The organism is Citrobacter sp. Ca225 (assembly GCF_030337175.1).
GTDB lineage: Bacteria > Pseudomonadota > Gammaproteobacteria > Enterobacterales > Enterobacteriaceae > Citrobacter_A > Citrobacter_A amalonaticus.
The window spans coordinates 170,933-227,607 of record NZ_JAOWCD010000063.1 but is presented as its reverse complement, the minus strand read 5'-3'; the positions used below and the strand labels follow the sequence as shown (position 1 = coordinate 227,607).

Below are 56,675 nucleotides of genomic sequence, written 5' to 3'. Positions count from 1 at the left end.
ACGCCGAAAAAACGGTAGGCCGGGTAAGGTGAAGCCGTCACCCGGCAGAGCAAACGACTAATGAATCACCTGAGACAGGAATGCTCGAGTACGTTCTGATTTAGGATGTGCAAAAAACTCATCCGGCGGGGCCTGCTCAACAATTTCCCCACGATCCATGAAGATCACCCTGTCAGCCACCGTTCTGGCAAATCCCATCTCATGCGTGACGCAAAGCATTGTCATTCCTGATTGCGCCAGGCCAATCATCGTATCCAGCACCTCTTTCACCATTTCGGGATCCAGCGCCGACGTGGGTTCATCAAAGAGCATAATTTTGGGTTTCATACATAGCGAGCGGGCAATGGCCACGCGTTGTTGCTGTCCTCCGGAGATCTGCCCTGGAAATTTATGTGCGTGCTCTGCAATACGCACACGTTCCAGGTAGTGCATCCCCAGCGCTTCGGCTTCTTTTACCGGCATCTTACGCACCCAAATCGGTGCCAGCGTACAGTTTTGCAAAACCGTCAGATGAGGAAAGAGATTGAAGTGCTGGAATACCATGCCGACTTCCTGTCGGACGCGCTCGATGTTGCGGATGTCTTCATTCAACTCAATGCCATCGACAATAATTCGTCCCTGTTGATGTTCTTCCAGATGGTTAATACAGCGGATGGTGGTTGATTTTCCCGAACCTGAAGGCCCACATAACACAATGCGTTCCCCCTGTTTAACGCGCAGGTTGATATCCTTAAGGACATGAAACTGTCCGTACCACTTATTGACGTTTTCCAGCGTAATCATCGCGTCGGCAGGTTGTATTAATAGTTGGCTCATAGAATCCTCAGTGCGGTGTACGCCCGGTGTTAAAGCGCTTTTCCAGATGCTGGCTATAGCGCGACATGCTGAAACAAAAAATCCAGTAAATCAGAGCAGCGAAGACATAGCCTTCTGTCGACATACCCAGCCAGGCAGGGTCAACTGTCGCTTGCTGCACGCTGCTGAACAGATCGAACAAACCGATGATGATGACCAGACTGGTATCCTTAAACAGGGCGATAATGGTGTTCACCAGTCCAGGGATCACCAGCTTCAGAGCTTGGGGAAGAATGACCAGCCCCTGGGTTTTCCAGTAGCCCAACGCCAGCGATTCTGCTGCTTCGTATTGCCCTTTCGGTAATGCCTGCAGCCCCCCACGAACCACTTCCGCGACGTAGGCCGACTGGAAGAGGATCACGCCAACCAGTGCCCGAATAAGCTTATCGATGTTGGTTCCTTCTGACAGAAACAGCGGCAGCATGACCGAAGACATAAACAGGACGGTGATCAGCGGGACGCCACGCCAGAACTCGATAAAAATGACGGATAAGATCCGCACGACGGGCATGTGGGAGCGACGTCCCAGTGCCAACAAAATTCCTAATGGCAGTGCCCCCGCGATCCCGACGGATGCGATGATTAAGGTCAGCGTCAGCCCACCCCATTGGCGTGTTTCAACGCGATCCAGACCAAGAAATCCGCCATACAACAGGAACCAGACAGTGATCGGGTAGATCACGGCCCAGATGACGATATAACGCCCGCGACCCGGCAACGCTTTCCAGAACATCGGCACAATGGAAGCCAACCCAATGATCAACGCCAGGTTGATACGCCAACGCTGATCATGTGGGTACAATCCATACATGAATTGTCCAAATCGTTCATGAATAAACACCCAGCAGGCGCCCGCTTTGGTACAGTCAGCACGCGTGGAGCCCACCCAGTTGGCCTGCAGGAACGCCCAGTTCAGCAAAGGGGGAATTAACTCCCACATCAGCCACAGACAGAACAGCGTCAGCAGGCTGTTTGACCAACTGGAAAAGAGGTTCTTCCGTACCCATACGATCGAACGACCAGGGCCGTTACTGGCCGGGCGCATGGGATGAGACAGCAGTGCTTTTGTCATCATGATTCCTTAGCGCTCAATGAGGGCGATTCGGCGGTTATATATGTTCATCAGCAGCGAGATGCTCAGGCTGATGATCAGGTACACCGACATCGTGATGGCGATCGTTTCGATGGCCTGTCCGGTCTGATTAAGTACCGTACCGGCGAACAGCGATACCATGTCGGGATAGCCAATGGCGGCGGCCAGCGATGAGTTTTTCACAATATTCAGATACTGGCTGGTCAGCGGTGGAATAATGACGCGAAGTGCCTGAGGAATGATGACCTGGCGAAGGGTCACAGTATTAGGTAACCCGAGAGAACGGGCGGCTTCATGTTGACCGTAGGGAACGGCCTGAATGCCTGCACGAATGATTTCGGCAATAAACGCCGAGGTATATACCGATAACGCCAGCGTCAGGGCTGCCAGTTCAGGAATGAGCACCATTCCGCCACGGAAGTTGAATCCGCGTAGTTGTGGGATATCCCAGTGCAGCGCCGCACCAAAAAGCCAATGCGCGATGAGCGGCAGCAGCACAATCAGGCTTAATGCAGTAGGCCAGGTTCTGCGAAGTTGTCCCGTTTTCATCTGATGCATTTTATTGAAGCGGAACAGACCCACGGACAGCGCAATGGCAATCACTGCCGAGAGCACGAAAGCGAGTACGCCTTCCCCTAACTGCGGAGACGGGATATAGAGTCCCCGATTACTCAGAAAGACCATATCCAGCGCGCTTGCGGCCTGACGGGGGCCGGGCAAATTGCGCAGAACCGCGAAGTACCAAAAAAAGATTTGCAGCAGAGGCGGGATATTACGAAAGGTCTCAATATAAATCGTCGAGAGTTTACGCAGTAGCCAGTTATCTGAAAGGCGTGCCAGCCCGAGAAAGAAGCCGATAAATGACGCAAAGACAATACACAGCGCGGAAACCAGCAGCGTGTTAAGCAAACCCACCACAAAAACACGTCCGTACGTGTCACCCTGCTGATAGTCGATTAAGTGCTGGACGATGCCAAACCCAGCGCTACGGTCGAGAAAGGCAAAGCCCGAGGTAATGCCGCGACTGCTTAGATTATTAATCGTGTTATGAATGAGATAGATAGCAACTGCAACGACCGCAAGAATGGCGAGGATCTGGAACAGCCAGGCGCGGACCGCAGGGTTTGAAATGGAGAGCGACCCTTTTACATTTGAGCGGCGATGGAACATAAGAAAGCCTCGGTAACCATAACTCTGAACTGAGCGCCGCTAGTGCGGCGCCCGTTACATCACAACGACTTAACGCACTGGCGGTGCGTATTGAATGCCGCCGTTATTCCAGAGATTGTTCTGTCCACGTTTGATCTTCAGTGGACTTTCCGATCCGACGTTGCGTTCAAAGATCTCCGCATAGTTACCCACCTGCTTGATGATGTTGTAAGCCCATTTATTGTCGAGCTTCAGATCTTTGCCGTAGTCGCCTTCTTTGCCCAGCAGGTGCGCCATATCTGGTGTTGCAGGGTTCGCCGCTTTCTCATCGACATTCTTCGATGTCACGCCCATCTCTTCGGCATTCAACATGGCAAACAGCGTCCAACGCACAATAGAGAACCATTCGTCATCACCGCGACGAACAACTGGCCCCAGCGGCTCTTTCGAGATCACCTCTGGCAGTACAAGCCATTCAGCCGGGTTGCTGAGTTTGATGCGCAGGGCATACAGTTGGGACTGGTCAGAGGCGAGGGTATCGCAACGTCCGGACTCCAGCGCTTTTGCCGACTCATCTGAGCGGTCAAAAGTCACCGGGGTGTATTTCATGTTGTTGGCTTTGAAATAATCCGCCACGTTCAGTTCCGTATCTGTTCCCGCCTGAATACAAACGGTGGCACCATCTAACTCTTTCGCGCTTTTCAGACCCGCTTTGTTGTGGGTCAGGAAACCAATGCCATCGTAATAGGTAACGCCAGTGAAGGACATGCCCATTCCTGCATCACGTGAGGAGGTCCAGGTCGTATTACGGGAGAGAAGATCGACTTCGCCAGACTGTAATGCGGTGAAGCGTTCTTTTGCGGTGAGAGGGGTATATTTTACTTTTGTATCATCTCCCAGGACGGCGGCGGCAACGCCACGGCAAACATCCACATCTATCCCGGAGAATTTCCCGTCCGCGTCAGCGTAAGAAAAACCGGGAAGACCGTCACTGATACCGCATTGTACGAACCCTTTCTTTTTTACAGCATCCAGCGTGGTTCCCGCATGTGCCTGATTGGCAACCGCAAGCAGCACACCGGCCGCAGCCAGTGTGGCTATCATCATCTTTTTCATAATGCATCCTGTGTGGCAAAGAAATTATTGTTATAGAAAGACGTTCTGCAACGTCTTTAACCTGTCTGTGGCATTGGCCATACTCTTCTAAGCAAAGGTAATGCCAGGTTTTGCGCGTGAATATCCGACGCAATAAGCAGAGTGTAGACAGGAAAAAATAAAATCAGCGCCCTGAAATAGTGCGAAATTGAAACGTAAGCCACATTTTGGAGCAAAATATTTAAAATAATGCTCGCAAAATGAAATAACGATTTCAGGCGTGAATATCGAGAGCGTGAGTATTGAAAGATAAATGCGAAAAGAGAAAGGGTTGGACGTTATTGATTATTAAAATGTATTAGAACACGTATTTTTCAACACATTGAATGATATGAAAAACCGTATTCTTAGGCTAAGAGCGCGGCAAGTACCGCGCTCTGAGAATGTTATTTTGACAGTGCGATGATCCCCATCGTCAGGCCTGCAACCGCTGCGGCCCCGCCAGCAATGGCGCCTGCGGTTTCCCAGTTATCCTGAGTCGTCCCTTTCATACAGGTGTTGGTATGAACAAGACGTCCTTGATCATCATAAACCGGAACGCAGGGGGAATCGTGTGCACAGCCCGCCAGCAATGCAGTGAGCAATGCTACTGGAATTAATCTTTTCATGGTGTTACCTCAAAAATAAGCGTTCCGCTAAATGCAGCAACAGGGAATGCTGCTTTGCGAATACGAAATGAATTTTACCACCGCTTAAAAAAAGATTGGCATATGGAATAATCTCAATTCATGTGAATTGTAAAAATAATGAAGGAGTGAATTTAGTATTCCGCAGTGCAAATGACTATCTGTTTAATAAATAAAGAAAGATACCTGAAGGAAAAAGGCGTCCGTAGACGCCTTAATTTACACATTAACGCTGGGATTTGTTAAACCGGCCTCTGACGACCACAAAAAACACCGGGACAAAGAAGATAGCCAGCAGCGTTGCTGTCAGCATCCCTCCCATCACACCGGTTCCGACTGCATGCTGGGCGCCACTCCCTGCCCCGCGACTGATGACCAGCGGCATTACGCCGAGGATGAAGGCGAGTGAGGTCATCAGAATAGGGCGCAGGCGCATGCGCGCAGCCTCAAGCGTTGCCTCGATCAGGCCACGACCTTCTTTCTCCATCAGATCCTTGGCAAATTCCACGATCAGAATGGCGTTTTTCGCGGAAAGCCCAATCGTGGTTAACAGTCCGACCTGAAAATAGACGTCGTTATTTAGCCCACGCAGGGAAGCGGCCAAAAGGGCACCCACCACGCCGAGCGGGACCACCAGCATCACCGAGAACGGAATGGACCAGCTTTCATACAGCGCGGCAAGACAGAGGAACACGACGATCAGCGAGATAGCATACAGTGCCGGCGCCTGATTGCCGGACAAACGTTCCTGATATGACATCCCCGTCCAGTCATGACCAATACCATTAGGCAGTTTTGACGCGAGACTTTCCATCATGGCCATCGCTTCACCGGTGCTTCGACCGGGGGCCGCCTCACCCAACAACTCCATCGATGGCATACCGTTGAAGCGTTCCAGGCGCGGAGAACCATACACCCAGCGGGCTGAGCTGAAGGCTGAAAAAGGGACCATCTCGCCGTTAGCACTACGAACGTACAGATTATTGATATCTTCTGGCAGCATACGGAATTTCGCATCTGCCTGAACATACACTTTCTTTACTCGTCCGCGGTCAATGAAGTCGTTAATATAGCTGCCGCCTAACGACGCAGAGATGGTTTCGTTAATGTCTGACAGCGCAATGCCAAGCGCCTGTGCTTTTTCCTGGTCGACATCCAGCTTGAACTGAGGGGTATCCTCCAGGCCGTTAGGTCGAACACGGACCAGCAGATCGGAATGCTGAGCCACCATACCCATTAACTGATTACGTGCTGATGTTAGCGCTGTGTGCCCCAACCCCCCCTGGTCAAGCAGTTCAAAATCGAAACCCGTCGCGGTGCCCAGTTCAATTATCGCCGGCATGTTGAAGGGGAAGACCAGTCCATCCTGGATCTGGCTGAACGCGCGAGTTGCACGCGCAATTACCGCTTCAACGCTGTTTTCCTTGCCGCTACGCTCATCCCAGGGCTTCAGGCTGATGAAGGCCAGACCCGCGTTCTGCGCCTGGCCGCTAAAGCTAAAACCGTTGACCGTAAACACGCTTTCAACGTTCGCTTTTTCGTGAGTCAGGTAGTAATGGGTGACCTGATCCAATACATTTTGGGTTCGTTCCTGGGTTGAACCTGCGGGTAGCTGAACCATCGTCATGAATACGCCCTGATCTTCATCAGGCAGGAAGGAAGTGGGGAGACGGAAAAACAGTACCCCCATTCCGACAACAATCAGGATGTAAAGGAGCAGGTAGCGTCCGGTTTTGCGCACAATGCCGCTGACACTGTTGGTGTAGTGGTTAACGCTGAGATCAAATTTGGCATTAAACCAGCCGAAAAATCCGCCTTTCTTCTCGTGGTGTTCGGCGGACGCTGGTTTTAGCAGCGTTGCGCAAAGTGCCGGCGTCAGGATCAATGCCACCAGAACCGAAAGCGCCATTGCCGACACAATCGTGATGGAAAACTGGCGATAAATAGCCCCGGTGGAGCCGCCGAAAAAGGCCATCGGGATGAAGACGGCAGACAGCACCATCGCGATCCCAACCAGCGCCCCCTGGATCTGCGACATGGATTTCTCGGTTGCCTCTTTGGGCGGCAACTTTTCTTCCATCATCACCCGTTCAACGTTTTCCACTACCACAATGGCGTCATCGACCAGCAGGCCGATCGCCAGCACCATCCCAAACATCGTCAGGGTGTTGATCGAGTAGCCAAACGCCGAGAGCACGGCAAATGTACCCAATAGCACAACGGGAACCGCAATCGTCGGAATGAGCGTTGCGCGGATATTCTGTAAAAACAGATACATCACGAGGAAGACCAGGACGATCGCTTCGAACAGTGTTTTTACCACTTCGTGAATGGAGATCTTCACAAACGGCGTGGTGTCATACGGGTAAACCACTTTCATCCCTTGCGGGAAGAAGGGTTGCAGCTCAACGAGTTTGGTTTTAATCGCTTTGGCGGTATCCAGAGCGTTGGCCCCGGTCGCCAGTTTGATCCCCAGACCCGCAGCCGGTTTACCGTTAATTCGGGCGACAACGTTATAGTTTTCTCCCCCCAGCTCGATACGAGCGACATCTTTAAGGCGAACGACAGAGCCATCGCTGTTTACCCGTAATGTGACTTTGCCGAATTCCTCAGGATCTTTCAGTCGCGTCTGCGCAATGATAGAGGCGTTCAGTTGCTGCCCCGGTAGAGCAGGCGTTCCGCCCAACTGACCTGCTGCGATCTGGTCGTTCTGTATTTTTAGTTGATTGATCACATCGACCGGCGTGAGCTGGTACTTGTTCAGCCGATTCGCATCCAGCCAGATACGCATCGCGTACTGTGCGCCAAACAGCTGGACGTCACCTACACCGTTCAGGCGGCTGATCGTATCTTTTACGTTTGAGGCGACGTAGTCGGAGATATCGTCCTGGGTCGTTTGCGGATCGTCAGAGACAAACCCCGCCACCAACAAGAAACTGCTGCTCGACTTTTCTACGCTAATCCCTTGCTGTTGAACTTCCTGAGGCAGCAATGGCGTCGCCAGCTGCAGTTTGTTCTGTACCTGCACCTGGGCAATATCCGGGTCGGTTCCGGACTGAAAGGTTAACGTAATGGTCACGCTACCCGCAGAGTCGCTGGTGGAGGACATATACATCAGGTTATCGATACCGTTCATATTCTGTTCGATAACCTGAGTCACCGTATCCTGCACCGTTTGCGCATCTGCCCCTGGATAGTTCGCGGAAATGGCTACCGCTGGTGGCGCGATAGTTGGGTATTGCGCAACGGGCAGTTGCATAATCGCCAGAGCGCCCGCCAGCATCAGTATGATGGCCAGAACCCAGGCAAAAATAGGACGCCTGATAAAGAAATTTGCCATGTTCGGTTACCTTATTGCGCCGCTTTTGCCGCAGGAGTATTGGCATCCGTGGTAGCTTTCACTTTCGTGCCGGGATGGGCTTTTTGTAATCCGCTGACAATCACCTGATCGCCTGGATGTAGGCCTTCGCTAATCAGCCATTTGTCGCCGATAGCCTGCGAAGCGACAACGGCGCGTGGCTCAACCAGGCTCTGGTCATTGACGACCAGTACCGTCGCATCGCCACGAGGCGTACGCGTTACGCCCTGCTGGGGGATCAAAATAGCGTTGGGCTGAACACCTTCGTCAATGCGAGCGCGAACAAACATCCCCGGCAGCAGAGCGTGCTGTGGGTTAGGGAAGACGGCGCGAAGGGTGATGGAGCCTGTGCTTTCGTCCACCGTGACATCCGAAAACTGCAATGTCCCTTTCAGGGGATACGCCGTACCATTTTCCATCACCAACTGGACGCTGCTGCTGGCGCTGTCTTTATGCAGGCTACCCTGTTCAACGGACTGCTTCAGTCGCATAAAGTCGCTGCTGGACTGTGTGACATCGACATAGATAGGATCGAGTTGCTGCACGGTAGCCAGTGCTGTTGCCTGGCCATTAGTGACCAGCGCGCCTTCCGTCACGCTGGATTTGCCAATACGACCATCGATCGGCGAGGTGACTTTGGTGTAAGCAAGATTGATACGTGCGCTCTCCACTGCGGCTCGTGCGGCAATGACTGCCGCATCGGCCTGACGCGCATCTGCAATCGCCTGGTCGTATTCCTGTTGGCTAATGTATTTTGTCCCTACCAGCGGAACATAGCGCTTAACCGTCAGGTGTGCGATGGCGGCGGCAGCTTCACTTTTCGCCAGTTCCCCTTTCGCGCTATCGTAATCTGCCTGATAAGTGGCAGGATCGATCTGATACAGTGACTGCCCGGCCTGAACATCGCTGCCCTCGGTGAAGTTTCTTTTGAGAACAATACCACTGACCTGTGGACGAACTTCCGCAATGCGGAATGCCGAGGTGCGTCCTGGCAGTTCGGTGGTTACTGCTAATGGCGCGGCGGTAACCACATGAACGGTCACCTGCGGTTCGGTTGCCTGAGCGTGCTTATCTCCCTGATCGTTACAACCGGCAAGTAACGCAGCAGAGATGAGGATAAATGAGGGCAGGAGTGAAAACCTGGCATGTTTCGTCATTACTGTTCCTTAAAAACCAATAGCTCGTTATTTACCGGATAACGGTAAGGCGATAACGTGCACGAAGAAATAATAGTTGGCTATCCTACAAATTATTAGCGTGCGATGTAAGCGATAGTTATTTTATGGCCGGGTCTACGGCACGTAAAAACAAAAAAGTGATGGCTTTGTCTTTTCATTTTGTTTTTCTTTGTCATGCCTTGTTGCTGGCTAATATATTTGGAAATGTACATTTGTTGTATGAATGTTTTTGTTGGTTTTTATTTGTGGGGGTTATTTGATTGAATGTTTTGTGCTGAGGCTATTCGCTTTTGTTTCATCTCGGAACGGATGAGGTGATACAGTTCTTTTTGAACGGCAATTGTGAATTGCCATATTTCTGTTTTTTATCCTGCTCCTGAAACGATAACTTATGGCTAAAAGAACAAAAGCCGAAGCGTTAAAAACGCGACAACATTTGATTGAGACTGCAATCATCCAGTTTGCCACGCGAGGCGTTGGCAACACGACGCTTAACGACATTGCCGACGCGGCCCGGGTCACGCGGGGGGCTATCTACTGGCATTTTGACAACAAAACGCAGCTCTTCAATGAACTCTGGCAACAGCAACCGCCATTACGTGATCTGATTCAGGACCGGTTAGCTTTGCATGACTGCGATAATCCCTTGCAGCGGTTGCGCGAAAAGTTAATTGCCGGATTGCAATATATCGCGGAAATTCCCCGGCAGCAGGCCTTGCTGCAAATTTTATATCATAAATGTGAATTTCATGAGGGGATGATACCAGAACAGGAAATACGCGAGAAAATTGGGTTTAGCCAGAGGGGACTACGCGACGCGTTGCAGGCGAGTATGACGGAAGGGTTAATTTCCAGAACTCTGGATTTAGACGTTGTGTTAATTATTATTCACGGTAGTTTTAGCGGGATCGTGAAAAACTGGTTGATGAATTCTACCCGCTACGATCTTTATCAGCAGGCACCGGCGCTGGTGGATAATGTATTAAGGATGTTAATTCCTGATGGATATGTCATGCAATTAACATCGGAAACCCTATAATCATTTCTCCTGTTTATCAATCACACGCTATTGTAATTCGGTACAGTTGACCAGCTTGAGCGGATTGACAGAATCCATATTGCGGCATTTATCGACTTCTGTGGTGATCAGTTCAATCCACTGGATCAGTAACGCATCAAAAAGGAACACGGAGACCGCAAAAACAACCAGCCACCAATACTTACGAATCATTGCCAAATCCTGTGTATTCATGCCCAAGCGTGCAGGAAATATACACGAAAAATGCGTCCTGAAAAGCAGGCTTACAATGCTTTTACTTTGCTGTCATCTTCACCACATCTGACGCCGTTCGACTCTTTTTCGACAGGTTTTTCGTCTTTCTCTTTTTGATTTTCGTCAGCTCTTCCTGGGAGTAGTGTGAGCTGATGTTCAGCCGTCTGAGCCCCATCTTCACATACTCATTATTGACCTCAATACCGATGAATTTACGTCCCGATTCCACGGCCACAGCACCTGTCGTAAAGCTGCCGGCGAAGGGATCCAGCACCGTATCGCCAGGATTGGAGGAGGCCAAAACGATCCGTTTTAGCAGGGCGATAGGTTTTTGCGTCGGATGGTTTTCATATTCATCCATCAAATAACGCACGCGGGGAAATTCCCAGACGTTGCCCGGAACTTTTTGCGTGTTGTAAGGCTGTGGTGGGTTTTTACGGTAGTCAATCAGCGCTCTTTTCGCACCGGTTTTGGTCTCAACCAGAATAGCGTCACTGTTGAAAGTGTACTGTCGGGCATCTTTGACCATCATCAGGATCGGTTCGTACATTGAGCCAAAGAATTTCTTCGCCTGCACGCCTGAACTGTCATAAGACCAGACAATCCGGCTTTTGATGGTAAACAGCGTTCTGCATTTGAGATCGATATGCGGCATGTTTTCGGTGCTGTTCATGATGTACATCGTGCCCTGTTTTTTCAGCACCCGATGACACTCCTCAATGCACGCGAACAGCCAGCCCAGGAAGATGTCTTCGTCCCAGGACTCGACCATCCCGTCAAAATCCTTTCCGATATTGTAAGGCGGGTCGGCAAAGATTAAATCGACGCTTTCAGCGGGGAGTTTCTTAAGTTCTGTCAGCGCATCTCCGTGGATGATCGACGCGGATTCATCACCAAAGTAGTGTGGCTCACATCGTGAGTTCATATCGGCTCCACAAAAGAGGCGTATAAAAAAGGCGCTTCCCCATGCCGAGTAGCGCCTTTTTAAACAAGCAATTAGCTAATCGAGATTAGTTCATGCCGTATTTTCAAAACCTACGTTTTTTACAGTTTAGCATGGTTCGCTAACGTTCATTCAAAGCATTGAATAAAAACAGGAATATTAGTTTTCCTGTTTGCCTTTGTTCATTGCCGTTCATAGAGTAACATTGATATGTGCAGTCAGTGGTGCAGTCAGTTTCCAATATGAACTAAGGTTTTCTATGGCTGGTGGAACGAACAAATTAAGCGATACATCTCTGCGTAAGATGCTAGGGAGGGAAAGCCCCAGCGATAGCTTCTACGCTGATGGTGATGGGTTGAGCATAAAGGTTTCTAAGATCGGCGTGCTTACTTGGTATTTCACATTCCGGATCGGTGGGCGTGAATCCAATTCGCAGCGTATTAAGCTGGGTAACTATCCAGACCTTTCGCTTAAGTCGGCCAGAGAAAGGCGCGAGCAGTGCCGTGCATGGTTGGCAGAGGGGAAGAATCCAAGGCACCAGTTAAGCATTTCCACGCAGGAAACCCTAAAGCCGGTAACTGTAAGGGAAGCCCTGGACTACTGGATCGGGGAATATGCAACGCATAAGCGGGCGAACGTAGAAAAACATATTGAACAACTGAACAGGCATATCTACCCATATATTGGGGAATACCCGCTTGCTATGTGTGAAACGCGTCATTGGCTGGAGTGTTTCAGCCGAGTGAGAAGTAAGGCGCCGGTAGCAGCCGGCTACCTTCTCCAGATGTGTAAACAGGCATTAAAATTTTGCCGCGTACACCGTTATGCAGTGAGTAATGTACTCGACGATCTCTCTATTGATGATGTTGGCCGCAAGCAAAATAAACGTGACCGTGAGCATACCAGGCAGGAACTGGCCGATATCTGGCGTGAATGTTCAAACCTGAAATTTAAGCCTTACTATGCCACGTTGTTACGTTTATTGGTGGTCTTTGGCTGCCGTACTCAGGAGTTGCGCCTGTCCCGTGTCACGGAATGGGATTTACATGAATGGATCTGGACGGTGCCGAAAGAGCACAGCAAAGGTGGAGAAAAAATTGTCAGGCCAATACCTGTGGATATCAGGCAGTTTGTAAAAAATCTAATTGAACAGAATAGAGATAACAGTCTGCTGCTTGGTGAAATTAAAAAGCCGGAGGCTATCAGCCAGTGGGGAAGAATGCTGTATAAGCGAATGGGGCATAACACCCCCTGGACACTTCACGATTTGCGCCGGACGTTCTCCACAACGCTAAATAACATGGGGATCGCTCCACATGTTGTAGAACAACTGCTAGGGCATACGCTTGGTGGAGTTATGGCTGTATATAATCGTAGCCAGTATTTACCAGAGAAATTGGATGCGCTGAATAAATGGATGGAGCGATTAGACATCATCTCTGACGTACATGCTAACGTAACTATTTTGCAGGTGAAAAAGTGAGAATAAGTAAGAAAAGTAATATGCCAAAATGGTTTAATTTAGAAAATTATAATAAATTCATTACATTGGATGATGAGATGTTCATTACCCAAATAATCGTTAGAAGTAATGACGAGTTGACGGGGTTATTTGAGCAAGATGGTTATTTTGAAGAGAAGTTATCCGCTGGATTGTACCCATTGACTTATCCACAGTGTAATTTAAAAAAGATTTCTGATGGTCCAAGAATAGCAGCAAGCAGGATTTTTCAACCAATATCATTACTTTCTTTAGGTTTTATTATCGAAAATGTTAATGCAACTATAGGTGATGGGAAAGAAAATCCCTACAGTCATATAGATGCAATATCTAACATTCCTTGTTTTGATGGTGACATTCACTGCTCTATTAGATTGGATGCCCAAGATGATCTTATTATAAATGACTTAAAACGGTTGTTACCTCAATGGAGAAAGCAGTTGGGGATAAACCTTGATGAAGATAGAATTAAAAATTCTTGGGCGGTAGTAAGAAGTAAAATAATAAGCTATCAGGCAATTGCTTTATATGATCTGCTACTCTGGCAAAAGGCTACCGGGAACCAGATAACAAATGGAGTATTGGCAGTTTCTCTTTATCCTGAAGGTGATTTTGATTCCACAAACATTGTACAAACTATAAAACCATTTGTAGAAAATTTGTTTAGCAATTCATCTATAGAAAAATTTGACGCAGAAATATCTAACAAAAAAAGTGAGAGATAAATTATTTTTGAAAAAATCGTAAAACAGATATGTTATTTCAATAGATATTTACTATGAAAATGCCCTCGAACTTTAATGAACGAGGGCATTTTTCTATGAATCATTATGAACAATCAATAATTCCATCTGAGCGAATGATCCGCGAGGTCGAGTGCCGCCAGTTAACGGGCATTTGCCGCACCACCCGTTACATGATGGAAAAAGAAGGGAAATTCCCAGCACGTCGCAAGTTGGGGGGACGCGCAGTGGGCTGGTTGCTGTCTGAAGTTTCCGCTTGGCAGAAAAGTCGTAGTAAAGCGGCATAGGGGGCGGAATATGGCACATAAAACAAAGGCGGCCCCGCATGGCCGCCAATGTTGGTCCTGTTGCGACAAGACAAAGCTGAATCTGGATATTACCAGGACTTGCTCTGGCGGTCAAAGAATGAGCAAGCGCAATTCTGCGCCCGCTGATTTTATTCAGTTTTTTTGCAAAGCCTTTTCGCATCCAGTCCGTAATACATCGTGTTCATTGCTTCCGCAAAGACTCTTTGTCGTGAAGCAGGATTTTAAGAGAAAGGCGACAACAATTAAAACAGCCGCCAAGATGATAATTTTTTTCATTGCTCATCCTTTTGGCTCGATGCCGCGTGATTGTAGCTCTTTCCTGAGAATACGTTTTATCCAGGTGGCAAGGGAGGAATCGCCATCCAGTTTTGCAACTTCCTCAAGTTGCGCACGGAATTCTTCCGGTAAGCGCATTTGGTATTGCGGTGATCTCTTTTCTTGCTGTGTTGACATGGTCGTTACCGGAGCCTATTATCATTTACATGGTAACGACCATTGTAATTACAGTTACCACAAAAAACAACGCCCCGTAGTGCTCGTAACACATACAGGGCGTCTCACCAAACCGTTAAGTGAGGTAACAGTTATGGCTGACAATCAGTCTACCCAAACTCGCCCGGAATTTACATGGTTATTCCTGGCAACGCCCAAGCAATATCCCGACAGCACACCAGTTGTACTGCGCATTGATGCCGATACGGAAGAGGAAGCTCGTGCAGCATTCTGTGGCTGGAATATGGTTTTCGCCGCCAGAATTTGTACTCATACGCGCTGGAGAATAACGTTTTACAGTGATGTTAATCGATTATCCGCGATGCTTGAAACCGAGCTGGTGGAGGGGGTTTTTCATGTCTAACAAACAATCCTCCGATCTGAATAAATTACTAGCTGCTGTAACTGACATGGATAACTTGTCTCAGACAGCATTCAAGCAGATAGCAGCAATCTCCACGCTTTTACTCTACTGGCTTAAAACACCGCAAGGGCAAGTTAATACCGATATTACAGTCGAAGCACTGAACTGTATTACATACCTTGCACAAAGCACCTGTGAAAATATTGGATATGAAGCTGATGGTGTTGGGTGCGCTTATGATGATGACTCAAAGAAAGGGGGTGAGTAATGATTAAAGCCTTCCATGTATACGGGTTCGCCGTTAATAAGCGCGGCCACACGGTAGGTATTCACTACACCCTGAACAGCACAAGTCCTGAGGAGGCTAAATCAGCAGCGCAGTTACTAGCTCTGCGAGGTGGTTATAAACACATTCGCATCAACTTTGCCAGAGAGGTGCAAAATGCGTGATATCTATCATCTTCTTGATAAAAGCTACCCTGAATTTCAACACCTCTCAGATGAAGAACTGGCAGAGTCTGCTGATACATATGCAGGGGCGGTTTTTGCCATCAATAGTGCGCTTCAACTGATCGGTAATCTGGCTCTTGACGCAACGGAATCGGAAGGGTATTCCGGCGATGATGCCCTCCGCGACATAGACCTTATCAGCAATGTATTGAGACACCTCCCGAGGATGATGCAAGCGCTCAATAATTGCAGCCAGTCTGCTGAATATGTCCGAATGGATCGCTTAAAAGCAGGGGGCCAAAAGTGATAAATCCTGAAATCAATGACCGCTGGTCGGAAAAGCATGGCGCAATGATTACGGTGAACAACATCGCCTTTAACCGGGTGACGTTCGTTCGTGATGGCTACGAATTTCCCTGCGTTTTCTCGCTGGAAAGATTTGTTAAAGAATTTACTTTTGTAAGCCGGGGAGAGGGATATGAAAAACGCGCCTAATGTCAGGCTACTCCCGAAAGACAAATTTACTGAAGCGATTATTTTCGCGGGTAAAGATGCATATGCCCACGCTAAGGGCTGGGAAGAGGGATTAGGTAAGCAGGTAGCCGGTGATTCCATACCACCGGTTTATCTTGGGCCGAAGCAACTGGCGGAACTGGATAACCTGCAAATTATTGATGAGGGACGGCGTTCAGCGCGGGTATACCTGGCTGGCGATATCGAGCCGATCATGATTAATGCTATTGGCGAGAAGCTGGCGCAGGCGGCGGTGCAGGATGCGAAATTGTATAATGGTATCCCTGACAGGAACCCGGAGGACTGGCGCGAATATCTTAACCGGCTTCGGGAGCAATCCAAAAATGAAGAAAACAATATCCACCAGTTGCCTGTAACGAAGAGAGCGCAACTTCAGACATTCATTGAGGTTAGTCCGGCCCTTAACCAGATGGGGGCCAGTCAACGCGGAGAGGTGCTTCTTGCGCATTACGATGGTGATCTGGCTATTCACGCTGATTCTGACACGGTTCACCACTACAACGGAGTGATCTGGAATCCGATTCCGGATAAAGAACTGCAACGGGAAATGGCACAAATCTACATTGATGCAGAAGTGGCCTATTCGCAGAACGCCATTAAATCGGCGGTGGAAACCATGAAGCTAAGTCTCCCGGTCATGGGGGTTACGGCCCGTAACCTCATTGGCTTCAGCAATGGAGTATTTGATACCCGGACGGGGCAATTCAGGGAACATATTAAGACCGATTGGCTGCTGATCGCCAGTGAACTTCCGTTCAGCCCACCAGCCGAGGGGGAAACTCTGGCCAGCCATGCCCCGAACTTCTGGAAATGGCTTCGCCGTTCCGTAGCCAACAATGACCGCAAGACAGATCGTGTATTGGCTGCATTATTTATGGTGCTGGCTAACCGTTACGACTGGCAGCTTTTTCTTGAGGTTACGGGGCCGGGTGGTAGTGGTAAAAGCGTTATGGCGGAAATTTGCACGATGCTGGCGGGTAAGGCCAATACCGTATCAGCCAGCATGAAGGCGCTGGAGGATGCGAGGGACAGGGCGCTGGTGGTTGGCTACTCGCTGATCATCCTGCCGGACATGACCCGCTACGCTGGCGATGGTGCAGGCATTAAGGCTATTACAGGCGGCGATAAAGTGTCGATAGACCCCAAACACAAAGCGCCTTATTCGACGCGGATACAGGCGGTAGTGCTGGCCGTCAATAACAACGCCATGACCTTCAGTGATCGAAGCGGGGGGATATCGCGCCGCCGGGTGATATTCAATTTCACCGAGGTAGTGCCGGAAAATGAGCGAGATACGATGCTAGCTGAGAAGATAGAGGGGGAGCTTGCCGTAATCATTCGTCACCTGCTGACCCGCTTTGCCAGCCAGGATGAAGCCAAACGGCTATTGCACGAACAGCAGAAATCCGAAGAGGCACTGGCTATCAAGCGTGAGGGAGATTCGCTGGTGGACTTCTGCGGCTACCTGTTGGCGTCGGTGGCATGTGATGGGATGTTTATCGGTAATGCCGAGATAGTGCCGTTCAGTCCGCGCAAATATCTCTATCACGCTTATCTGGCTTACATGCGGGCCAATGGACTGAGCAAGCCAGTATCGTTAATGCGGTTCGGTACTGATATGCCGGGCGCAATGGCTGAGTATGGCAAGGAGTATCAGAAGCGGAAGACCAAGCACGGTATTAGGTCAAACGTTACGCTACACGATGATTCAGACGACTGGATGCCATCCTGTTCCGGTACTTCTGAAAACAGCGGGGTAGAGTAAAGTTATAGAATAAGTGTTCACCAGTATTCACCATGTTAAAAAGTTTATTTATAACAGATAGTTAATGGGTGAGCACTTATTTATTAAGTATTCACCAAGTATTCACCTGTTCACCTTTTGATTGATTTTTGTTCTAAAGGGTGAAGGGTTGGGTGAACACTAGTGAATATCTGAAAAAATAGTATTCACCCTATAACCTTATGAATTTAATTAAGAAATTAGCAAGGGTAAACAGGTGAACACTTAAACGTATATTTTTTAATTTTATAGCAGACTAAAAACATAATTGGTGGAGGTGAATGATGATCGTTAGTGATTTCATGGACGAGCCGGAGCTGTTCGCGCTGCTGGGTAAGAAGAAAACAGCCGTGTGGCGATTACGCAAAGATCATGGATTCCCCAATCCAGTACTCACCTACCCTTCACGCTACAGCCGTAAAGCTGTAATGAAATGGCTTGAGGATGGGGGCGTTAACAAAGTTGTCTAAGATTAGCTTCTTTATACCTAGGATGCAGATACGTAGTTTAAAAAAATGGAGGCATTATGCCAATTACTATCCAAGAAATTACAGAGTATTACGATCAGTTTGGGCTTCATGACCTGAGCTCAATGCCTACCTCAGAGTACCGTCAGGCCCTTGCAAATGGCGGTCTGTTGTGGATTGACCATCATGATTTTGTTCGTAGCACACTATCAGATGAAATTCTTGCAACAAATAGAGAGCAGGTTGATGCTTTGATTGAACATCTGCAGGTCTATAGAGAAAGAATGCCAATACCTCTAAAATGGATGAGTGAGAAATAATATATTTGGCCTGGTTCTTTGCCAGGCCACTTATTCAAAGCATAGCTAATAAGGCTGATGCGCCAGCACCAACGAGACTGGCTACAGTGCTATTATTTAGCAAATCCTTAAGTAGAGATTTCGCCTTAGGGTCTTGTGATTGAGATACCTTTTCAACAAGTTCAGTTATGCTGATATTTACAATAAGATGATTACGCTCACCGATTTGAACTTGTGAGCCTGACACGTTTCCTATGTTGAATGTATTTTGGCTAGGTACCTTAGGCTTGTGCTCATTAGCAGTTAAATTCTCAACCTTTAATGTAAGCATGTGTGGGTGGTTGGTACCAACATTAAGGGAGCCTTCAGGTAAAAATGACATATCGAGTACTTTTAAAGATATTTCACCTTTCCCTAGCTTTTGAGTTATTTCATCGCCAATGCTAATGTCTGGTTCTTCAGTGTAAGGAATCAGTACTTTTTTTTCAGTTGAATTCCTTCGTCCCTTATATTCAACCCCTGCTATTGTGAACTTGTCAGGGTATGCCATAGCATCGAAATCCATCATTTTACTCCTTTTGTTTGCTGTGTTATGATTAACGTGCTGATTTATAAGCTACGATTTAAAAACAGATGTTAAAAGATCATATGTCTCCTTACTCAATAAACTTTTTGATTGGGCATTTTTTAGCAATATTTTTGAGAGAATAATAATCTCATCTTCCCCTGAAAAAGCTATCTTTGTGAAGAAATCAATTAACTCATGATCGCTGATATTATTATTTGTGCCAAATTGTGCATATTTGCTATTGACAGTGTCGATATTGAATATGTTCTTACTCGGCAGTGGCTTTTTTAGTTTCTCGATCTCAGTATGCTCTATTATTTTTTGGGACAGACTTTCAATATGACCACTAACATCTTTCTTTTCTGGGAAGGTAAAGCCATCCCCTCTTAAAATCTTATCTGTCTCGGCCATTTCATGGTAAAGCCTACGAACCATTACAAGTAATAGTAGTTTAGCCTCTTCAATAGACTCTTCTATTGAAAATTGGCATTCAATTGCCAACGCTGAGGTCTGCTCTAATACATTGACTGAGTAATTTTCAATGTAAGGATCGATAAAGCCATTCCAAAAAACCTGAACGGGAGAACCTTTAAATGCCACACCTTGATAGCAGATTTCTGTTCCATCATATGCAGTAACTTTCATAGGCGGCCCCGCATTGAGAAATCGCCATCTATGAATTAACTTGGTTAATTTTTCGTCAATATCTTGAACGGATTTATACGTTCTTTTGAACAACGGGGATGGATGTACACCCGGAACGGCAAGAATCTCTTTTGTCACTTGAACCCCCATCATTTTCACTATCGCTTTTTGTAAATTATTTGTGCGTTATCTTTCAAGGTCGTTCGGAGTAAAAATACCTTATTTACATCGATAATTTGATCCATATCTTAAAGAGTGGCACTCAGACGTGAGCCGCCACAGGCCGTCAGGTTTTTTGCCCTTCAGACAGGCTCCTTTACTGACGGCCTTCCCTCCAAGCGCTGGTTTCACGTCTCAACGTTAATTGTTACGGAAACCACTCAATGAAGAAATTACTTGAATTACGCCAGCAGAAAGCCGCACTCAAAACCCAGATGCGCTCCATGCTGGAAAAAGCCGACAGTGAAAAGCGCAGCCTGAACGATGAAGAGGGCAAGCAGTTCGATGAACTCCGCGCCCAGGCTGATGCCATCGAAGTTGAAATGACCCGCCTTGAAGCTGTCGCTGACGATCAGCGCAATTTGCCTGGTACTTCTGTTGAAGGTAAAGGCGTGAGCAACGATGAGCTGCGCCACTACATCATGACCGGCGATACCCGCTCATTCTCCACGCTGGTGCAGGCTGATGGCGGCTATACCGTTATCCCTGAGCTGGACAAAGAGATCATGCGCCAGTTGCAGGATGACAGCGTTATGCGCTCCATCGCCACGGTGAAGACCACCAAAACCAACGAATACCAGAAGCTGGTGTCTGTGGGCGGTACTACCGTTAAGCGCGGTACCGAAGGCGAAGCGCGTACTGAAACCAGCACACCGAAGATGGAGCGCGTTGATATCAAACTCAACCCGATCTACGCCTACCCGAAAACCACTCAGGAAATTCTCGACTTCTCCGAAGTTGATATTCTGGGTTGGCTGTCTTCTGAAATCACCGACACCTTCACTGCTACCGAAGAAACCGACTTTGTGAACGGCGACGGTGATAAAAAATCCAAAGGTTTCCTGTCCTATCCGCGTGCGGCCACCAGCGATAAAACACGTCCGTTCGGCACGCTGGAGAAGATGGAAGCTGCTGCCGTTTCCTCTGATGGTCTGATCGACCTGCTGTACAAGCTGAAAGCCAAATACCGCAAAAATGCCGTATGGGTGATGAACTCCAATACTGCCGCTACGCTGCAAAAGCTGAAAAACGGCAACGGGGATTACATCTGGCGTGATCGCCTCGTCGCTGACTCCCCTGATACCCTCCTTGGTCGTCCGGTTCAATATCTGGAAACCATGCCTGATGCGGCTGCGGGTGAAGCATTCCTGGCAGTCGGCGACTTTAAGCGCGGTTACTTCATTGTGGATCACACTACTGGCGTGCGTACCCGCCCCGACAACATCACCGAACCTGGTTTCTACAAGGTGCACACCGATAAATACCTGGGCGGTGGTGTGGTGGACTCCAACGCCATCAAGGTGCTTGAGCTTTCCGGCTCCGGTTCCTGATCTGACATTTAAGGGGCTTCGGCCCCTTTTTGCCCTCTGTGGAGTCCAGTAATGAAAACAATCGATTTTGAAATCCGTACCTCTGAACTGAGCGCCAGCAACAAAAAGCTGGTGGGCTATGCCGTGCGCTGGAACAGCCTGTCAGAAGTTATCTGGGATGAGTTCCGCGAGCAGTTTGCGCCGGGGGCGTTTAAAGACAGCCTGGCATCCGGTAGCGATGTGCGTGCGCTGTACGAGCATAACTATACCCAACTGCTGGGGCGTACCAAATCCGGCACGCTGGTGTTGTCCGAAGATGATACCGGGCTGCGTTTCGAGCTGACCCCGCCAAACACCCAACTTGGCAACGATGTTCTGGAGCTGGTGGATCGAGGAGATATTTCCGGTATGAGCTTCGGTTTCCGTGCGCTGAAAGAGTCCTGGGATATTACTCCTACACCGTATATTCGCACTGTTACCGCCGCCGAGCTGCGGGAAATCACCGTTACTTCTATGCCTGCTTACCCTGAGTCTGGCGTGGAAATTGCGCACCGTTCTCTGTTCTCCCAACATCCTGAACTGCGCCGCGCTGGTGATAACCGCCGACGCTGGGCTGACTTAGCGGGGCTGTGATATGTGGAATATCTGGCCTTTTGGCCGTAAATCTGAGCCATCCGAACAACGCAGCATGACCATTGATGAGTTTCTGGCGATGGCAGGGATTCCAAATACTGGATCAGGCGAATATGTGTCTGCGGGTACTGCGGAATCTCTGCCGGCGGTGATGAACGCCGTGTCAGTTATCAGTGAGGCGGTGGCAACAATGCCCTGCTATCTCTACCGCGTCCGTAATGATAATGGTCGTGAGGCGCGGGAATGGCTGAGCAATCACCCGGTAGATTTCCTGCTGAACGAGCAGCCGAACGACTGCCAGACACCTTATCAGTTCAAGCGCACGATGATGCGCCATTGTCTGCTTAACGGTAACGCCTACGCGGTGATCCAGTGGGGCCGCGACGGACAACCTCAATCCCTGCATCCGTATGCGCCGGGGGCGGTTGTTCCTGAACGTATCGGTCAGCATAAGTACAAATACACCGTTACTGAGCCGTTTACCGGGGCTGTGCGCACCTACTTGCAGGAAGAGATTCTGCACCTGCGTTACTCCACCGATGATGGCTTTCTGGGGCGTTCTCCGATCACCATCTGTCGTGAGGCTCTGGGGTTAGGTCTGGCCCAACAGCGCCACGGTGCCAGCATTATGAAGGATGGCATGATGGCAGCGGGCGTAGTCACTACTACTGAATGGCTCGATAGTGTGAAGGGTAAACAGGCGCTGGACGCACTTGAGCGCTACAAAGGTGCCAGAAATGCCGGTAAAACACCGATCCTTGAAGGTGGCATGGACTATAAGCAGCTTGGCATGAGCAATCAGGATGCTGAGTGGCTGGCCTCCCGGCGCTTCACCATTGAAGACATTGCCCGCATGTTCAACGTGTCGCCCATCTTCCTGCAGGAATACAGCAACAGCACCTACAGCAATTTCAGCGAAGCGAGTCGCGCCTTTCTCACCATGACTATGCGCCCGTGGCTGGCGAACTTTGAGCAGCAGATTAAGTCCGCGCTACTGGTGGCATCACCTGTACCTGGAGTTCGTTATCAGGTGGAGTTCGACTCTGCTGATCTTCTTCGCGCTACGCCTACCGAACGTTACGCAACTTATGAGCGCGGTATCAAGAACGGCATCATGAACCCCAACGAAGCCCGCGAACGTGAAGGTATGCCGCCGCGTGAAGGTGGCGACGAATACAGCCAGGCATGGAAACAGGAAGTGAAGATCAGCAAGGACAACAAGGAAGGTGACGAATGAGAACCGGAGGTCTGAGAAGCCGGGTAACTATCCGGGTATTCACAACCCAACGTGCGCCATCTGGTCAGGTTATTCAGGTATGGGAAGACGGAGAAACCATCTGGGCTGAGGTTAAGGGGATTAGTGGCCGGGAATTAATGGCGTCAGGTGCCGAGGTTGCCGAAGCGACGATCCGCGTCTGGGTGCGTTTCCGCCGTGATATCACCGCAGCCAATCGTCTGAAAGTGCTTACTGGCCCGTTTGCTGGCGGCACTCTCAATATCATCGGGCCTCCTATTCCTGATTCGGAAGGTACCCGGCTGGAAATTCTCTGCAAGACAGGAACGGAAAAATGACAGCAGAAATCACCCTGGATGAAGCAAAGCTGCATTGCCGTATTGATGATGATTACGAAGATATGTTGATACAGGCGTATATCGATGCGGCGCTGGAGGTCTGCCAGAAGCATATCGGCAAGCGATTTGATAACGGGCTGGAGTTTACGCCAGCTATCAAGATTGGCTGTCTGATGTACGTATCTCAGCTGTACGAGTACCGCACGATGATTGATGATACCGACGCCAAAGAGATACCGATGGCTGTCTCTGCGTTGTGGTCTGTCTACCGAGATGTGGGGGTGTACTGATGCCGTGGCAACCACTACGCCGGTGCAATGAGCCGGGATGTAATAAGCGGGTGAAATCCGGCAAGTGTGATGAGCATAAGCGGGATGCCCGCCGACAAAGCGACAGCCGAAGAGGTACACGGACAGAGCGCGGTTACTCGAACCGCTGGGGCGAATACCGTCGTCATTTTCTGAAAGCTAGCCCGCTGTGTGTCCACTGTCTCAAGGCTGGCGTCTATACATCGGCAACTATCGTCGATCACATCATCCCTATCGAGGGTGAAGCCGATGTGCTGTTCTGGCCCGCCAGTAATCACCAGTCGTTATGCGCTGCCTGTCATGGCCGGAAGACAACCACAACAGACCCGGTGACGAAGCAGCAGCGTAGAGCCGGTAAGTTCCGTGAGCAGGAAGAAGCAGCACGTCATCGCACCGACTGGATCTATGAGGCAAACAATGACTGAGCAGGAACAGCAGCGCCTGATTAGTGGGCTGATAAAGCAGCGCGAGGCATGGCAACCAGCCAGACAGAGAACGCATACGAAGCCCGTAGTAATGCGTATGAGCCAGCGTGACCGGGAGCTTATGGAATGCTTCCACAACCGCTGACAGGCCGCATGGACGGGGTGGGGGAGGTTTTAAAGACAAACCCCTCCGGGTGAGGAACCACCCGCCCCCTCAAATTTTTACGCACGGTGATTTTTTTGAAAATAAAACGCGATGGAAACGAGAAATTTTTATGGCAAGACCACCAAAACCGCCAGCTTACCTTGATGAGTTAGCCGCGCAGCAGTGGAAAGCGAAAGCGAAGCAACTGGCCGAGCGTGGCGATCTGACACCCGCCGACTGGAACAACCTTGAGCTTTTTTGCGTCAACTATTCGATGTACCGCAAAGCAGTGGAAGACCTTGCCAGTCGTGGGTTCAGCATTGTTAACAGCCAGGGGGGCGAGAGCCGAAATCCGGCACTGAGTGCAAAGGCCGATGCTGAAAAAATCATGATTAAAATGTCGTCGCTGCTGGGCTTTGATCCGGTAAGCCGCCGCCGTAACCCGGTAGAAACGGAAGAGGAAGACGAGCTTGACCGTCTGGAATGAGTACGCAAACGCGATAAAAACGGGCGAAATTCCGGCCTGTAAGCGCGTAAAACAGGCCGTGGAAAGGTACTTTTCAGACCTGAATGACCCCCGTTATGAGTTCGATACGGCGACCGTAGAGCGGTTTATTGCGTTCTCCCGGCTTTGCCCTCACGTCAAAGGCCCGTTGCGCGGCCAGCCTATCGAGCTGGAGCCGTGGCAACAGTTCGCCTTTGCTAACCTGCTGGGCTTTAAGGTCAGGGAGTCAGGCCGCCGTAAGTACAGCAGCGCCTTTATTGAGGTGCCGCGCAAAAACGCCAAATCCACCGTGGCCGCGATGCTGGCTAACTGGTTTCTGGTGATGGAGAAGGGCCAGCAGGATATCTACACGGCGGCGGTGAGCCGGGATCAGGCCCGTATCGTGTTCGACGATGCCCGCCAGATGTGCCTGCTGTCAAAACCACTGAAAAAGCGCGTAAATATTCAGGCTCATAAGGTCATTTTCCCGAAGAGCAACAGCCTGTTAAAGCCGCTGGCGGCAAAAGCGGCCACTATCGAAGGGACTAACCCCAGCCTGGCGATTGTCGATGAGTACCACCTTCACCCGGATAACGGCGTTTATTCCGCGCTTGAGCTGGGTATGGGCGCACGTCCCGAGGCGATTTTGTTCGCCATCACGACAGCCGGGAGTAACGTTGTCTCCGCCTGTAAACAGCATTATGACTACTGCTGCCAGATTCTGGCCGGGGAAGAGAGCAACGATTCGCTGTTTGTCCTGATCTACGAACTGGACGACGAAAGCGAGGTTGAGCAGCCTGAAATGTGGATCAAGGCTAACCCTAACCTGAATGTGTCCGTTGACGCGGCGAAACTGGAATCCACCATCCAGAAAGCGCGGGGCATACCGTCGCAGTGGGTGGAAATGCTGACCAAACGTTTCAATATCTGGTGTCAGGGCTCCACGCCGTGGATGGGGGCCGGCGCATGGGATGCCTGTGCGCTCGACTATACCGAAGACGATTTGGCCGGAAGGGAGTGCTATGTCGGATTTGACCTGTCATCAACCAGTGACATTACCAGCGTGAGTTACGTTTTCCCGTTCGACAGAGAGATTCGACTTCTGACCCGTCATTATCTGCCGGAAGCGCAGCTAAATAACGTCGCCAACAAAAACCGCGCTATCTATCGCCAGTGGGTGAAAGCGGGCTGGATACGCACCACACCCGGAGACTGTATCGACTATGACCGCATCCGGGACGATATTTTGCGCGATGCTGAAACCTTCAATATCCGGCTGGTGGGCTTCGATACTTGGAATGCCACACATTTACGCACCCAGCTACAGGGAGCAGGGCTTGATGTGGAGCCGTTCCCGCAAACCTATCTCAGGTTCAGTCCGGTAGCGAAATCCTTTGAGGTGTTCGTTAACCGTAAGGTGGTGCGTCATCGGGGTGATCCGGTTCTGTCCTGGGCGATTGGTAACGTGGTGATGGAGTCTGACGCCAACGCCAACATTAAGCCCAATAAGAAGAAATCCTCCAACAAGATAGACCCTGCGGTATCAGCGCTGATGGCGTTCGGTACATTCCAGGGTGAGCACGAGGATTTTGCTTTCGATATGAGTGAAAGCCACAAGCAACGGCTGGCGAAATTTAACGGTATCTGACAGGAGCAGAAAGATGAATACAGCTAACATAGTGCGGGCTGATTGAGCCCGCATTTGATTACAGTTTGTTGTACATTTTTGCTGCGAAATCATGAACTGTTTGAGGAATATCCGATGGCGTGCCTAACATCGTTGGCGCATCGGAAACAAAGAACATTATTGCATCTTTGATTTCTTCGAAGGTAGGGGGAGGGGAGAGACGCTTGAGGTTTGATACCGCGCGTTTAAATTCATTTGCATCCATTGGATGAGGACTAAACCAAGTTGGACGATCGGCCCAACATTTCACTGCTTCTTTTACCTCAATGTTCATTTTATCTCCTTGAGTCTATTGCCATATGAAACATGTGGATAATGCTCGGAGTGTCCGCCGACTGTATTGCTATATATCAGGAAGAATGAAAATTAATCAGTGTCCTTTCTGTGTTGCCAGGTACTTATCAAAAATAGCGCCATGGAGCCCGAGAGATTCACAGCTAGTTCAGCGTGACGCGGAGAGGGCTTAACTGCAGCTCTATTTTTACCATGAGCATCCCCCAATCGATTACGAAGAGTACCAAGCCCATTCACGACTGCGGAGCACCCACCTAATATTTGCTTAAAAATATTCTCAGAATGCTGATCGCTTGAGAGCTTTAACTCTTTTGATACAAGCTTGTAAAGTTCAGACATCTCGATATTTTTATTGTTATAGGGGACGTTCATATCATCTAAGATGTGTTTACAGACTGTTTCCAGCAACGTTCTGGACGAAGTTATTGCTCCGTCTGGATCTGTGTGTCGTCTTTCTAGCGCCTTCATCCAAACAGTGTGAACACCGTCTTCGTCAAACCGTCTTAATACATCAGAGATGTCCTCATCTGCAGGTGCTTTGTTTTTTCCCTCCAGATAGTCCATCAATTCTTGAAATTCATCCCAAATGTACTGTCTTCTTTCTGCATATGTACCGAATTTGTACTTAATGAATTGCCAAAATTGGTCGGTGTTGCGGTTTGTTTTTACAAAAGAGGGAATAATGTTGCTATATAGTGGGGATTCAACAAAAAAACGTCTTAGTTCCTGATACTCATATGGTAAAGCTGGTCCGCCTGTAGCTACGCTAATCAGCTGGGACTGTAAGCTTTCTGCGCGTTCAATATCAGTACTAAGTTCATCAAGAATAGACTTCATGTACACCATACCTCTTCATATGCAGAGGTTTATCATCTTACGATTAGTTTGTCTTTTCGTTCAACAATGTTCACCATAGTTCGCGTATAGGTGCAGTCAGTGGTGCAGTCAGTTCAATAAAAAAGGCGCTTCCCCATGCCGAGTAGCGCCTTTTTAAACAAGCAATTAGCTAATCGAGATTAGTTCATGCCGTATTTTTTCAATTTTTTACGCAGCGTACCACGGTTGATGCCCATCATCAGGGCAGCACGGGTCTGGTTACCACGGGTGTATTGCATCACCATGTCCAACAGGGGCTGTTCTACTTCAGCCAGTACCAGCTCATAGAGGTCATTAACATCCTGACCGTTCAGTTGAGCAAAATAGTTCTTCAGTGCCTGTTTAACCGAGTCACGCAGGGGTTTTTGGGTTACCTGATCCTGAGAGTTAACGGTAGAAACGGTCAGTACGTCAGAATTTACGCGTTGTTCGAACATAGTTCTGTCAGCTCTTTATTTCTGTTTACGCAAAATTTTCGAAGTATGCCTCCAACGCCTCCAGCTGTTCGCTGGCATCCTCAATGGCGTTGAATGTGCGCCGAAACTGGTCATTTGGAGCGTGCTCCTGGAGATACCAGGAGACGTGTTTACGCGCGATTCGGTACCCTTTTGCCTGGCCATAAAAGTCATGCAGTTCCCGAACATGCGCACAAAGCAAGTGCTTAACCTCTGCCAGAGGCAGGGGGGATAGCAACTCCCCAGTGTCCAGATAATGCTGGATTTCCCGAAAGATCCAGGGTCTTCCCTGAGCTGCGCGGCCTATCATCAGGGCATCAGCCCCCGTATAGTCAAGCACAGCTCTGGCTTTAAGCGGGTCAGTAATGTCACCATTCGCGATAATCGGAATGGAAACTTTCTGCTTAACTGCCCGAATACTGTCGTACTCAGCGTCTCCATTGAACAAACAGGCGCGGGTGCGTCCATGAATGGTCAGAGCCTGAATGCCACAGTCTTCAGCCAGTTGGGCAATCTCTACGCAGTTACGGTGTTCCGGAGCCCAGCCGGTGCGAATCTTCAGGGTCACAGGAACGTCCACTGCATTAACCACCCCGGTTAGTATCGACTTCACTAAATCCGGGTACTGCAAGAGGGCTGAACCTGCGAGCTTGCGATTCACTTTTTTAGCCGGACACCCCATATTGATATCAATAATCTGGGCGCCGCTTTCCACGTTAATCCGTGCGGCATCGGCCATCTCAACAGGGTCGCTACCGGCAATTTGCACCGTGCGAATTCCTGGCTCATCAACGTGCACCATCCGTAAACGGGATTTGTCGCTTTCCCAAACCTGCGGGTTAGACGACATCATCTCGGATACGGTCAATCCGGCTCCCATCTCATAACACAGCGTCCGAAAAGGTCTGTCAGTGATGCCAGCCATGGGCGCTGCGATCAGGCGATTTCTAAGCTGGTATTGTCCGATGCGCATGAGTTAAGAAATGACCATACTGTGACTGCAAGGCGGCGTATATTACGCATTTTTTGCACGAGATGAAAGGCCAAACTTTGACCAATCCTCTGCGGTGGATCAAAGAATCGCCGTTAACGTCAACGCCATAAAATAATTAGCCATACAAATCATTGCATTACAAAAGCGTGACGAAATTCTGTACGCTTATAATTTTGCGTAACTTCTCATTTTTTCTTCGAATCTGCGCGGGCTTGCAAGATAATCTGCTGAATTAATCAGCAGATTATCTTGAGTTAATGTGACATCGCTCTCATTTCAGCAGATGATTGCGCAACGCATCGGTCATCACTCGACCACGACACGACCGTTCAGCGGTTGGGGCGGACGATTATTGTCATGATGCATCGTATGGCTGAATTTTTCTAACTGCGCGGCGGACAGCGTCAGAGGGTGCTTCATGACAATCCAGGTTACCCCTTCAGAGCAGGGCGGTGTGGTCAGTGAACCGCTGAAACGCCAAAAGCGTTTGTTTTTCGGCAGCAGGGCATTCAGATCCATTTGTGAGGTGACGTTAGCGTCCTGCCCGGTTTGTTCAGGCATAGTCGCCCACAGTTTGTCCAGCTCAGTGTTTGCCGCCCCTTTATCAAACATGACCGCAACAACGGCGATAGCACCATTTGCGTCTTTGTGCACAAGATGCATTTCCATCGCGTAATGTTTACCGTGAACCGTATTTTCGCTTGGGGCATGAAAGTGGAATTGCTGCAATGTAAACGGAGTCCCGTCAATCGTGATGGTATCAGCCGTTGCGCTCTTTAACGCGGCCTGGATTGTGTGACCGTTGTTAATGAGAGTAATGGGGCCCTCAGTGTAGTGGGTTTTCAGGGGCTTCAGGTGGGCATTTGCCGACTGGTCGATGTTTATTGGGGACTGATTCATCCCGGTCTGACAGGTTTTATACTCTTCACTGAGTGCGCCCCAGTGTTCCGGGGATCCTTCACCCTCATAGCTCCAGTGTGACGCCATTGCGGTGGATGACATGATGCTTAACGCGAGAAGAGTTGCCTTGCTCAAAAAAGGGTTCATGAAATTCTTCCAATGAATAAAATAGATTTTTATATTTGCAACTTCAATGAGTTACGCGTCTATTTTACCGTATGAGAGGAAGAGGAAGGAGCGGGCGAAATGCTGAAAAACGTGGCCGGTAGTACGGCCACGCGCGGGAGACAGGGTTACTTCTTACGGCCCGTGATTCGACACCACTCTTCTTTCTCCACCACCGGATCGAGAGCGAAGAGATCGGCATAAGCTTCACAAACACTTTCCGCCTGGCTGGCAAGGATACCGGAAAGGCCCAGCAGACCGCCTGTAACGGGCAGGACGCTGATTAACGGTGCCAGCTCGCGTAATGGGCCTGCCAGAATGTTGGCGACCACTACGTCGGCTTTCATGGCGTCTGGCTGATCCTGTGGCAGGTAGAGTTCAAGACGTTCTGATACGCCATTACGCTGGGCGTTATCACGGCTGGCCTGAATCGCCTGCGGATCAATATCGATACCGATCGCTTTTGCGGCGCCCAGTTTCAGTGCGGCAATTGCGAGGATGCCGGAACCGCAACCAAAGTCGATAACGGTCTTACCGGTTAAATCGAGACTGTCGAGCCACTGCAGGCACAGTGAGGTGGTGGGATGAGTGCCGGTACCAAACGCCAGACCGGGGTCGAGCATTACGTTGACGGCATTTTCATCCGGCACGTCGCGCCAGCTTGGGCAGATCCACAGGCGTTCGCCAAAACGCATGGGGTGGAAGTTATCCATCCACTCGCGTTCCCAGTCCTTATCTTCCAGTTGTTCAATTTTATGCGCGAACCCGACGCCCAGCAGCGGATGGTGTTCCAGGATGGCGACGACTTCTTTCATGTCGGTTTCGGCATCAAACAGACCGATAACGTCGGTGTCGCCCCACAGGCGTGTTTCGCCCGGCAATGGCTCAAAAACCGGCGTGTCGTGCGTGTCCTGGAAGGTGATGGAAACGGAACCCGCTTCCATCAGGGCATCGCTCAATGCTTCCGCGTTAGCGCCCGTCGTGTTCAGTTTTAATTGGATCCATGGCATGGCAAAACTCTTTATTTATCAGTAGTCAATACAGCGGCTTGCGGGGCAGGAGAACCGAAACGGTTTCCGACCAGGAAAGCCAGCAAACTTAGCAGCAACGAGGGCACAATCGGATGGAAGCCCAGGTACTGAACGTTAAAGGTGGCGAGAATCGCATACAGCACGCCGCCGACAATCATCGCACTCAGCGCTCCGGTCGCATTCGCGCGCTCCCAGTAAAGGCCAAGCACCAGCGGCCACAAGAACACGGCTTCCAGACCGCCAAACGCCAGCAGATTCAGCCAGATGATCATCTCTGGCGGTTTCCAGGCGGCAAGTAAGAGCAGCGCGCCTAAGATGAGGGTGATCATCGCCGATATTCGTTTCAACCGCGTCTCGTTCTGCAACTGTTCCGGGCGAAAATTAAGATAGAGATCTTTAATGATCGTAGCGGAACTTTGCAGCAACTGGGCGTTGATCGTCGACATAATGGCCGCCATTGGCGCGGCAAGGAAGATCCCGGCGGCGAAAGGCGGCAGCACTTTGACCATCAGCGTGGGGATCACCAGATCCGGCACCGTCAGGTCAGGGATAACCGCACGACCCAGCGCGCCGGCAAGATGCATACCAAACATCAGGATCGCCACCACGATGGTACCGATGATTATCCCGCGGTGTACCGCTTTGCTGTCTTTGTAGGAGATGCAGCGCACCGCCGTATGCGGCAGACCGATCACACCAAAACAGACCAGTACCCAGAATGAGGTCATAAAGGTCGGAGACAGAATGTCATCGGCGCCCTGCGGTGAAACCAGTTTTGGGTCGATGGTGTTTAAGGTCTCTACGGCATGGCTCAGGCCACCGGCCGCATGCACGATACCGACCAGCAGCACGATGGTGCCAATCAGCATCACCAGTCCCTGCATTGTGTCGTTAAGTACGCTGGCACGAAAGCCGCCGAACGCGGTATACAGCGCGATACTGATACCGAAAATCAGCAGGCCTGTTTCATAGGGAATACCCGCCGCCGTTTCCAGCAGGCGTGCGCCGCCGATGAACTGCACGGTCATGGCACCGACAAACGCCACGAGCAGGCTGAGGCTCGCCAGCCACACCAGCAGGCGATTCTGGTAGCGGGCAAACAGCATGTCGTTGAGGGTGACGGCATTATAGCGACGGGCAAGGATGGCGAATTTCTTGCCGAGTATCCCCAGCGAAAGCCAGACGGCGGGAAGCTGAATCATCGCCAGCAACACCCATCCCAGTCCGTATTTATAGGCCGCACCAGGTCCACCAATAAATGAGCTGGCGCTGATGTATGTCGCGGTCAGGGTCATCGCCAGGACGATCCCCCCCATGGAACGGCTACCCAGAAAATATTCATTCAGGAAGGTGCCGGTCTGCCGTTTACGCATGGCATAAACAGAAAGACCGAACACAACAACCAGATAGGCAACCAGCGGCAGAATGACTTCAAGCTGCATCATCATCCTCCAGGGGAATGTCACGATAGATAAATTTCACCATGGCCCAGCACAGCAAAATGAAGATCAGCGGTGTTAGCAGACAAGCCATTTCAAACCAGTGCGGCAACCCGGTTATGCCCGGCGTCACCCCTGGAATGTAAGCTGCGGCGAGCCAGGCAGCCAGATAGAGAAGGGTCAGCCATAGCGCCCAACGCGCTTCTTTATTGGCCTGAACAAAACGTTTGTCCATTTTTTGTCCCTTGTTGAAAAAGAAAGCGGGGATTGTACCTTAAGCCGCAGGTCAGGGGGGAGAGAAAGGTGGCGGCTGAAGAACGATCTTGCCCCTGTGGGGTGAGGAGACAAAATAATCACGATCAATTAATCAAAACGAACTGTTCTGAAAATCAACGTATTCTATTTTTATTTTTCCATTTTTGTTTTAGATAATAATATTGATTACTCTCGTTTTTATTGGGCAAAGTACCTAAAATAGATAGCTCCTCCGTTATTAATTAATAATAAGGCGACTAACGGTATGTTATTAATTAATGACGTAATAAGCTGTGACGACTATATAAAGTCGATGAATGCGCTGTTTTTTCTCAATGGCTATTTATATGGATGTTTTCTTATGCCTCTTATTTTGCTCGCCAGATCTCATATTTTATTAATGACTGCAATTTACAGGGTGATATAACAATAATATTCTTAACCGGCGCTGAACCTGTTATCGGGTTTTCTGAGTAGCGAGATTCTCAGTGGCAATGCCTTTTCTTAATTCTGTCAGAGACGGAAAGGTCTTTTTTTGCGTTCATACATGGACTTTAATATGAAATTAAATAAGAGAATGACTATTAGTGCGGTGGCAATACTGGTTAGCTGCAATGTCCTGGCCGCTGAATCTGTTATCGATTTACGTCACGACTACTTCGATGATGGAAAAATTAATAAAGATCGTATCTATTTTGCGCATCGGTTTGATAACCAATTCGGTTTCTCTGTCGAGACCCGTTATAAATCAAGTGGTGACGATGCAAATGAGCCTTTTAATGAATTAGATAATAACGGTAGTGAAGCCACTATCAGCTATCGCTTTATCCTTAATCCCAAAATGTATCTGATCCCTGCTTTTAATATTGATAGTAATTCGGGTAATACCATCTATAAACCTAACCTGTTACTCGGGACCGTACTGGGTAATGGTTTTTATCTGAACCTGCGCTATCGTTATGATTACACCTTGCAGGATAATGAAGACCTGAATAATAAAGCAACTGGGCGTTATGACGCGTGGCTTGGCTATAAGACCGGTGACTGGAAGTTTGAATACAACTTTGTTTACTTACATGCCAATACCGATATTTATAATGAAAGTCACACTGACTATGAGCATGACATGAAGGTCGCCTACTCTGTCACCAAAAACTGGGCACCTTATATTGAGATTGGCAATGTCTCCGTTAACAGACTGCAAGACGACAGGCAAACACGTTTCCGGATAGGTTTCCAGTATACCTATTAAAGCAAGGGATGAAATGGAGTTGCACAGAATGTTAAAACAATGGAATGAAGTATTTCATCGATATACTAATAACCCGGATGCGGCAAAATTAATACTGCGGGTGGTTTTTGGCGGACTCATGCTATTTCATGGCGTAGCGAAAGCGAAACACGGACTTGGCGCAGTCGTGTTCCTGCTGGAATCTCACCATTTGCCGGCTTTTATCGCGTGGGGATCGTTCATCGGCGAAATCGTCGCGCCGTTAATGCTGATTCTCGGCGTCATGACACGTTATGCGGCGGCAATTTTTACCTTCACAATGCTGTTTGCGACGTATCTGGTGATGGACGGGAAAGTATTGGCTCTGACGTCTCAGGGAGCGTGGGCCCTGGAGTTACAGGCTATATATCTGTGTGGCGGGTTTTGTATGCTCTTTCTGGGTGGTGGAAAATATTCCGTAATGTCTGAATTTTCTTCTCGCCGGTAAAAAGAGAAGGCCCGAAAATTCGGGCCTTAGAAGAAGATAAATCGGTGTAAAAAAATGGGCTCTTCCGAGCCCATTTTGCTGTGCACCGAGAATTACTTCTCAGTGAGGCCGAGCTTTTTCTCCAGATAGTGGATGTTAGTACCACCTTGCTGGAAGTGCTCGTCGTTCATGATGCGCGTCTGCAGATCAACGTTGGTTTTAATACCGTCGATGATCAGTTCCTGCAGCGCGTTTTTCATGCGGGCAATCGCCACATCACGGGTTTCGCCGTAGCAGATAAGCTTGCCGATCATGGAGTCATAGTATGGCGGTACGGTGTAACCGGCATAGATATGCGACTCCCAGCGCACGCCAAAACCGCCTGGCGCGTGGAAGCGGGTGATTTTACCCGGGCTCGGCAGGAAGGTGTTCGGGTCTTCAGCATTGATACGGCATTCCACCGCGTGACCTTTGACCTGCACCTCTTCTTGCTTGATCGACAGCGGCTGGCCAGCAGCAATACGCAACTGCTCTTTGATCAGGTCAACACCGGTGATCATTTCGGTAACCGGGTGTTCAACCTGAATACGGGTGTTCATTTCAATGAAGTAGAACTCGCCGTTTTCGAACAGGAACTCAAAGGTGCCCGCGCCGCGATAGCCGATATCCACACAGGCTTTCGCGCAACGCTCGCCAATGAAGCGACGCAGTTCTGGGGTAATACCCGGTGCCGGTGCTTCTTCGACGACTTTCTGGTGACGACGCTGCATAGAGCAGTCACGTTCCGCCAGATAAATCGCGTTACCCTGACCGTCTGCCAGCACCTGAATTTCGATGTGGCGTGGGTTCTCGAGGTATTTCTCCATATAAACCATGTCGTTGCTGAAAGCTGCTTTCGCTTCCGCTTTGGTCATGGAGATGGATTGCGCCAGTTCGGCATCGCCGCGTACTACGCGCATACCGCGACCGCCGCCGCCGCCGGACGCCTTGATGATAACCGGATAGCCGATGCGTTTTGCATGGGCACGGTTCGCATCCATATCGTCGGTCAGCGGGCCGTCAGAACCCGGTACGGTCGGGACGCCAGCTTTCTTCATCGCGGTGATCGCCGATACTTTGTCACCCATCAGACGGATGGTGTCCGCTTTCGGGCCGATGAAGATAAAGCCAGAGCGTTCAACCTGCTCAGCAAAGTTGGCGTTCTCAGAGAGAAAGCCATAACCCGGGTGAATCGCTACCGCGCCAGTGATTTCAGCGGCGCTGATGATAGCCGGGATGTTCAGATAGCTTTTTACGGACGGAGCCGGACCAATACAAACCGTCTCATCCGCCAGCAATACGTGTTTTAAATCGCGATCCGCGCTTGAGTGCACAGCGACAGTCTTGATACCCAGTTCTTTACAGGCACGAAGAATTCGCAATGCAATCTCGCCGCGGTTGGCGATAACAATTTTATCCAGCATGTTCGCCTCGTTACTCGATGACGACCAGCGGCTCGTCAAATTCTACCGGTTGACCACTTTCGACCAGGATAGCTTTCACGGTACCTGATTTGTCCGCTTCGATCTGGTTCATCATTTTCATGGCTTCAACGATGCACAGGGTATCGCCTACATTGACTTTCTGACCCACTTCGATGAACGCTTTAGCGTCCGGGCTCGGGGTGCGGTAGAAAGTACCAACCATTGGGGAACGTACGATGTGACCACTGATTTCTGCTGCGGCGGCTGCCGGCGCTTCTGCTGCCGGAGCAACTGCGTTAGACAGAGCAGGTTGCTGCTGCATCATTGGTGCAGCGTAGGCTTGTTGCATCACCGGGAAGCTACCTGCTGGCGCTGCGCGGCTGATGCGTACAGACTCTTCGCCTTCAGAAATTTCCAGTTCGGAGATGCCTGATTCTTCAACCAGCTCGATCAGTTTTTTAATCTTACGAATATCCATGAGTGGGTTCCGTACTCTTTGTTTAGTGTGATTGTGACAGGCATTAAGCGCTGTCTGTAAAGCGTGAGTCCCGATGGCAAAACGGCTTGCGCCTGCCAGGACGCCGGTATATTCCGCCTCAACGATTCATGTGAGACTTGTCGGTTAACATGCAGCGATTTGCTGCAATCCTCCGGCAAAAAACAAAATATACCTTCAATGCTCGATTGTCACCTTTTCAGCGGTCTAAAAACGCTGTCCAGGGAGCCAAGGTCGCACATTATAATGATTTCGTAGCAATTGGCAGCTAAATACTGGTCTTATCAGGGAAGATAATCAACCGCTAACACACAAATAACATCCGAGTCTCTGCATTTTGTAACCGACTGCACAGTTCGCCGAACTAGCGCCACCACTGGCGGAACTTCTTGTAACGGCAGGCCAAAAGCAGCAGTGCGAGCAGAGCATAAATGATGGGTTGAGGTGACAAAATCTTCACCGACCACAGATAATGTATCGGCGCGAGGATCGCCACCAGATAGACGAAGTTGTGCAAAAATTGCCAGCGCTTACCCAATTTTCGTTGTGCTGCCTGTGTTGATGTTAGCGTCAGCGCGAGCAGGATGAGCCAACTGATGATCCCAAGCGTTAAATACGGGCGCGTAATCAGTTCTCGTCCCAACAATCCGAGATTATGGATACCTAACTCTAGCAGCGCGTAACTGGTCAGATGCAGCGTAGCCCAGGCGAAACACCATAACCCCAGCAGACGACGGGTGCGTATCAATAATGGCTGTTTAGCGTAGCGTGCGAGCGGCGTGACCAGTAAGGCAGCGAGCAAAAATTTCAGAGCTGTCCTACCGGTAAAGTGCTGGATGTCCTTTACCGGATCGGCGCTGAGCCCGCCGTTGTTAATGGCCCAGAACAGCCAGAGAAATGGTAGCAATCCCGCCAGATGAAGCGCCACTTTCAGCCAGATAATCTGTTTTGCACTCAGCCGCACTTAGAAATTCTCCCGCAAATTCAGGCCGCGATACAGCGAGGCCACTTCATCGGCATAGCCGTTAAACAGTAGGGTGGGTTGCCGTTGGACATCCAGAATCCCGCCTGCGCCGATAAATCGTTCCGTTGCCTGCGACCAGCGCGGGTGATCAACATGCGGATTCACATTAGCGTAAAAACCGTACTCATCGGCAGCGGCAAGATTCCAGGTGGTGGGGGGCCGCTCGCGGGTCAGTTTAATGCTGACGATCGATTTAATGCCTTTAAAGCCATATTTCCACGGCACTGTCAGGCGTACAGGCGCGCCGTTTTGCGGCGGTAATGCTTTACCGTATACACCAACGGTCAGCAGCGTCAGGGGATGCATTGCCTCGTCCAGGCGCAGTCCTTCGACATAAGGATATTTCAAACCGCCGCCAATGAAGCGATCTTTTTGTCCCGGCATGTCGTCCGGCGCATAAAGCGTCTCGAACGCGACATATTTTGCATTGCTGGTGGGTTCGACGAGCGCCAGCAGCTTATGTAAAGGAAAGCCAATCCACGGCACCACCATCGACCAGGCTTCAACACAGCGCATCCGGTAAATCCTCTCCTCTAAAGGAAAGCGTGTGGTGAGCGCATCGTGATCCAGGGTTAATGGTTTAGCCACTTCACCACTGATTTTCAACGTCCAGGGATCGGTTTTCATGCTGCCCGCATTGGCGGCAGGATCGGCCTTATCCAGACCAAACTCGTAGAAGTTGTTGTAGCCAGTGACTTTATCTTCTGGCGTTAAAGGCAGCGTGTTTTGCCATGCGGCGGGTTTGCTGAATTCCAGCGGTTTGCCGGCGGGCGCGGGTGGACGATCGTTGCCTTTGAACCAGCTCAACAGATCCGCCTGCGCGGATATCGGCAGCGACAGCGTGGCAGCCCCGATCCCCAGCGCTTTCAGCACCTGGCGGCGATGCATAAAGAAAGCCGATTCGGCAGTGACATCGGCTTCTTTGAGTGGACGTAATTTCTTCATAACAGACTCCAGGCGTACATATAATGCGTAGTTACTATGGCAGGGAGTCTGTCAGTGCGCAGCGAAATTTCGTTAATTAAGTGTAAATTTCTACGGCGTTTGTGTTTACTTCACTTTAACCAGCGTACGGCCTTGTACCTGGTTATTAATGATGGCATCGGCGAACTTCGGCGCCTCAGCCAGCGAAATTTCCGTTGCTGCCTGTGCATAGAATGATTCCGGTAAGTCATTCACCAGACGCTGCCAGGCCTGAGCACGGCGCGCCGGTGGCGTCATCACAGAATCCACCCCTTGCAGACGAACGTTGCGCAAAATAAACGGCATCACTGTCGTTGGCAGGGCAAAACCGCCCGCCAGACCACAGGCGGCGACACAGCCCCCGTAGTTCATTTGCGCAAGCACTTTCGCCAGCACTTTATCACCCACGGTATCAATTGCCCCGGCCCACAGTTGTTTTTCCAGTGGACGGGATTCGGCGAACTCATCACGACCCAGAATACGGCTTGCGCCCAACTGGCGGAGATAATCATGGGTGCTTTCACGTCCGGACACCGCAACAACCTGATAGCCCAGTTTATGCAGCAGCGCGACCGCGGTACTGCCGACACCGCCGCTGGCGCCGGTGACCACGATTTCACCGTCTTGCGGACGAATGCCCGCCTCTTCAAGCGCCATCACGCACAGCATGGCAGTAAACCCGGCAGTGCCGATCACCATCGCTTTACGGCTGTCCAGCCCTTTTGGCAGCGCAACCAGCCAGTCCGCTTTCACGCGTGCCTGTTCTGCCAGGCCACCCCAATGATTTTCGCCAACGCCCCAACCGGTCAGCAACACCTCCTGCCCCGCATGAAAACGAGGATCTTCGCTGGTCCGAACGGTGCCAGCGAAATCAATGCCAGGAATCATCGGAAAGTTGCGGATGATTTTTCCTTTTCCGGTGATGGCGAGCGCATCTTTATAGTTCAGACTGGACCAGTGGACATCCACTGTGACATCGCCTTCCGGCAGCCGACTTTCTTCAAGAGTCTGCACGGAAGCAAGGGTTTTACCGTCCTGCTGTTCTAAGATCAAAGCCTGCATAACCTGTCCTCAATTCTGCATGGTGGATTGGAAAATGACGTCTGAAGACTATACTCGCTAATTGAAACGTGAATCCGATGCAACGCAATAAATTGCCAGATACACCTGATTTGGTAGTATGCACTCACTCTTTGCGCAACCGGACGAATTTTGCGTTTGGTTAAGCAGTTTCGTGTCGCAATTCAACCGTCGGAGTTAACTCAAGGATGCGATTAACGACGAAATTCTCAGCTTTTGTCACGCTGCTCACCGGGTTAACGATCTTTGTCACCCTGATCGGCTGCTCGCTGAGCTTTTACAACGCCATCCAGTACAAGATGGCCCATCGTGTCCAGGCGGTGGCGACAGCCATTGACACGCATCTTGTTTCACGCGATTTCAAACAGTTAACATCGCAAATTGACGAACTGATGGTGTCTGCCGACGTCGTACGCGTCGATCTGCTGCAGGGTGAAAAGGTCATTTATAGCCAAACCCGTAACAGTAGCTATCGCCCGGTTGGCACCAGTAATCTCTTTCGCGAGCTCTCGGTTCCGCTGATGAAGCACCCGGGAATGACGATGGATCTGGTCTATCAGGATCCGATGGGTAACTATTTTCATTCACTGATGACGACGGCACCGCTCACGCTGGCCATTGGTTTTATTGTACTGATGCTGTTTCTGTCGGTACGTTGGCTACAGCGTCAACTTTCCGGTCAGGAACTGCTGGAGATGCGTTCGACGCGAATTTTGAATGGAGAACGGGGAGCCAGTGTACGGGGTACGGTCTATGAATGGCCGGCGCGCACCAGTAGCGCGCTGGATATGCTGTTGTCCGAAATCCAGAGCGCCCAGGAGCAGCGGAGCCGTCTCGATACGCTGATTCGCTCTTACGCCGCGCAGGACACCAAAACCGGCCTCAGCAATCGGCTCTTTTTTGACAACCAACTGGCGACGTTGCTGGACGATCAGGAGAAGATCGGCGCGCATGGCGTGGTGATGATGATTCGCCTGCCGGACTTTAACCTGTTGCGCGACAGTTGGGGGCGTAACCTCGCCGAAGAAGAGCTGTTTAGTCTGATCAATTTATTGTCCACTTTTATGATGCGTTTTCCGGGGTCGCTACTGGCGCGCTACCATCGCAGCGACTTTGCCGTTTTGCTGCCGCACCGCACTTTGAAAGAGGCGGAAAGCGTAGCCGGACAACTTTTAAAAGCAGTCGATGCACTTCCGACTAATAAAATGCTCGATCGTGACGATATGGTACATATCGGCATTTGCGCCTGGCGTAGCGGGCAGTCGACGGAACAGGTGATGGAGCATGCAGAGGCGGCGACCCGCAATGCCGTGTTGCAGGGCGGAAATAGCTGGGCGGTATATGACGACTCGCTGCCGGAAAAAGGGCGTGGCAACGTGCGCTGGCGAACGCTGATTGAGCAGATGCTCAGCCGCGGCGGCCCGCGAATTTATCAGAAACCGGCCGTCACCCGGGACGGACATGTGCATCATCGGGAACTGATGTGCCGCATCTTTGATGGTAATGAAGAGGTCAGCACGGCGGAATACATGCCGATGGTTTTACAGTTCGGTTTATCAGAAGAGTATGACCGCTTACAAATAAGCCGCGTCATTCCGCTGTTAAACTACTGGTCGGAAGAGAATCTGGCGATGCAGGTGACGGTAGAGTCGCTGATTCGTCCACGTTTTCAGCGTTGGTTACGCGATACCTTGATGCAGTGTGAAAAATCGCAACGAAAACGCATAATTATTGAACTTGCGGAGGCGGATGTAGGTCAACACATCAGCCGGTTGCAGCCCGTTATCCGCTTAGTGAATGCATTAGGCGTTCGGGTTGCCGTCACGCAGGCGGGTTTAACGCTGGTGAGTACCAGCTGGATTAAGGAACTCAATGTGGAATTGATCAAGCTCCATCCGAGTCTGGTCAGGAACATTGAGAAGCGAACGGAAAACCAGTTGCTGGTTCAAAGCTTGGTGGAGGCGTGCTCAGGCACCAGCACCCAGGTTTACGCAACGGGTGTACGTTCGCGCGGTGAGTGGCAGACGCTGACAGCGCGTGGTGTTTCCGGTGGACAGGGGGATTTTTTTGCTGCCTCCCAGCCGCTGGATACCAATGTGAAAAAATATTCTCAAAGATACTCGGTTTAACCTGCCGTTTGTTCAGTTTTCACGTAGAATAACGCGCGCTGTGCCTTCATGGGGGTGTGCTTGTCTGCTCGCCATTTTGTAACAGCACATATGCAGGTGAATGACCTTAAACCGGTTGCAAATGAGGGCGAGGATTGCTGCTGAAGTACTCAGCCCTGAGGGACTCAGGTAGAGATTTGTAACAAAGGAAACGAACTGCACTAATTTTCACCGTAGCAGATGATTTTTGCGCCTTGTCGCTGCTGCGTGTGGTTGGTAAAGTAAGCGGATTTTGTTTTCCGCCCCAGCTTTCAGGATTATCCCTTAGTATGTTGAAAAAATTTCGTGGCATGTTTTCCAATGACTTGTCCATTGACCTGGGTACCGCGAATACCCTCATTTATGTAAAAGGACAAGGCATCGTATTGAATGAGCCTTCCGTTGTGGCCATTCGTCAGGATCGTGCCGGTTCACCGAAAAGCGTGGCTGCAGTAGGTCATGATGCGAAGCAGATGCTGGGTCGTACGCCGGGCAACATTGCTGCTATTCGCCCAATGAAAGACGGCGTTATTGCCGATTTCTTCGTGACTGAAAAAATGCTCCAGCACTTCATCAAGCAAGTGCACAGCAACAGCTTTATGCGTCCAAGCCCGCGTGTGCTGGTGTGCGTACCGGTTGGTGCCACTCAGGTTGAGCGTCGTGCTATTCGTGAATCCGCACAGGGCGCTGGCGCCCGCGAAGTCTTCCTGATTGAAGAGCCGATGGCGGCGGCAATCGGTGCGGGTCTGCCCGTTTCTGAGGCAACCGGCTCGATGGTTGTGGACATCGGTGGCGGTACGACGGAAGTCGCCGTTATCTCCCTGAACGGTGTGGTCTATTCTTCTTCTGTTCGTATCGGCGGCGATCGCTTCGATGAAGCCATCATTAATTATGTGCGCCGTAACTACGGTTCTCTGATCGGTGAAGCCACCGCAGAGCGTATCAAGCATGAAATTGGTTCTGCCTATCCGGGCGACGAAGTGCGCGAAATCGAAGTGCGCGGTCGTAACCTGGCAGAAGGTGTTCCTCGCGGCTTCACCCTGAACTCTAACGAGATTCTGGAAGCCCTGCAGGAGCCGCTGACCGGTATCGTTAGCGCGGTGATGGTTGCACTGGAACAGTGCCCGCCGGAACTGGCGTCTGATATCTCCGAGCGCGGAATGGTGCTCACTGGTGGTGGCGCGCTGTTGCGTAACCTTGATCGTCTGTTAATGGAAGAAACCGGTATTCCAGTTGTTGTCGCTGAAGACCCGCTGACCTGTGTGGCGCGTGGCGGCGGCAAAGCGCTGGAAATGATCGACATGCACGGCGGCGACCTGTTCAGCGAAGAGTAATCGGGTGCCGGCAGGAGAGCATTATGCTGTCCTGCCGACTCTGATACGAGAATACGCAAACTTATGAAGCCAATTTTTAGCCGTGGCCCCTCGCTACAGATTCGCCTTATTCTGGCGGTGTTGGTGGCGCTCGGCGTTATTATTGCCGACAGCCGCCTGGGTACGTTCAGTCAGATCCGTACCTACATGGATACCGCCGTCAGTCCTTTCTACTTTATTTCCAATGGTCCCCGTGAACTGCTTGATGGCGTCTCGCAAACGCTCGCCTCACGCGACCAGCTTGAGCTTGAAAACCGGGCGCTGCGCCAGGAACTGCTGCTGAAAAACAGTGAACTGTTGATGCTGGGGCAGTACAAACAGGAGAACGCGCGCCTGCGCGAGCTGCTGGGTTCGCCGCTGCGTCAGGATGAACAAAAGATGGTGACGCAGGTCATCTCCACGGTTAACGATCCCTACAGCGACCAGGTGGTTATCGACAAAGGCAGCGTGAACGGCGTTTACGAAGGCCAACCGGTAATCAGCGACAAAGGCGTTGTCGGTCAGGTCGTCGCGGTGGCGAAGCTGACCAGCCGCGTCCTGCTGATTTGTGATGCCACGCATGCCTTACCCATTCAGGTGTTGCGCAACGACATCCGGGTGATCGCGGCCGGTAACGGCTGCACCGACGATCTGCAACTCGAACACCTGCCAGCCAATACCGATATTCGCGTTGGCGATGTGCTGGTTACGTCTGGTCTGGGCGGTCGTTTCCCGGAAGGCTATCCGGTTGGCGTGGTCTCTTCCGTTAAGCTGGATACTCAACGTGCTTACACCGTGATTCAGGCGCGTCCTACTGCGGGCTTACAGCGTCTGCGCTATCTGCTGTTGCTGTGGGGGGCTGACCGTAACGGCGCCAACCCGATGACGCCGGAAGATGTGCATCGCGTGGCGAATGAACGTCTGATGCAGATGATGCCGCAAGTGTTGCCGTCTCCGGACATGATGGGGCCGCCGTCGCCCGTGCCTGCGCCAGCAACCGGTATCACGTCATCACCTGCCGCTCCGCCAGCGGGTGCGACGCCGCCTCCAGCGCGTGCGCCGGGAGGCCAGTAGTGGCAAGCTATCGTAGCCAGGGTCGCTGGGTTATCTGGCTCTCGTTCTTTATCGCTCTGTTATTGCAAGTGATGCCCTGGCCGGATGAGATCATTGTCTTTCGGCCAAACTGGGTGCTGCTTATTTTACTCTACTGGATCCTCGCCCTGCCGCATCGCGTCAATGTGGGCACAGGTTTCGTGATGGGTGCCATACTGGATCTCATTAGTGGTTCCACGCTTGGCGTGCGGGCATTGTCGATGAGCATCATCGCTTACCTGGTTGCGCTGAAATTTCAGCTCTTTCGCAATCTGGCGCTCTGGCAGCAGGCACTGGTGGTGATGTTGCTTTCGCTGGTGGTGGATATTATTGTTTTCTGGTCAGAGTTTTTAGTGATCAACGTCTCTTTCAGACCTGAAGTGTTCTGGAGTAGTGTAGTCAACGGAGTGCTCTGGCCGTGGCTTTTCTTGCTGATGCGTAAAGTCCGCCAGCAATTTGCAGTGCAATAAAGGTTTCTATGACATCTCTATACTTAGCTTCCGGTTCGCCGCGTCGTCAGGAACTGCTCACGCAGTTAGGCGTTTCTTTCGAACGTATTGTTACGGGAATCGAAGAAACGCGTGGTGAAGGGGAAAGCGCACAGCAATATGTGTCGCGTCTGGCGCGGGAAAAAGCCCAGGCCGGCGTGGCGCAGACGCCGCGCGATCTCCCTGTTCTGGGGGCGGATACCATCGTTATCCTCAACGGGGAAGTGTTAGAGAAGCCACGTGACGCACACCATGCGACGCTGATGTTGCGCAAATTGTCCGGGCAAACGCATCAGGTGATGACGGCCGTTGCGCTGGCGGATAGCCAGTATGTGCTTGACTGCCTGGTGATAACCGAGGTGACGTTCAGAGCGTTGACGGATGCGGATATCGCTGACTATATCGCCAGCGGTGAACCGATGGATAAAGCAGGTGCATACGGTATTCAGGGGCGGGGTGGCTGTTTTGTCAGGAAGATAAATGGCAGCTATCACGCCGTAGTCGGCTTACCGCTGGTTGAAACGTATGAGTTGCTGAGCAATTTTAACTCACTGCGTGAGAAAAGGGATACACATGACGGCTGAATTGTTGGTAAACGTAACGCCATCGGAAACACGCGTGGCGTACATTGATGGCGGTATTCTGCAAGAAATTCATATTGAGCGCGAAGCGCGACGCGGGATCGTAGGCAATATCTACAAAGGTCGGGTCAGTCGCGTACTTCCGGGTATGCAGGCGGCTTTTGTAGATATTGGGCTGGATAAAGCCGCGTTTCTTCACGCTTCCGACATTATGCCGCACACCGAATGCGTGGCGGGTGAAGAGCAGAAGCAGTTTACTGTTCGCGATATTTCGGAGCTGGTGCGTCAGGGGCAAGATCTGATGGTGCAGGTGGTGAAAGATCCGTTGGGCACCAAAGGCGCGCGTCTGACCACCGACATCACTTTACCGTCTCGTTATCTGGTCTTTATGCCCGGCGCCTCGCACGTGGGTGTGTCTCAGCGTATCGAAAGTGAAGCCGAGCGTGAGCGCCTGAAGAAAGTGGTCGCTGAGTACTGTGACGAGCAGGGGGGATTTATCATCCGCACTGCGGCAGAAGGCGTTTGTGAAGACGATCTGGCGTCAGACGCCGCGTACCTAAAGCGCGTCTGGACCAAAGTGATGGAGCGCAAAAAGCGCCCGCAGACGCGTTACCAGATGTATGGCGAGCTGGCGCTGGCGCAGCGTGTACTGCGTGATTTTGCTGATGCACAGTTAGACCGCATTCGCGTGGATTCCCGTCTGACCTATGAAGCCCTGCTGGAGTTTACTGCGGAATACATCCCGGAAATGACCAGCAAGCTGGAGCATTACAGCGGACGCCAGCCGATTTTCGATCTCTTTGACGTTGAGAATGAAATCCAGCGAGCGCTGGAGCGCAAAGTGGAACTGAAATCCGGCGGCTATCTGATTATCGATCAAACTGAAGCGATGACCACCGTCGACATTAATACCGGCGCGTTTGTCGGTCATCGTAATCTTGATGACACCATCTTCAACACTAATATTGAAGCGACCCAGGCGATTGCCCGTCAGCTGCGACTGCGTAATCTCGGCGGTATCATTATTATCGATTTTATCGACATGAATAATGAGGATCACCGTCGCCGGGTACTGCATTCGCTTGAGCAGGCGCTGAGTAAAGATCGGGTGAAAACCAGCATTAACGGTTTTTCGCAGTTGGGTTTGGTGGAGATGACGCGCAAGCGCACGCGTGAGAGCGTGGAGCATGTGTTGTGCAACGAATGTCCGACCTGTCACGGACGCGGCACGGTGAAGACGGTGGAAACTGTCTGCTATGAGATCATGCGTGAGATCGTTCGCGTGCACCATGCCTACGACTCCGACCGCTTCCTGGTCTATGCTTCTCCGGCAGTGGCGGAAACCCTGAAAGGGGAAGAGTCGCACGCGCTGGCGGAAGTTGAGATTTTTGTCGGCAAACAGGTGAAAGTACAAATTGAACCGCTCTATAACCAGGAGCAGTTTGACGTCGTAATGATGTAAACCGATACGGTGCCGCGTGACGGGCGGCGCATTTTCAGGCAGACAAGGAGAGACGCGTGAGGCGATTGCCGGGGATATTATTGCTCACTGGAGCCGCGCTCGTCGTTGTCGTAGCGCTGTTGGTCAGTGGTTTGCGCCTGGCATTACCGCATCTCGACAGTTGGCGTCCGACGATCCTCAGCAAAATTGAGTCTGCGACGGGGCTGCCGGTCAAGGCTAGCCAGATCTCCGCCAACTGGCAAAATTTTGGTCCCACTCTCGAAGCACGTGATATCCGCGCGGAACTGAAAGACGGTGGCGAATTTTCGGTAAAACGCGTTACCCTGGCGCTGGATGTCTGGCAAAGTTTGCTGCACATGCGCTGGCAATTTCGCGATCTCACCTTCTGGCAACTGAATTTCCGTACCAACACGCCGATTGAACGCAGCGAAAGCGGTGACGGTCTGGAAGCCAGCCGAATCAACGATCTTTTCCTGCGCCAGTTCGATCACTTCGATCTCCGCGACAGTCAAATCAGCTTTCTGACGCTATCCGGTCAGCGCGCCGAACTGGCGATTCCGCAACTGACCTGGGTTAATGGTAAAAACCGCCACCGCGCGGAAGGACAAGTCAGCCTCTCCAGTCTGACCGGTCAGCACGGCGTCATGCAGGTGCGCATGGATCTGCGTGATGATGAAGGGTTGCTGAATAATGGTCGGGTCTGGTTGCAGGCCGACGATATCGACGTGAAGCCGTGGCTGGGAAAATGGATGCAGGATAACGTGGCGCTGGAGACCGCGCGCTTTAGCCTCGAAGGTTGGATGACCATCAGCAAAGGTGAGATCGCCGGTGGCGATGTCTGGCTGAAACAGGGGGGCGCGAGCTGGAAAGGCGACAATAACCTCCATACGCTCTCTGTCGACAATCTGACGGCGCATATCAGTCGTGAACAGCCGGGCTGGCAGTTTTCTATTCCCGATACTCGCATCACGATGGACGGCAAGGCCTGGCCGCGCGGTGCGCTACAGCTCGCCTGGATCCCCGAGCAGGAAGTCGGTGGCGCAGACGGAAAACGCAGTGACGAACTGCGCATCCGCGCCAGCCATCTGGAGTTGACCGGGCTTGAGGGGCTACGCCCGATGGTGTCGAAGCTTTCGCCCGAGCTGGGTGACATCTGGCTTGCCACCCAACCGAGCGGAAATATCGATACCCTGGCGCTGGATATCCCGCTTCAGGCCACGGAAAAGACGCGTTTTCAGGCCTCATGGCGCGATCTGGCGTGGAAACAGTGGAAGCTGTTGCCAGGGGCAGAGCACTTCTCCGGAACGCTCTCCGGGAGTGTGGAAAATGGCGCGCTGACCGCGTCGATGAAACAGGCCAAAATGCCCTACGAAACGGTCTTCCGTGCGCCATTAGAAATTGAAGACGGCGTTGCCACGCTGAACTGGCTAAAGAATGACAACGGTTTTCAGCTGGACGGACGTAATATTGATGTGAAAGCGAAAGCGGTCCATGCGCGTGGCGGCTTCCGCTATCTACAGCCGACAGGCGATGACCCCTGGCTGGGGATTCTGGCGGGTATCAGCACTGATGACGGCTCTCAGGCCTGGCGTTACTTCCCGGAAAATCTGATGGGCAAGGCGCTGGTGGACTATCTCAGCGGTGCGATTCAGGGTGGAGAAGCGGAAAACGCGACGCTGGTGTATGGCGGTAATCCGCATTTGTTCCCGTACAAGCACAACGAAGGCCAGTTTGAAGTGCTGGTTCCACTACGCAATGCGAAATTTGCCTTTCAGCCGGACTGGCCTGCGCTGACCGACCTGAATATCGAGCTGGATTTCCTGAATGACGGCCTGTGGATGAAAACCGATGGCGTCAATTTAGGCGGCGTGAAGGCCACGAACCTGACGGCGGTCATCCCGGACTACGCCAAAGAGAAGTTGCTGATTGATGCTGATATTCAGGGGCCAGGCAAGGCGGTAGGTCCGTATTTTGACGACACGCCGTTGAAGGATTCGCTGGGTGCCACGCTTGAGCAACTGCAGATCGACGGCGATGTGAATGCTCGCTTACATCTGGATATCCCGCTGGACGGCGAATTAGTTACCGCAAAAGGCGATGTGTCGCTGCGCGATAATAGCCTGTTCATCAAACCGCTCGACAGCACCCTGAAAAACCTCAGCGGCAAATTCAGCTTTACCAATGGCAACCTGAAAAGCGAGCCGATGACGGCGAACTGGTTTAATCAGCCAGTGAACGTTGATTTCGCCACCACGGAAGGGACGAAAGCCTATCAGGTTGCGGTGAATCTTAACGGTAACTGGCAGCCCGCTCGTACTGGCGTTCTGCCATCACAAATTAATGACGCGCTCAGCGGCAGTCTGACGTGGGACGGTAAAGTGGGTATCGACCTGCCGTATCATTCCGGCACGACCTACAACGTTGAGCTGAACGGCGATCTCAGGAATGTGAGCAGTCACTTACCTTCTCCGCTGGATAAAAGCGCGGGTGAGGCATTACCCGTTAAAATTAAAGCAACGGGCGACCTGCGCAGCTTTACGCTGACCGGTAGCGCCGGACAGGAAAATCATTTTAACAGCCGCTGGCTGTTAAATCAGAAGCTGACGCTGGATCGCGCGATCTGGACGGCGGAAAGCCGGACGCCGCCGCCTTTGCCTGAACGCGAAGGCATTGAGCTGAATCTGCCCGCGATGGATGGCGCACAATGGCTGGCCCTGTTCCAGAAAGGTGCGGCGGACAACGTTGGTGCCAACGCGAACTTCCCGCAACACATTACGCTGCGCACGCCAGCGTTAACCCTGGGCGGACAACAGTGGAACAACCTGAGCCTCGTGTCTGAACCGGCATCGAATGGCACTAAAGTCGAGGCGCAGGGGCGTGAGATCAACGCAACGCTGGCAATGCGCAATAACGCACCGTGGCTGGCAAATATCAAATACCTCTATTACAACCCCACCGTGGCCAAAACGGATAACAGCGACACGCCGGCATCGGCATTTGCATCCGTAGAACGCGTTAGTTTCCGTGGCTGGCCTGACGTCCAGTTACGCTGTGAAGAGTGCTGGATGTGGGGACAGAAATACGGACGCATCGATGCGGATGTGGCCATTCAGGGTGACACTCTGAACCTGAGTAACGGTCTGCTGGACACCGGTTTCACCAGGCTGACGGCGGACGGACAGTGGGTTAACACCCCTGGCAGCGAGCGTACCTCTTTAAAAGGAAAACTGCGGGGTAACAAAATTGACGCCGCGGCAGGGTTCTTTGGCGTCTCTACACCGATTCGCAACGCGTCGTTCAACGTGGATTACGATCTGCACTGGCGCAATCCGCCGTGGAAGCCGGAGGAAGCCTCGCTGAACGGCATTATCCGCACCCGTCTGGGTAAAGGGGAGATCACCGAGCTAAGCACCGGGCACGCGGGACAGTTGCTGCGCTTGCTGAGCTTTGACGCGCTGCTGCGTAAACTACGCTTCGATTTTAGCGATACCTTCAATGAAGGTTTTTACTTCGACTCCATTCGCAGCACTGCCTGGATCAAAGACGGCATATTGCATACGGACGACACGCTGGTAGACGGGCTGGAAGCGGATATCGCCATGAAAGGGTCGGTCAACCTGGTGCGCCGCGAGCTGGATATTGAAGCGGTGGTGGCACCGGAAATCTCCGCCACGGTGGGGGTAGCCGCCGCGTTTGCGGTGAACCCGATCGTTGGTGCGGCAGTCTTTGCCGCCAGTAAAGTGCTAGGACCGCTATGGAGTAAAGTCTCGATTCTGCGCTATCGGATCACCGGTCCGGTCGACAAACCACAAATCAACGAAGTCCTGCGCCAGCCGCGGAAAGAAAATTCGCAATGATTTGACGGGGGCAAGGAATTGCCCCACTCTCAGTACATAGATCCTCTATCTGCAGTCATTAACGAGTAGCAATAACGATGAGTCTGAACCTGGTAAGTGAACAATTGCTAGCGGCGAACGGCCTGAAACATCAGGATCTGTTTGCCATTCTGGGCCAACTGGCCGAACGTCGTCTTGATTACGGCGATCTCTATTTTCAGTCGAGCTATCACGAATCCTGGGTTTTAGAAGACCGCATCATTAAAGATGGTTCTTACAATATCGATCAGGGCGTTGGTGTTCGCGCAGTGAGCGGTGAAAAAACCGGGTTTGCCTATGCTGACCAGATCAGTCTGCAGGCGCTGGAACAGAGTGCGCGCGCCGCGCGTACCATCGTGCGTGACAATGGCGACGGGAAAGTGAAGACCCTCGGTGCCGTTGAGTATCCTGCGCTGTACACCTCTGTCGATCCGCTGCAAAGCATGAGCCGTGAAGAGAAGCTCGATATCCTGCGCCGCGTCGATAAAGTTGCCCGTGAAGCGGATAAACGCGTGCAGGAAGTGTCGGCCAGCCTGACCGGCGTGTATGAATTGATCCTCGTTGCCGCTACTGACGGGACGCTGGCCGCCGATGTGCGTCCGCTGGTGCGCCTGTCGGTCAGCGTACAGGTGGAAGAAGACGGTAAACGTGAGCGCGGCGCCAGCGGTGGCGGTGGGCGTTTTGGCTACGATTATTTCCTCGCCGATCTGGATGGCGACGTCCGCGCCGACGCGTGGGCGAAAGAGGCCGTACGCATGGCGCTGGTGAACCTGTCTGCGGTTGCCGCGCCTGCCGGGACGCTGCCCGTTGTGTTGGGGGCTGGCTGGCCTGGCGTACTGCTGCACGAAGCGGTGGGACATGGCCTGGAAGGGGACTTTAACCGTCGCGGCACATCGGTATTCAGCGGTCATATGGGCGAACTGGTCGCCTCTGAACTGTGCACCGTGGTGGACGATGGGACGATGGCGGAGCGCCGGGGGTCGGTGGCCATTGACGACGAAGGCACGCCGGGTCAATACAATGTATTGATCGAAAACGGCATTTTGAAAGGTTACATGCAGGACAAACTGAATGCGCGGCTGATGGGCGTTGCGCCGACCGGAAACGGTCGCCGCGAGTCTTACGCGCATCTGCCGATGCCGCGTATGACCAACACCTATATGCTGCCGGGTAAATCCACGCCGCAGGAGATCATTGAGTCCGTAGAGTACGGGATCTATGCGCCAAACTTTGGCGGCGGTCAGGTGGATATCACCTCCGGTAAGTTCGTTTTCTCTACCTCAGAGGCGTATCTGATTGAGAACGGCAAAGTGACGAAGCCGGTGAAAGGGGCTACGCTGATTGGTTCAGGTATCGAAGCGATGCAGCAGATTTCGATGGTCGGTAACGACCTGAAGCTGGATAACGGCGTCGGCGTCTGTGGCAAAGAAGGCCAGAGCCTGCCGGTGGGCGTGGGTCAACCGACGCTGAAAGTGGATAACCTGACGGTCGGCGGCACCGCCTGACTGTCAGTTGCCGGATAGTGGTTTACGCCTGTCCGGTCAACAACTGATGCTCCCATAGGCCCGGTAAGCGGCAGCGCCACCGGGCAATTTCTCACTTTTCTTTTCCCCGACCATACATTCCCTGAAAAATCTGTGCCACGTCGACGAAATAGTCGGTCAAATAGTTAATCACTACCTGTACTTTCAGCGGCAGTTTGTCTTTTTCGGTATACAGTGCATAGACCGGACGCGGATCGGACTGGTAGCGCGGCAGTAAGATCTCAAGTTCGCCCCGGTTGATCTCATTGATCACCCACATCAGCGGGACGTAGGCAACCCCTGCGCCGGCGGTCAGCCAGCGGCTGAGGGTCATTGGATCGTTGGTTACAAAGCGTCCCTGTGGGATCAGTCGCGTGGAGATCCCTTCCGGGGCGATCAGCTCAAACTCATTATCCGGACGCACGCTGTATTCCAGCCAGGAGTGGTTGGTGAGATCGGCCGGTTTTTCCGGTGTCCCATACTGTGCGAGATAGCGTTTCGCCGCGCATAACACCATCGGCATTGCACCCAGGCGACGGGAAAACAGGCTTGAATCCTGGAGGGCACCCACGCGGATAACCACATCCAGACCGTCGGCAATCAGGTCGGGGGCCGGAATACCGGTGACCAGATTGACCGTCAGGCCAGGGTGCTCTTTGAGCATTTTAGCGGTGATCCCCGCGAGGACATTTTGTGCCATGGTTGAAGAACAACCAATGCGCAGCGTACCAATCGGCGTGTTGTTAAAGGCATAAAGCTGCTCGTGAACATCCTGCACTTCATGCAGCATACGCCGACAGCCCTGATAATAAATTTTCCCGGCTTCAGTCAAGCCAATGCTACGCGTGCTGCGGTTCAGCAGCTTGACCTGCAGCTCATCTTCCAGTTTTGCCACCGTCTGGCTAATCGACGAAACACTCATTTGTAGCTGTCTGGCAGCGGCGGTGAAGGAACCAAATTCCACCACTTTCGCGAACACCGACATGCGCTTTAATCGTTCCATTATTCACTCTGGCTTAAAAGTGATTTAGATCACATATTATAGATAACAGCATAACAGTTACGGTAATATATTATTATTCAAATAAAGGCTATGTCGCTCTCGCCTGGCTTTCCTTGCCCTTCTCCGCGTCGACATTTGCTGAAAACTGTATCGCCTGCACTCTCTACAATATCAAGGTCAATATGAGTCTGTTTCCCGTTATCGTGGTGTTTGGTCTGTCCTTCCCACCGATATTCTTTGAATTGCTTCTGTCACTGGCGATTTTCTGGCTGGTGCGCCGGGTGCTTGTGCCTACGGGCATCTATGATTTTGTCTGGCATCCGGCTCTGTTTAATACTGCGCTGTATTGCTGTCTCTTTTACTTGATATCGCGCCTGTTCGTTTGAGGTTGAAGTGAAAACACTAACAAGAAAAATCTCCCGTACGGCCATTACCCTCGTACTGGTCATCCTGGCATTCATCGCTATTTTCCGCGCCTGGGTCTATTACACTGAATCACCGTGGACGCGTGATGCCCGATTCAGCGCAGACGTGGTTGCCATCGCGCCGGACGTTGCCGGACTCATCACTGCCGTTAAGGTGCATGATAATCAACTGGTGAAGAAAGATCAGGTGCTGTTCACCATCGATCAACCGCGCTACCAAAAAGCGCTGGAAGAGGCCGAAGCCGACGTCGCCTATTATCAGGTGCTGGCGCAAGAGAAACGCCAGGAAGCCGGACGTCGTAACCGTCTTGGCGTCCAGGCGATGTCCCGTGAAGAGATTGATCAGGCCAATAACGTTCTGCAAACCGTATTACATCAGCTTGCTAAAGCGCAAGCGACTCGCGACCTCGCCAGGTTAGATCTCGAACGTACCGTTATTCGCGCGCCTGCGGATGGTTGGGTGACTAACCTGAACGTCTATACCGGTGAGTTTATTACCCGAGGCTCTACCGCCGTGGCGCTGGTGAAACAGAACTCCTTCTATGTGCTGGCCTATATGGAAGAGACCAAGCTGGAGGGCGTCCGTCCGGGCTATCGCGCAGAAATTACCCCGTTGGGTAGCAATAAGGTGTTAAAAGGGCGAGTCGATAGCATCGCGGCAGGGGTCACCAATACCAGCAGTACCCGCGACGATAAAGGCATGGCGACGATCGATTCCAATCTGGAATGGGTACGCCTGGCGCAGCGCGTTCCGGTGCGTATCCAGCTTGACGATCAGCAGGAAAATCTGTGGCCTGCCGGCACCACGGCGACTGTCGTGATCACCGGCAAGCAGGATCGTGACGAAAATAATGATTCGTTCTTCCGTAAAATGGCGCACCGTCTGCGCGAATTTGGTTAATCGCGATGGGCATTTTTTCCATCGCCAACCAGCACATTCGCTTTGCGGTCAAACTGGCCTGTGCGATTGTCCTGGCGCTGTTTGTTGGCTTTCACTTTCAGCTTGAAACACCACGCTGGGCGGTGCTGACGGCGGCGATTGTCGCGGCGGGTCCGGCCTTTGCCGCCGGCGGCGAACCGTATTCTGGCGCGATTCGTTATCGCGGGATGTTGCGCATTGTCGGCACCTTTATTGGTTGTATTGCGGCACTGGTGATCATCATTGCGATGATCCGCGCACCTTTGCTGATGATTCTGGTGTGCTGTATCTGGGCGGGGTTTTGTACGTGGATCTCTTCGCTGGTGCGCGTTGAGAACTCCTATGCATGGGGGTTATCGGGTTACACCGCGCTGATTATTGTCATCACTATTCAAACCGAACCGCTGCTTACGCCGCAGTTTGCCGTAGAACGCTGTAGCGAGATTGTCATCGGGATTGTCTGCGCCATTATCGCAGATCTGCTCTTTTCTCCGCGATCGATCAAGCAAGAGGTCGATCGTGAGCTGGATAGCCTGCTGGTGGCGCAGTACCAACTGATGCAGTTGTGCATTAAACATGGCGATAGCGAAGAAGTGGACAAAGCCTGGGGCGATCTGGTACGTCGGGCCACGGCGCTGGAAGGAATGCGCAGCAACCTGAACATGGAATCCTCCCGCTGGGCGCGGGCGAATCGCCGCCTGAAGGCGATCAATACCCTGTCGCTGACCATGATTACGCAATCTTGCGAAACCTATCTGATCCAGAACACGCGTCCTGAGCTGATCACCGATACCTTCCGCGAGTTTTTCGCCATGCCGGTTGAAACCGCGCAGGATGTGCATAAGCAGCTTAAGCGCCTGCGCCGGGTGATTGCCTGGACCGGTGAGCGTGAAACGCCCGTCACGCTGTATACCTGGGCTGGGGCGGCAACGCGCTATCTGCTGCTGAAGCGTGGCGTGATCAGCAATACCAAAATCAGCGCCACGGAAGAGGAGGTGTTGCAGGGAGAACCGGTGGTGAAAGTCGAGTCCGCGGAACGTCACCATGCCATGGTGAACTTCTGGCGCACCACGCTCTCTTGTGTGCTGGGAACGCTGTTCTGGCTGTGGACAGGCTGGACTTCCGGTAACGGCGCAATGGTGATGATTGCGGTGGTGACTTCGCTGGCGATGCGTCTGCCGAACCCACGCATGGTCGCTATCGACTTTATCTACGGTACGCTTGCCGCGCTGCCGTTGGGGGCGCTCTATTTTCTGGTGATCCTCCCCAATACCCAACAGAGCATGCTGTTGCTTTGTCTGAGCCTCGCGGTGCTGGGATTCTTTCTGGGGATCGAAGTACAGAAGCGGCGTCTGGGGTCGATGGGCGCGCTGGCCAGTACCATTAACATTATTGTGTTGGATAACCCGATGACCTTCCACTTCAGCCAGTTCCTGGACAGTGCGTTAGGGCAGATTGTGGGCTGCGTACTGGCCTTTCTGGTCATTGTGATTGTGCGCGATAATTCTCGCGATCGTACGGGTCGTGTGCTGCTCAACCAGTTTGTTTCTGCGGCGGTGTCAGCGATGACCACCAACGTGGTACGACGCAAAGAGAACCATCTTCCCGCGCTTTATCAGCAGCTGTTTCTGTTGATGAATAAATTCCCGGGGGATTTGCCGAAGTTCCGTCTGGCGCTGACCATGATCATTGCGCACCAGCGTCTGCGGGATGCGCCGATTCCGGTCAACGACGATCTCTCCGCGTTCCACCAGCAGTTGCGTCGTACGGCGGATCATGTCATTTCAGCCGTGAATGACGACAAGCGTCGACGCTACTTTGGTCAGCTACTGGATGAGCTGGACGTGTATCAGGAAAAGCTGCGAGTCTGGGAAGCGCCCCCGCAGGTCACTGAACCGGTGAAACGACTGACCGGTATGTTGCACAAGTACCAGCATGCGCTAACCGACAGCTAACCCTCAGAAACCGATGCCAAAAGCGTCGGTTTTTTTATGGCTATACTTATTCGATGTGCGCAATGCAGGACATCAGAAGGAGAAAACACCATGCAAACGCTTCAGGACAACGAACTTTTTCAGACGGGATATCTGGTTGATGGACAGTGGAAAA

Annotated in this window: 61 protein-coding genes (1 of these 61 cut by a window edge); 34 read left to right on the top strand and 27 right to left on the bottom strand. The window is 51.5% G+C overall.

Translation table 11 applies throughout. The features are described 5' to 3' along the window. Nucleotides 1-57 precede the first annotated feature (57 nt). From OGW13_RS09290 to OGW13_RS09260, 7 genes are all read right to left on the bottom strand, one after another. Nucleotides 58-816, bottom strand: a complete 759-nt coding sequence (locus OGW13_RS09290; RefSeq protein ID WP_042324914.1) for an amino acid ABC transporter ATP-binding protein — start codon at nt 814-816, stop codon at nt 58-60. 7 nt (nt 817-823) lie between these two features. Then, on the bottom strand, nt 824-1,927 hold the full coding sequence (locus OGW13_RS09285; RefSeq protein ID WP_287115981.1) for an amino acid ABC transporter permease: 1,104 nt from the start codon (nt 1,925-1,927) through the stop codon (nt 824-826). A 9-nt stretch (nt 1,928-1,936) separates the two neighbouring features. Further along, complete coding sequence (locus OGW13_RS09280) at nt 1,937-3,118, bottom strand: amino acid ABC transporter permease (RefSeq protein ID WP_287115970.1); 1,182 nt, start codon at nt 3,116-3,118, stop codon at nt 1,937-1,939. Nucleotides 3,119-3,187: 69 nt separating this feature from the next. Beyond that, on the bottom strand, nt 3,188-4,213 hold the full coding sequence (locus tag OGW13_RS09275) for an amino acid ABC transporter substrate-binding protein (RefSeq protein WP_042998362.1): 1,026 nt from the start codon (nt 4,211-4,213) through the stop codon (nt 3,188-3,190). 425 nt (nt 4,214-4,638) lie between these two features. Then, nucleotides 4,639-4,860, bottom strand: a complete 222-nt coding sequence (locus OGW13_RS09270) for a putative periplasmic lipoprotein (RefSeq protein ID WP_000825639.1) — start codon at nt 4,858-4,860, stop codon at nt 4,639-4,641. Nucleotides 4,861-5,104: 244 nt separating this feature from the next. Continuing rightward, nucleotides 5,105-8,218, bottom strand: a complete 3,114-nt coding sequence (locus OGW13_RS09265; protein WP_109739785.1) for an efflux RND transporter permease subunit — start codon at nt 8,216-8,218, stop codon at nt 5,105-5,107. An 11-nt stretch (nt 8,219-8,229) separates the two neighbouring features. Further along, nucleotides 8,230-9,393, bottom strand: coding sequence for an efflux RND transporter periplasmic adaptor subunit (locus tag OGW13_RS09260; protein WP_044263683.1), 1,164 nt, complete (start codon nt 9,391-9,393; stop codon nt 8,230-8,232). A 412-nt stretch (nt 9,394-9,805) separates the two neighbouring features. Between OGW13_RS09260 and envR the strand changes: the two genes are divergently transcribed. Continuing rightward, nucleotides 9,806-10,453: an acrEF/envCD operon transcriptional regulator gene (gene envR, locus OGW13_RS09255; RefSeq protein WP_142764821.1), complete on the top strand. Its 648-nt coding sequence runs from the start codon at nt 9,806-9,808 to the stop codon at nt 10,451-10,453. Between the two features lie 27 nt (nt 10,454-10,480). On the opposite strand, the gene OGW13_RS09250 is transcribed toward envR, so the two are convergent. Both OGW13_RS09250 and yhdJ read right to left on the bottom strand, forming a co-directional pair. Beyond that, entirely contained in the window at nt 10,481-10,645 is a 165-nt protein-coding gene (locus OGW13_RS09250; RefSeq protein WP_042998358.1) for a DUF2556 family protein, read from the bottom strand. Between the two features lie 82 nt (nt 10,646-10,727). Further along, nucleotides 10,728-11,612, bottom strand: a complete 885-nt coding sequence (gene yhdJ, locus OGW13_RS09245; RefSeq protein ID WP_044263680.1) for an adenine-specific DNA-methyltransferase — start codon at nt 11,610-11,612, stop codon at nt 10,728-10,730. A 277-nt stretch (nt 11,613-11,889) separates the two neighbouring features. Here yhdJ and OGW13_RS09240 point away from each other — a divergent pair, with 277 nt between their 5' ends. The 3 genes from OGW13_RS09240 (at nt 11,890) to OGW13_RS09230 (ending at nt 14,161) form a co-directional block, all read left to right on the top strand. After that, complete coding sequence (locus OGW13_RS09240; RefSeq protein WP_284885827.1) at nt 11,890-13,113, top strand: tyrosine-type recombinase/integrase; 1,224 nt, start codon at nt 11,890-11,892, stop codon at nt 13,111-13,113. Between the two features lie 20 nt (nt 13,114-13,133). Further along, nucleotides 13,134-13,856, top strand: a complete 723-nt coding sequence (locus OGW13_RS09235) for a DUF6387 family protein (protein WP_287115965.1) — start codon at nt 13,134-13,136, stop codon at nt 13,854-13,856. 95 nt (nt 13,857-13,951) lie between these two features. Then, nucleotides 13,952-14,161, top strand: a complete 210-nt coding sequence (locus OGW13_RS09230; RefSeq protein WP_284885829.1) for a helix-turn-helix transcriptional regulator — start codon at nt 13,952-13,954, stop codon at nt 14,159-14,161. A gap of 153 nt (nt 14,162-14,314) precedes the next feature. Here the strand turns inward: OGW13_RS09230 and OGW13_RS09225 are convergent, their stop codons facing one another. Together OGW13_RS09225 and OGW13_RS09220 are read right to left on the bottom strand one after the other, a co-directional pair. Beyond that, on the bottom strand, nt 14,315-14,458 hold the full coding sequence (locus OGW13_RS09225) for a hypothetical protein (RefSeq protein ID WP_287115963.1): 144 nt from the start codon (nt 14,456-14,458) through the stop codon (nt 14,315-14,317). Nucleotides 14,459-14,461: 3 nt separating this feature from the next. After that, complete coding sequence (locus tag OGW13_RS09220) at nt 14,462-14,635, bottom strand: Arc family DNA-binding protein (RefSeq protein WP_283317703.1); 174 nt, start codon at nt 14,633-14,635, stop codon at nt 14,462-14,464. On the opposite strand from OGW13_RS09220, the gene OGW13_RS09215 reads away from it, so the two are divergent. From OGW13_RS09215 to OGW13_RS09180, 8 genes are all read left to right on the top strand, one after another. Next, entirely contained in the window at nt 14,634-15,038 is a 405-nt protein-coding gene (locus OGW13_RS09215) for a host cell division inhibitor Icd-like protein (protein ID WP_353622475.1), read from the top strand. The two genes, OGW13_RS09220 and OGW13_RS09215, sit on opposite strands and share 2 nt — an antisense overlap. Next, nucleotides 15,031-15,306: a hypothetical protein gene (locus OGW13_RS09210; protein ID WP_287115960.1), complete on the top strand. Its 276-nt coding sequence runs from the start codon at nt 15,031-15,033 to the stop codon at nt 15,304-15,306. Before OGW13_RS09215 ends, OGW13_RS09210 begins: the two co-directional genes overlap by 8 nt. Continuing rightward, on the top strand, nt 15,306-15,488 hold the full coding sequence (locus tag OGW13_RS09205) for a hypothetical protein (protein WP_284885832.1): 183 nt from the start codon (nt 15,306-15,308) through the stop codon (nt 15,486-15,488). Before OGW13_RS09210 ends, OGW13_RS09205 begins: the two co-directional genes overlap by 1 nt. Then, nucleotides 15,481-15,795, top strand: coding sequence for a hypothetical protein (locus OGW13_RS09200; RefSeq protein WP_284885833.1), 315 nt, complete (start codon nt 15,481-15,483; stop codon nt 15,793-15,795). The genes OGW13_RS09205 and OGW13_RS09200 overlap by 8 nt, the downstream gene beginning before the upstream one ends. Continuing rightward, nucleotides 15,792-15,983 carry a DUF4222 domain-containing protein gene (locus tag OGW13_RS09195; RefSeq protein ID WP_287115959.1) on the top strand — a complete coding sequence of 64 codons (192 nt, stop codon included), beginning with the start codon at nt 15,792-15,794 and terminating at the stop codon, nt 15,981-15,983. The genes OGW13_RS09200 and OGW13_RS09195 overlap by 4 nt, the downstream gene beginning before the upstream one ends. Further along, nucleotides 15,967-17,787, top strand: a complete 1,821-nt coding sequence (locus OGW13_RS09190; protein WP_287115958.1) for a DNA primase family protein — start codon at nt 15,967-15,969, stop codon at nt 17,785-17,787. Before OGW13_RS09195 ends, OGW13_RS09190 begins: the two co-directional genes overlap by 17 nt. 302 nt (nt 17,788-18,089) lie before the next feature. Further along, nucleotides 18,090-18,275, top strand: coding sequence for a helix-turn-helix transcriptional regulator (locus tag OGW13_RS09185; protein WP_284885906.1), 186 nt, complete (start codon nt 18,090-18,092; stop codon nt 18,273-18,275). 56 nt (nt 18,276-18,331) lie between these two features. Next, nucleotides 18,332-18,592, top strand: coding sequence for a hypothetical protein (locus OGW13_RS09180; RefSeq protein ID WP_284885836.1), 261 nt, complete (start codon nt 18,332-18,334; stop codon nt 18,590-18,592). Nucleotides 18,593-18,626: 34 nt separating this feature from the next. Here the strand turns inward: OGW13_RS09180 and OGW13_RS09175 are convergent, their stop codons facing one another. Beyond that, nucleotides 18,627-19,136 carry a hypothetical protein gene (locus tag OGW13_RS09175; protein ID WP_284885907.1) on the bottom strand — a complete coding sequence of 170 codons (510 nt, stop codon included), beginning with the start codon at nt 19,134-19,136 and terminating at the stop codon, nt 18,627-18,629. A gap of 51 nt (nt 19,137-19,187) precedes the next feature. After that, entirely contained in the window at nt 19,188-19,922 is a 735-nt protein-coding gene (locus tag OGW13_RS09170) for a hypothetical protein (protein ID WP_284885837.1), read from the bottom strand. A 245-nt stretch (nt 19,923-20,167) separates the two neighbouring features. On the opposite strand from OGW13_RS09170, the gene OGW13_RS09165 reads away from it, so the two are divergent. From OGW13_RS09165 to OGW13_RS09125, 8 genes are all read left to right on the top strand, one after another. Continuing rightward, nucleotides 20,168-21,334 carry a phage major capsid protein gene (locus OGW13_RS09165; RefSeq protein ID WP_287115956.1) on the top strand — a complete coding sequence of 389 codons (1,167 nt, stop codon included), beginning with the start codon at nt 20,168-20,170 and terminating at the stop codon, nt 21,332-21,334. Nucleotides 21,335-21,385: 51 nt separating this feature from the next. Next, nucleotides 21,386-21,946: an HK97 family phage prohead protease gene (locus OGW13_RS09160; protein ID WP_287115954.1), complete on the top strand. Its 561-nt coding sequence runs from the start codon at nt 21,386-21,388 to the stop codon at nt 21,944-21,946. A 1-nt stretch (nt 21,947) separates the two neighbouring features. Next, nucleotides 21,948-23,183: a phage portal protein gene (locus tag OGW13_RS09155; protein ID WP_286452308.1), complete on the top strand. Its 1,236-nt coding sequence runs from the start codon at nt 21,948-21,950 to the stop codon at nt 23,181-23,183. Next, a complete protein-coding gene (locus tag OGW13_RS09150) occupies nt 23,180-23,518 on the top strand; it encodes a phage head closure protein (protein WP_115615106.1) in 339 nt (112 codons plus the stop codon). Before OGW13_RS09155 ends, OGW13_RS09150 begins: the two co-directional genes overlap by 4 nt. Next, nucleotides 23,515-23,808, top strand: coding sequence for a head-tail connector protein (locus OGW13_RS09145; protein WP_287115952.1), 294 nt, complete (start codon nt 23,515-23,517; stop codon nt 23,806-23,808). The genes OGW13_RS09150 and OGW13_RS09145 overlap by 4 nt, the downstream gene beginning before the upstream one ends. Beyond that, nucleotides 23,808-24,251, top strand: coding sequence for an HNH endonuclease signature motif containing protein (locus OGW13_RS09140; RefSeq protein WP_287115949.1), 444 nt, complete (start codon nt 23,808-23,810; stop codon nt 24,249-24,251). The genes OGW13_RS09145 and OGW13_RS09140 overlap by 1 nt, the downstream gene beginning before the upstream one ends. A 275-nt stretch (nt 24,252-24,526) precedes the next feature. Continuing rightward, on the top strand, nt 24,527-24,883 hold the full coding sequence (locus OGW13_RS09130) for a phage terminase small subunit P27 family (RefSeq protein WP_000113647.1): 357 nt from the start codon (nt 24,527-24,529) through the stop codon (nt 24,881-24,883). Further along, on the top strand, nt 24,867-26,528 hold the full coding sequence (locus tag OGW13_RS09125) for a terminase large subunit (RefSeq protein WP_287115942.1): 1,662 nt from the start codon (nt 24,867-24,869) through the stop codon (nt 26,526-26,528). Before OGW13_RS09130 ends, OGW13_RS09125 begins: the two co-directional genes overlap by 17 nt. Before the next feature lie 58 nt (nt 26,529-26,586). On the opposite strand, the gene OGW13_RS09120 is transcribed toward OGW13_RS09125, so the two are convergent. The 8 genes from OGW13_RS09120 to OGW13_RS09085 form a co-directional block, all read right to left on the bottom strand. After that, nucleotides 26,587-26,841 (bottom strand): hypothetical protein, encoded by a 255-nt coding sequence (locus OGW13_RS09120; protein WP_287115941.1) that lies wholly within the window; start codon nt 26,839-26,841, stop codon nt 26,587-26,589. A 92-nt stretch (nt 26,842-26,933) separates the two neighbouring features. Next, a complete protein-coding gene (locus OGW13_RS09115; RefSeq protein WP_287115940.1) occupies nt 26,934-27,698 on the bottom strand; it encodes an abortive infection family protein in 765 nt (254 codons plus the stop codon). A gap of 179 nt (nt 27,699-27,877) precedes the next feature. Beyond that, entirely contained in the window at nt 27,878-28,174 is a 297-nt protein-coding gene (gene fis / locus OGW13_RS09110; protein WP_000462905.1) for a DNA-binding transcriptional regulator Fis, read from the bottom strand. Nucleotides 28,175-28,199: 25 nt separating this feature from the next. Beyond that, nucleotides 28,200-29,165: a tRNA dihydrouridine synthase DusB gene (gene dusB, locus OGW13_RS09105; RefSeq protein ID WP_044256003.1), complete on the bottom strand. Its 966-nt coding sequence runs from the start codon at nt 29,163-29,165 to the stop codon at nt 28,200-28,202. Nucleotides 29,166-29,492: 327 nt separating this feature from the next. Then, nucleotides 29,493-30,233, bottom strand: coding sequence for a carbonic anhydrase (locus OGW13_RS09100; RefSeq protein ID WP_042998348.1), 741 nt, complete (start codon nt 30,231-30,233; stop codon nt 29,493-29,495). 146 nt (nt 30,234-30,379) lie between these two features. Next, nucleotides 30,380-31,261, bottom strand: coding sequence for a 50S ribosomal protein L11 methyltransferase (gene prmA / locus OGW13_RS09095; protein ID WP_042998347.1), 882 nt, complete (start codon nt 31,259-31,261; stop codon nt 30,380-30,382). A gap of 11 nt (nt 31,262-31,272) precedes the next feature. After that, nucleotides 31,273-32,724 (bottom strand): sodium/pantothenate symporter, encoded by a 1,452-nt coding sequence (panF, locus tag OGW13_RS09090; protein WP_287115977.1) that lies wholly within the window; start codon nt 32,722-32,724, stop codon nt 31,273-31,275. Continuing rightward, nucleotides 32,714-32,956 carry a YhdT family protein gene (locus OGW13_RS09085; protein ID WP_042998345.1) on the bottom strand — a complete coding sequence of 81 codons (243 nt, stop codon included), beginning with the start codon at nt 32,954-32,956 and terminating at the stop codon, nt 32,714-32,716. The genes panF and OGW13_RS09085 overlap by 11 nt, the downstream gene beginning before the upstream one ends. Nucleotides 32,957-33,535: 579 nt before the next feature. Here OGW13_RS09085 and OGW13_RS09080 point away from each other — a divergent pair. Further along, the gene (locus OGW13_RS09080; RefSeq protein ID WP_161804588.1) at nt 33,536-34,228 is read left to right on the top strand and encodes an oligogalacturonate-specific porin KdgM family protein; all 693 of its coding nucleotides are present in this window, start codon (nt 33,536-33,538) and stop codon (nt 34,226-34,228) included. Nucleotides 34,229-34,256: 28 nt separating this feature from the next. Continuing rightward, a complete protein-coding gene (locus OGW13_RS09075; protein WP_099433688.1) occupies nt 34,257-34,694 on the top strand; it encodes a DoxX family protein in 438 nt (145 codons plus the stop codon). 92 nt (nt 34,695-34,786) lie between these two features. On the opposite strand, the gene accC is transcribed toward OGW13_RS09075, so the two are convergent. The 5 genes from accC to acuI all read right to left on the bottom strand — a co-directional run bounded on the left by accC (nt 34,787) and on the right by acuI (nt 39,681). Continuing rightward, nucleotides 34,787-36,136 carry an acetyl-CoA carboxylase biotin carboxylase subunit gene (gene accC, locus OGW13_RS09070; protein ID WP_042998343.1) on the bottom strand — a complete coding sequence of 450 codons (1,350 nt, stop codon included), beginning with the start codon at nt 36,134-36,136 and terminating at the stop codon, nt 34,787-34,789. A gap of 10 nt (nt 36,137-36,146) precedes the next feature. Then, the gene (gene accB / locus OGW13_RS09065; RefSeq protein WP_042998342.1) at nt 36,147-36,614 is read right to left on the bottom strand and encodes an acetyl-CoA carboxylase biotin carboxyl carrier protein; all 468 of its coding nucleotides are present in this window, start codon (nt 36,612-36,614) and stop codon (nt 36,147-36,149) included. Between the two features lie 382 nt (nt 36,615-36,996). Then, nucleotides 36,997-37,596: a protein-methionine-sulfoxide reductase heme-binding subunit MsrQ gene (gene msrQ, locus OGW13_RS09060; protein ID WP_058587500.1), complete on the bottom strand. Its 600-nt coding sequence runs from the start codon at nt 37,594-37,596 to the stop codon at nt 36,997-36,999. Beyond that, nucleotides 37,597-38,601 (bottom strand): protein-methionine-sulfoxide reductase catalytic subunit MsrP, encoded by a 1,005-nt coding sequence (gene msrP, locus OGW13_RS09055; protein ID WP_042998340.1) that lies wholly within the window; start codon nt 38,599-38,601, stop codon nt 37,597-37,599. It abuts the gene before it with no gap. A 105-nt stretch (nt 38,602-38,706) separates the two neighbouring features. Then, nucleotides 38,707-39,681: an acrylyl-CoA reductase (NADPH) gene (gene acuI, locus OGW13_RS09050; protein ID WP_044255991.1), complete on the bottom strand. Its 975-nt coding sequence runs from the start codon at nt 39,679-39,681 to the stop codon at nt 38,707-38,709. 206 nt (nt 39,682-39,887) lie between these two features. On the opposite strand from acuI, the gene csrD reads away from it, so the two are divergent. From csrD to tldD, 8 genes are all read left to right on the top strand, one after another. Further along, nucleotides 39,888-41,828, top strand: a complete 1,941-nt coding sequence (csrD, locus tag OGW13_RS09045; RefSeq protein WP_287115937.1) for an RNase E specificity factor CsrD — start codon at nt 39,888-39,890, stop codon at nt 41,826-41,828. A gap of 308 nt (nt 41,829-42,136) precedes the next feature. Then, complete coding sequence (gene mreB, locus OGW13_RS09040) at nt 42,137-43,180, top strand: rod shape-determining protein MreB (protein ID WP_000913396.1); 1,044 nt, start codon at nt 42,137-42,139, stop codon at nt 43,178-43,180. 63 nt (nt 43,181-43,243) lie between these two features. Beyond that, the gene (gene mreC, locus OGW13_RS09035) at nt 43,244-44,272 is read left to right on the top strand and encodes a rod shape-determining protein MreC (RefSeq protein WP_042998337.1); all 1,029 of its coding nucleotides are present in this window, start codon (nt 43,244-43,246) and stop codon (nt 44,270-44,272) included. Further along, nucleotides 44,272-44,760: a rod shape-determining protein MreD gene (mreD, locus tag OGW13_RS09030; RefSeq protein WP_042998336.1), complete on the top strand. Its 489-nt coding sequence runs from the start codon at nt 44,272-44,274 to the stop codon at nt 44,758-44,760. Before mreC ends, mreD begins: the two co-directional genes overlap by 1 nt. A gap of 8 nt (nt 44,761-44,768) precedes the next feature. Beyond that, nucleotides 44,769-45,362, top strand: coding sequence for a Maf family protein (locus tag OGW13_RS09025; protein ID WP_125339373.1), 594 nt, complete (start codon nt 44,769-44,771; stop codon nt 45,360-45,362). After that, nucleotides 45,352-46,821, top strand: a complete 1,470-nt coding sequence (rng, locus tag OGW13_RS09020) for a ribonuclease G (protein ID WP_042998334.1) — start codon at nt 45,352-45,354, stop codon at nt 46,819-46,821. The genes OGW13_RS09025 and rng overlap by 11 nt, the downstream gene beginning before the upstream one ends. A 56-nt stretch (nt 46,822-46,877) precedes the next feature. Next, entirely contained in the window at nt 46,878-50,678 is a 3,801-nt protein-coding gene (gene yhdP, locus OGW13_RS09015; RefSeq protein WP_044263674.1) for an AsmA2 domain-containing protein YhdP, read from the top strand. 77 nt (nt 50,679-50,755) lie between these two features. Continuing rightward, complete coding sequence (tldD, locus tag OGW13_RS09010) at nt 50,756-52,201, top strand: metalloprotease TldD (protein WP_044263671.1); 1,446 nt, start codon at nt 50,756-50,758, stop codon at nt 52,199-52,201. Nucleotides 52,202-52,292: 91 nt separating this feature from the next. Here tldD and aaeR read toward each other — a convergent pair whose 3' ends face one another. Then, nucleotides 52,293-53,222, bottom strand: coding sequence for an HTH-type transcriptional activator AaeR (aaeR, locus tag OGW13_RS09005; protein ID WP_042998331.1), 930 nt, complete (start codon nt 53,220-53,222; stop codon nt 52,293-52,295). Between the two features lie 182 nt (nt 53,223-53,404). Between aaeR and aaeX the strand changes: the two genes are divergently transcribed. From aaeX to OGW13_RS08985, 4 genes are all read left to right on the top strand, one after another. Beyond that, on the top strand, nt 53,405-53,608 hold the full coding sequence (gene aaeX, locus OGW13_RS09000) for a p-hydroxybenzoic acid efflux pump operon protein AaeX (protein ID WP_000051841.1): 204 nt from the start codon (nt 53,405-53,407) through the stop codon (nt 53,606-53,608). A gap of 7 nt (nt 53,609-53,615) precedes the next feature. Further along, on the top strand, nt 53,616-54,548 hold the full coding sequence (aaeA, locus tag OGW13_RS08995; RefSeq protein WP_156595690.1) for a p-hydroxybenzoic acid efflux pump subunit AaeA: 933 nt from the start codon (nt 53,616-53,618) through the stop codon (nt 54,546-54,548). A gap of 5 nt (nt 54,549-54,553) precedes the next feature. Continuing rightward, entirely contained in the window at nt 54,554-56,521 is a 1,968-nt protein-coding gene (gene aaeB / locus OGW13_RS08990) for a p-hydroxybenzoic acid efflux pump subunit AaeB (protein ID WP_044255975.1), read from the top strand. 90 nt (nt 56,522-56,611) lie between these two features. Then, nucleotides 56,612-56,675, top strand: partial view of an NAD-dependent succinate-semialdehyde dehydrogenase gene (locus OGW13_RS08985; protein ID WP_287115933.1) — the 5' portion only. It continues 1,385 nt past the right edge of the window; only the first 64 of its 1,449 coding nucleotides appear in the window; its start codon is at nt 56,612-56,614; the stop codon falls past the right edge of the window.

Bases quoted from the DNA above. Each gene is read 5' to 3' on its own strand.
- accC (WP_042998343.1), bottom strand. From the start codon at position 36,136: ATGCTGGATAAAATTGTTATCGCCAACCGCGGCGAGATTGCATTGCGA.
- OGW13_RS09285 (WP_287115981.1), bottom strand. From the start codon at position 1,927: ATGACAAAAGCACTGCTGTCTCATCCCATGCGCCCGGCCAGTAACGGC.
- OGW13_RS09080 (WP_161804588.1), top strand. From the start codon at position 33,536: ATGAAATTAAATAAGAGAATGACTATTAGTGCGGTGGCAATACTGGTT.
- OGW13_RS09270 (WP_000825639.1), bottom strand. From the start codon at position 4,860: ATGAAAAGATTAATTCCAGTAGCATTGCTCACTGCATTGCTGGCGGGC.
- OGW13_RS09290 (WP_042324914.1), bottom strand. From the start codon at position 816: ATGAGCCAACTATTAATACAACCTGCCGACGCGATGATTACGCTGGAA.
- OGW13_RS09085 (WP_042998345.1), bottom strand. From the start codon at position 32,956: ATGGACAAACGTTTTGTTCAGGCCAATAAAGAAGCGCGTTGGGCGCTA.
- dusB (WP_044256003.1), bottom strand. From the start codon at position 29,165: ATGCGCATCGGACAATACCAGCTTAGAAATCGCCTGATCGCAGCGCCC.
- OGW13_RS09150 (WP_115615106.1), top strand. From the start codon at position 23,180: ATGAGAACCGGAGGTCTGAGAAGCCGGGTAACTATCCGGGTATTCACA.
- OGW13_RS09130 (WP_000113647.1), top strand. From the start codon at position 24,527: ATGGCAAGACCACCAAAACCGCCAGCTTACCTTGATGAGTTAGCCGCG.
- OGW13_RS09260 (WP_044263683.1), bottom strand. From the start codon at position 9,393: ATGACGAAACATGCCAGGTTTTCACTCCTGCCCTCATTTATCCTCATC.
- OGW13_RS09120 (WP_287115941.1), bottom strand. From the start codon at position 26,841: ATGAACATTGAGGTAAAAGAAGCAGTGAAATGTTGGGCCGATCGTCCA.
- OGW13_RS09215 (WP_353622475.1), top strand. From the start codon at position 14,634: ATGGTCGTTACCGGAGCCTATTATCATTTACATGGTAACGACCATTGT.
- OGW13_RS09220 (WP_283317703.1), bottom strand. From the start codon at position 14,635: ATGTCAACACAGCAAGAAAAGAGATCACCGCAATACCAAATGCGCTTA.
- OGW13_RS09180 (WP_284885836.1), top strand. From the start codon at position 18,332: ATGCCAATTACTATCCAAGAAATTACAGAGTATTACGATCAGTTTGGG.
- prmA (WP_042998347.1), bottom strand. From the start codon at position 31,261: ATGCCATGGATCCAATTAAAACTGAACACGACGGGCGCTAACGCGGAA.
- OGW13_RS09235 (WP_287115965.1), top strand. From the start codon at position 13,134: ATGCCAAAATGGTTTAATTTAGAAAATTATAATAAATTCATTACATTG.
- aaeR (WP_042998331.1), bottom strand. From the start codon at position 53,222: ATGGAACGATTAAAGCGCATGTCGGTGTTCGCGAAAGTGGTGGAATTT.
- aaeX (WP_000051841.1), top strand. From the start codon at position 53,405: ATGAGTCTGTTTCCCGTTATCGTGGTGTTTGGTCTGTCCTTCCCACCG.
- OGW13_RS09230 (WP_284885829.1), top strand. From the start codon at position 13,952: ATGAATCATTATGAACAATCAATAATTCCATCTGAGCGAATGATCCGC.
- mreC (WP_042998337.1), top strand. From the start codon at position 43,244: ATGAAGCCAATTTTTAGCCGTGGCCCCTCGCTACAGATTCGCCTTATT.
- panF (WP_287115977.1), bottom strand. From the start codon at position 32,724: ATGCAGCTTGAAGTCATTCTGCCGCTGGTTGCCTATCTGGTTGTTGTG.
- rng (WP_042998334.1), top strand. From the start codon at position 45,352: ATGACGGCTGAATTGTTGGTAAACGTAACGCCATCGGAAACACGCGTG.
- OGW13_RS09190 (WP_287115958.1), top strand. From the start codon at position 15,967: ATGAAAAACGCGCCTAATGTCAGGCTACTCCCGAAAGACAAATTTACT.
- acuI (WP_044255991.1), bottom strand. From the start codon at position 39,681: ATGCAGGCTTTGATCTTAGAACAGCAGGACGGTAAAACCCTTGCTTCC.
- OGW13_RS09145 (WP_287115952.1), top strand. From the start codon at position 23,515: ATGACAGCAGAAATCACCCTGGATGAAGCAAAGCTGCATTGCCGTATT.
- OGW13_RS09275 (WP_042998362.1), bottom strand. From the start codon at position 4,213: ATGAAAAAGATGATGATAGCCACACTGGCTGCGGCCGGTGTGCTGCTT.
- accB (WP_042998342.1), bottom strand. From the start codon at position 36,614: ATGGATATTCGTAAGATTAAAAAACTGATCGAGCTGGTTGAAGAATCA.
- OGW13_RS09140 (WP_287115949.1), top strand. From the start codon at position 23,808: ATGCCGTGGCAACCACTACGCCGGTGCAATGAGCCGGGATGTAATAAG.
- tldD (WP_044263671.1), top strand. From the start codon at position 50,756: ATGAGTCTGAACCTGGTAAGTGAACAATTGCTAGCGGCGAACGGCCTG.
- aaeB (WP_044255975.1), top strand. From the start codon at position 54,554: ATGGGCATTTTTTCCATCGCCAACCAGCACATTCGCTTTGCGGTCAAA.
- OGW13_RS09100 (WP_042998348.1), bottom strand. From the start codon at position 30,233: ATGAACCCTTTTTTGAGCAAGGCAACTCTTCTCGCGTTAAGCATCATG.
- mreB (WP_000913396.1), top strand. From the start codon at position 42,137: ATGTTGAAAAAATTTCGTGGCATGTTTTCCAATGACTTGTCCATTGAC.
- OGW13_RS09155 (WP_286452308.1), top strand. From the start codon at position 21,948: ATGTGGAATATCTGGCCTTTTGGCCGTAAATCTGAGCCATCCGAACAA.
- OGW13_RS09225 (WP_287115963.1), bottom strand. From the start codon at position 14,458: ATGAAAAAAATTATCATCTTGGCGGCTGTTTTAATTGTTGTCGCCTTT.
- fis (WP_000462905.1), bottom strand. From the start codon at position 28,174: ATGTTCGAACAACGCGTAAATTCTGACGTACTGACCGTTTCTACCGTT.
- OGW13_RS09240 (WP_284885827.1), top strand. From the start codon at position 11,890: ATGGCTGGTGGAACGAACAAATTAAGCGATACATCTCTGCGTAAGATG.
- OGW13_RS09165 (WP_287115956.1), top strand. From the start codon at position 20,168: ATGAAGAAATTACTTGAATTACGCCAGCAGAAAGCCGCACTCAAAACC.
- OGW13_RS09280 (WP_287115970.1), bottom strand. From the start codon at position 3,118: ATGTTCCATCGCCGCTCAAATGTAAAAGGGTCGCTCTCCATTTCAAAC.
- envR (WP_142764821.1), top strand. From the start codon at position 9,806: ATGGCTAAAAGAACAAAAGCCGAAGCGTTAAAAACGCGACAACATTTG.
- OGW13_RS09200 (WP_284885833.1), top strand. From the start codon at position 15,481: ATGCGTGATATCTATCATCTTCTTGATAAAAGCTACCCTGAATTTCAA.
- msrP (WP_042998340.1), bottom strand. From the start codon at position 38,601: ATGAAGAAATTACGTCCACTCAAAGAAGCCGATGTCACTGCCGAATCG.
- OGW13_RS09025 (WP_125339373.1), top strand. From the start codon at position 44,769: ATGACATCTCTATACTTAGCTTCCGGTTCGCCGCGTCGTCAGGAACTG.
- csrD (WP_287115937.1), top strand. From the start codon at position 39,888: ATGCGATTAACGACGAAATTCTCAGCTTTTGTCACGCTGCTCACCGGG.
- OGW13_RS09210 (WP_287115960.1), top strand. From the start codon at position 15,031: ATGTCTAACAAACAATCCTCCGATCTGAATAAATTACTAGCTGCTGTA.
- OGW13_RS09075 (WP_099433688.1), top strand. From the start codon at position 34,257: ATGTTAAAACAATGGAATGAAGTATTTCATCGATATACTAATAACCCG.
- OGW13_RS09175 (WP_284885907.1), bottom strand. From the start codon at position 19,136: ATGGATTTCGATGCTATGGCATACCCTGACAAGTTCACAATAGCAGGG.
- OGW13_RS09205 (WP_284885832.1), top strand. From the start codon at position 15,306: ATGATTAAAGCCTTCCATGTATACGGGTTCGCCGTTAATAAGCGCGGC.
- OGW13_RS09160 (WP_287115954.1), top strand. From the start codon at position 21,386: ATGAAAACAATCGATTTTGAAATCCGTACCTCTGAACTGAGCGCCAGC.
- OGW13_RS09185 (WP_284885906.1), top strand. From the start codon at position 18,090: ATGATCGTTAGTGATTTCATGGACGAGCCGGAGCTGTTCGCGCTGCTG.
- OGW13_RS09250 (WP_042998358.1), bottom strand. From the start codon at position 10,645: ATGATTCGTAAGTATTGGTGGCTGGTTGTTTTTGCGGTCTCCGTGTTC.
- OGW13_RS09265 (WP_109739785.1), bottom strand. From the start codon at position 8,218: ATGGCAAATTTCTTTATCAGGCGTCCTATTTTTGCCTGGGTTCTGGCC.
- OGW13_RS09115 (WP_287115940.1), bottom strand. From the start codon at position 27,698: ATGAAGTCTATTCTTGATGAACTTAGTACTGATATTGAACGCGCAGAA.
- yhdJ (WP_044263680.1), bottom strand. From the start codon at position 11,612: ATGAACTCACGATGTGAGCCACACTACTTTGGTGATGAATCCGCGTCG.